The sequence below is a fragment of the Klebsiella sp. V115_8 genome, from assembly GCF_029967715.1.
Classification (GTDB): Bacteria; Pseudomonadota; Gammaproteobacteria; order Enterobacterales; family Enterobacteriaceae; genus Klebsiella; species Klebsiella quasipneumoniae.
In genome coordinates this window covers 1-56,168 of record NZ_JASCAR010000030.1, presented here as the reverse complement: position 1 = coordinate 56,168, position 56,168 = coordinate 1, and the positions used below count along the sequence as shown (strand labels likewise).

At 56.5% G+C, this 56,168-nt stretch carries 58 protein-coding genes and 2 tRNA genes (1 of these 60 running past the window's edge); 25 read left to right on the top strand and 35 right to left on the bottom strand.

The window, feature by feature from the left end; genetic code table 11:
- From nusA to QLG03_RS13020, 3 genes are all read right to left on the bottom strand, one after another.
- Window positions 1-1,434, bottom strand: partial view of a transcription termination factor NusA gene (nusA, locus tag QLG03_RS13030; protein ID WP_255988870.1) — the 5' portion only. 54 nt of this gene lie to the left of the window's left edge; 1,434 of the gene's 1,488 nt are visible here — the first part of the coding sequence; the start codon lies at window positions 1,432-1,434; its stop codon lies beyond the left edge, outside the window.
- Window positions 1,435-1,461: 27 nt separating this feature from the next.
- Window positions 1,462-1,914 (bottom strand): ribosome maturation factor RimP, encoded by a 453-nt coding sequence (gene rimP, locus QLG03_RS13025; RefSeq protein ID WP_002918364.1) that lies wholly within the window; start codon window positions 1,912-1,914, stop codon window positions 1,462-1,464.
- Window positions 1,915-2,122: 208 nt separating this feature from the next.
- Window positions 2,123-2,199 (bottom strand) — tRNA-Met (locus QLG03_RS13020).
- A 307-nt stretch (window positions 2,200-2,506) separates the two neighbouring features.
- On the opposite strand from QLG03_RS13020, the gene argG reads away from it, so the two are divergent.
- From argG to QLG03_RS13005, 3 genes are all read left to right on the top strand, one after another.
- A complete protein-coding gene (gene argG / locus QLG03_RS13015; protein ID WP_004144895.1) occupies window positions 2,507-3,850 on the top strand; it encodes an argininosuccinate synthase in 1,344 nt (447 codons plus the stop codon).
- Between the two features lie 172 nt (window positions 3,851-4,022).
- Window positions 4,023-4,652, top strand: coding sequence for a winged helix-turn-helix transcriptional regulator (locus tag QLG03_RS13010; RefSeq protein ID WP_023291118.1), 630 nt, complete (start codon window positions 4,023-4,025; stop codon window positions 4,650-4,652).
- Between the two features lie 348 nt (window positions 4,653-5,000).
- Entirely contained in the window at window positions 5,001-5,552 is a 552-nt protein-coding gene (locus QLG03_RS13005; protein ID WP_032454172.1) for a YfaZ family outer membrane protein, read from the top strand.
- Window positions 5,553-5,594: 42 nt separating this feature from the next.
- Here the strand turns inward: QLG03_RS13005 and QLG03_RS13000 are convergent, their stop codons facing one another.
- The 7 genes from QLG03_RS13000 to rlmE all read right to left on the bottom strand — a co-directional run bounded on the left by QLG03_RS13000 (window position 5,595) and on the right by rlmE (window position 11,734).
- Window positions 5,595-5,843: a hypothetical protein gene (locus QLG03_RS13000; protein ID WP_072096600.1), complete on the bottom strand. Its 249-nt coding sequence runs from the start codon at window positions 5,841-5,843 to the stop codon at window positions 5,595-5,597.
- A gap of 297 nt (window positions 5,844-6,140) precedes the next feature.
- A tRNA-Leu gene (locus QLG03_RS12995) sits at window positions 6,141-6,227 on the bottom strand.
- Between the two features lie 9 nt (window positions 6,228-6,236).
- Window positions 6,237-6,566, bottom strand: a complete 330-nt coding sequence (gene secG / locus QLG03_RS12990; RefSeq protein WP_002918369.1) for a preprotein translocase subunit SecG — start codon at window positions 6,564-6,566, stop codon at window positions 6,237-6,239.
- A gap of 229 nt (window positions 6,567-6,795) precedes the next feature.
- Entirely contained in the window at window positions 6,796-8,133 is a 1,338-nt protein-coding gene (gene glmM, locus QLG03_RS12985; protein WP_065882608.1) for a phosphoglucosamine mutase, read from the bottom strand.
- Window positions 8,126-8,974: a dihydropteroate synthase gene (gene folP, locus QLG03_RS12980; RefSeq protein ID WP_004206182.1), complete on the bottom strand. Its 849-nt coding sequence runs from the start codon at window positions 8,972-8,974 to the stop codon at window positions 8,126-8,128. The genes glmM and folP overlap by 8 nt, the downstream gene beginning before the upstream one ends.
- Window positions 8,975-9,070: 96 nt before the next feature.
- Window positions 9,071-11,005 carry an ATP-dependent zinc metalloprotease FtsH gene (gene ftsH / locus QLG03_RS12975; RefSeq protein ID WP_004206183.1) on the bottom strand — a complete coding sequence of 645 codons (1,935 nt, stop codon included), beginning with the start codon at window positions 11,003-11,005 and terminating at the stop codon, window positions 9,071-9,073.
- A gap of 99 nt (window positions 11,006-11,104) precedes the next feature.
- Entirely contained in the window at window positions 11,105-11,734 is a 630-nt protein-coding gene (rlmE, locus tag QLG03_RS12970) for a 23S rRNA (uridine(2552)-2'-O)-methyltransferase RlmE (protein ID WP_008806638.1), read from the bottom strand.
- A gap of 123 nt (window positions 11,735-11,857) precedes the next feature.
- Here rlmE and yhbY point away from each other — a divergent pair, with 123 nt between their 5' ends.
- Complete coding sequence (gene yhbY / locus QLG03_RS12965) at window positions 11,858-12,151, top strand: ribosome assembly RNA-binding protein YhbY (RefSeq protein ID WP_002918374.1); 294 nt, start codon at window positions 11,858-11,860, stop codon at window positions 12,149-12,151.
- Window positions 12,152-12,303: 152 nt separating this feature from the next.
- On the opposite strand, the gene greA is transcribed toward yhbY, so the two are convergent.
- Window positions 12,304-12,780: a transcription elongation factor GreA gene (gene greA / locus QLG03_RS12960; protein ID WP_002918375.1), complete on the bottom strand. Its 477-nt coding sequence runs from the start codon at window positions 12,778-12,780 to the stop codon at window positions 12,304-12,306.
- Between the two features lie 235 nt (window positions 12,781-13,015).
- On the opposite strand from greA, the gene dacB reads away from it, so the two are divergent.
- Window positions 13,016-14,449 (top strand): serine-type D-Ala-D-Ala carboxypeptidase, encoded by a 1,434-nt coding sequence (gene dacB / locus QLG03_RS12955; protein WP_224359499.1) that lies wholly within the window; start codon window positions 13,016-13,018, stop codon window positions 14,447-14,449.
- A 52-nt stretch (window positions 14,450-14,501) separates the two neighbouring features.
- Here the strand turns inward: dacB and cgtA are convergent, their stop codons facing one another.
- From cgtA to rplU, 4 genes are all read right to left on the bottom strand, one after another.
- The gene (cgtA, locus tag QLG03_RS12950) at window positions 14,502-15,680 is read right to left on the bottom strand and encodes an Obg family GTPase CgtA (RefSeq protein ID WP_004206186.1); all 1,179 of its coding nucleotides are present in this window, start codon (window positions 15,678-15,680) and stop codon (window positions 14,502-14,504) included.
- A 15-nt stretch (window positions 15,681-15,695) separates the two neighbouring features.
- Window positions 15,696-16,661: a DMT family transporter gene (locus QLG03_RS12945; RefSeq protein ID WP_282473643.1), complete on the bottom strand. Its 966-nt coding sequence runs from the start codon at window positions 16,659-16,661 to the stop codon at window positions 15,696-15,698.
- 93 nt (window positions 16,662-16,754) lie between these two features.
- Window positions 16,755-17,012 carry a 50S ribosomal protein L27 gene (rpmA, locus tag QLG03_RS12940; protein WP_002434222.1) on the bottom strand — a complete coding sequence of 86 codons (258 nt, stop codon included), beginning with the start codon at window positions 17,010-17,012 and terminating at the stop codon, window positions 16,755-16,757.
- A gap of 20 nt (window positions 17,013-17,032) precedes the next feature.
- Window positions 17,033-17,344 carry a 50S ribosomal protein L21 gene (gene rplU / locus QLG03_RS12935; protein WP_002918379.1) on the bottom strand — a complete coding sequence of 104 codons (312 nt, stop codon included), beginning with the start codon at window positions 17,342-17,344 and terminating at the stop codon, window positions 17,033-17,035.
- A 260-nt stretch (window positions 17,345-17,604) separates the two neighbouring features.
- Here rplU and ispB point away from each other — a divergent pair, with 260 nt between their 5' ends.
- Together ispB and sfsB are read left to right on the top strand one after the other, a co-directional pair.
- Window positions 17,605-18,576: an octaprenyl diphosphate synthase gene (gene ispB / locus QLG03_RS12930; protein ID WP_023291123.1), complete on the top strand. Its 972-nt coding sequence runs from the start codon at window positions 17,605-17,607 to the stop codon at window positions 18,574-18,576.
- 197 nt (window positions 18,577-18,773) lie between these two features.
- Window positions 18,774-19,046: a DNA-binding transcriptional regulator SfsB gene (gene sfsB / locus QLG03_RS12925; RefSeq protein WP_004206189.1), complete on the top strand. Its 273-nt coding sequence runs from the start codon at window positions 18,774-18,776 to the stop codon at window positions 19,044-19,046.
- A gap of 54 nt (window positions 19,047-19,100) precedes the next feature.
- Here sfsB and murA read toward each other — a convergent pair whose 3' ends face one another.
- The 7 genes from murA to mlaF all read right to left on the bottom strand — a co-directional run bounded on the left by murA (window position 19,101) and on the right by mlaF (window position 23,907).
- Window positions 19,101-20,360 carry a UDP-N-acetylglucosamine 1-carboxyvinyltransferase gene (gene murA / locus QLG03_RS12920; protein WP_023291124.1) on the bottom strand — a complete coding sequence of 420 codons (1,260 nt, stop codon included), beginning with the start codon at window positions 20,358-20,360 and terminating at the stop codon, window positions 19,101-19,103.
- 53 nt (window positions 20,361-20,413) lie between these two features.
- Window positions 20,414-20,668, bottom strand: coding sequence for a BolA family iron metabolism protein IbaG (gene ibaG / locus QLG03_RS12915; RefSeq protein WP_004144910.1), 255 nt, complete (start codon window positions 20,666-20,668; stop codon window positions 20,414-20,416).
- Between the two features lie 136 nt (window positions 20,669-20,804).
- The gene (gene mlaB, locus QLG03_RS12910) at window positions 20,805-21,095 is read right to left on the bottom strand and encodes a lipid asymmetry maintenance protein MlaB (protein ID WP_023291125.1); all 291 of its coding nucleotides are present in this window, start codon (window positions 21,093-21,095) and stop codon (window positions 20,805-20,807) included.
- Complete coding sequence (gene mlaC, locus QLG03_RS12905; RefSeq protein WP_023291126.1) at window positions 21,095-21,730, bottom strand: phospholipid-binding protein MlaC; 636 nt, start codon at window positions 21,728-21,730, stop codon at window positions 21,095-21,097. The genes mlaB and mlaC overlap by 1 nt, the downstream gene beginning before the upstream one ends.
- An 18-nt stretch (window positions 21,731-21,748) precedes the next feature.
- The gene (gene mlaD, locus QLG03_RS12900) at window positions 21,749-22,300 is read right to left on the bottom strand and encodes an outer membrane lipid asymmetry maintenance protein MlaD (protein WP_004206195.1); all 552 of its coding nucleotides are present in this window, start codon (window positions 22,298-22,300) and stop codon (window positions 21,749-21,751) included.
- A gap of 4 nt (window positions 22,301-22,304) precedes the next feature.
- Window positions 22,305-23,087: a lipid asymmetry maintenance ABC transporter permease subunit MlaE gene (gene mlaE / locus QLG03_RS12895; protein WP_004150949.1), complete on the bottom strand. Its 783-nt coding sequence runs from the start codon at window positions 23,085-23,087 to the stop codon at window positions 22,305-22,307.
- 7 nt (window positions 23,088-23,094) lie between these two features.
- Entirely contained in the window at window positions 23,095-23,907 is an 813-nt protein-coding gene (gene mlaF / locus QLG03_RS12890; protein ID WP_004206196.1) for a phospholipid ABC transporter ATP-binding protein MlaF, read from the bottom strand.
- Between the two features lie 209 nt (window positions 23,908-24,116).
- On the opposite strand from mlaF, the gene QLG03_RS12885 reads away from it, so the two are divergent.
- The 11 genes from QLG03_RS12885 (at window position 24,117) to npr (ending at window position 32,013) form a co-directional block, all read left to right on the top strand.
- Window positions 24,117-25,094 carry a calcium/sodium antiporter gene (locus QLG03_RS12885; protein ID WP_044524837.1) on the top strand — a complete coding sequence of 326 codons (978 nt, stop codon included), beginning with the start codon at window positions 24,117-24,119 and terminating at the stop codon, window positions 25,092-25,094.
- Window positions 25,095-25,108: 14 nt separating this feature from the next.
- Window positions 25,109-26,095 (top strand): arabinose-5-phosphate isomerase KdsD, encoded by a 987-nt coding sequence (gene kdsD / locus QLG03_RS12880; RefSeq protein ID WP_023291128.1) that lies wholly within the window; start codon window positions 25,109-25,111, stop codon window positions 26,093-26,095.
- Window positions 26,096-26,109: 14 nt separating this feature from the next.
- Window positions 26,110-26,676: a 3-deoxy-manno-octulosonate-8-phosphatase KdsC gene (gene kdsC / locus QLG03_RS12875; protein ID WP_087848553.1), complete on the top strand. Its 567-nt coding sequence runs from the start codon at window positions 26,110-26,112 to the stop codon at window positions 26,674-26,676.
- Window positions 26,673-27,248, top strand: a complete 576-nt coding sequence (lptC, locus tag QLG03_RS12870; RefSeq protein WP_002918413.1) for an LPS export ABC transporter periplasmic protein LptC — start codon at window positions 26,673-26,675, stop codon at window positions 27,246-27,248. Before kdsC ends, lptC begins: the two co-directional genes overlap by 4 nt.
- Window positions 27,217-27,762 carry a lipopolysaccharide ABC transporter substrate-binding protein LptA gene (gene lptA, locus QLG03_RS12865; protein ID WP_002918415.1) on the top strand — a complete coding sequence of 182 codons (546 nt, stop codon included), beginning with the start codon at window positions 27,217-27,219 and terminating at the stop codon, window positions 27,760-27,762. Before lptC ends, lptA begins: the two co-directional genes overlap by 32 nt.
- Before the next feature lie 6 nt (window positions 27,763-27,768).
- Window positions 27,769-28,494, top strand: a complete 726-nt coding sequence (gene lptB, locus QLG03_RS12860) for an LPS export ABC transporter ATP-binding protein (RefSeq protein ID WP_004206203.1) — start codon at window positions 27,769-27,771, stop codon at window positions 28,492-28,494.
- A gap of 47 nt (window positions 28,495-28,541) precedes the next feature.
- Entirely contained in the window at window positions 28,542-29,975 is a 1,434-nt protein-coding gene (rpoN, locus tag QLG03_RS12855; protein WP_004206204.1) for an RNA polymerase factor sigma-54, read from the top strand.
- 22 nt (window positions 29,976-29,997) lie between these two features.
- A complete protein-coding gene (gene hpf, locus QLG03_RS12850; protein WP_004206206.1) occupies window positions 29,998-30,285 on the top strand; it encodes a ribosome hibernation promoting factor in 288 nt (95 codons plus the stop codon).
- A 70-nt stretch (window positions 30,286-30,355) separates the two neighbouring features.
- On the top strand, window positions 30,356-30,844 hold the full coding sequence (gene ptsN / locus QLG03_RS12845; protein WP_004144926.1) for a PTS IIA-like nitrogen regulatory protein PtsN: 489 nt from the start codon (window positions 30,356-30,358) through the stop codon (window positions 30,842-30,844).
- A 45-nt stretch (window positions 30,845-30,889) separates the two neighbouring features.
- Window positions 30,890-31,744 (top strand): RNase adapter RapZ, encoded by an 855-nt coding sequence (gene rapZ, locus QLG03_RS12840; RefSeq protein ID WP_004206208.1) that lies wholly within the window; start codon window positions 30,890-30,892, stop codon window positions 31,742-31,744.
- On the top strand, window positions 31,741-32,013 hold the full coding sequence (npr, locus tag QLG03_RS12835) for a PTS phosphocarrier protein NPr (protein WP_002918431.1): 273 nt from the start codon (window positions 31,741-31,743) through the stop codon (window positions 32,011-32,013). Before rapZ ends, npr begins: the two co-directional genes overlap by 4 nt.
- A gap of 63 nt (window positions 32,014-32,076) precedes the next feature.
- Here the strand turns inward: npr and mtgA are convergent, their stop codons facing one another.
- From mtgA to uxuA, 4 genes are all read right to left on the bottom strand, one after another.
- A complete protein-coding gene (gene mtgA, locus QLG03_RS12830) occupies window positions 32,077-32,802 on the bottom strand; it encodes a monofunctional biosynthetic peptidoglycan transglycosylase (protein WP_023291131.1) in 726 nt (241 codons plus the stop codon).
- Window positions 32,799-33,452, bottom strand: coding sequence for an isoprenoid biosynthesis glyoxalase ElbB (elbB, locus tag QLG03_RS12825; RefSeq protein ID WP_023291132.1), 654 nt, complete (start codon window positions 33,450-33,452; stop codon window positions 32,799-32,801). The genes mtgA and elbB overlap by 4 nt, the downstream gene beginning before the upstream one ends.
- A 233-nt stretch (window positions 33,453-33,685) precedes the next feature.
- The gene (arcB, locus tag QLG03_RS12820; protein ID WP_064155360.1) at window positions 33,686-36,025 is read right to left on the bottom strand and encodes an aerobic respiration two-component sensor histidine kinase ArcB; all 2,340 of its coding nucleotides are present in this window, start codon (window positions 36,023-36,025) and stop codon (window positions 33,686-33,688) included.
- A 148-nt stretch (window positions 36,026-36,173) separates the two neighbouring features.
- Window positions 36,174-37,238, bottom strand: a complete 1,065-nt coding sequence (gene uxuA, locus QLG03_RS12815; RefSeq protein WP_025999212.1) for a mannonate dehydratase — start codon at window positions 37,236-37,238, stop codon at window positions 36,174-36,176.
- Window positions 37,239-37,535: 297 nt separating this feature from the next.
- Between uxuA and QLG03_RS12810 the strand changes: the two genes are divergently transcribed.
- Window positions 37,536-38,552 (top strand): Zn-dependent oxidoreductase, encoded by a 1,017-nt coding sequence (locus QLG03_RS12810; RefSeq protein ID WP_255988878.1) that lies wholly within the window; start codon window positions 37,536-37,538, stop codon window positions 38,550-38,552.
- A 76-nt stretch (window positions 38,553-38,628) separates the two neighbouring features.
- A complete protein-coding gene (locus QLG03_RS12805; RefSeq protein ID WP_023291136.1) occupies window positions 38,629-39,912 on the top strand; it encodes an MFS transporter in 1,284 nt (427 codons plus the stop codon).
- A gap of 52 nt (window positions 39,913-39,964) precedes the next feature.
- Here QLG03_RS12805 and QLG03_RS12800 read toward each other — a convergent pair whose 3' ends face one another.
- The gene (locus tag QLG03_RS12800) at window positions 39,965-40,900 is read right to left on the bottom strand and encodes a TIGR01212 family radical SAM protein (protein WP_023291137.1); all 936 of its coding nucleotides are present in this window, start codon (window positions 40,898-40,900) and stop codon (window positions 39,965-39,967) included.
- 673 nt (window positions 40,901-41,573) lie between these two features.
- On the opposite strand from QLG03_RS12800, the gene gltB reads away from it, so the two are divergent.
- Both gltB and gltD read left to right on the top strand, forming a co-directional pair.
- Window positions 41,574-46,034 carry a glutamate synthase large subunit gene (gltB, locus tag QLG03_RS12795; protein ID WP_044524842.1) on the top strand — a complete coding sequence of 1,487 codons (4,461 nt, stop codon included), beginning with the start codon at window positions 41,574-41,576 and terminating at the stop codon, window positions 46,032-46,034.
- Window positions 46,035-46,043: 9 nt separating this feature from the next.
- A complete protein-coding gene (gene gltD / locus QLG03_RS12790; protein WP_032454181.1) occupies window positions 46,044-47,462 on the top strand; it encodes a glutamate synthase subunit GltD in 1,419 nt (472 codons plus the stop codon).
- A gap of 55 nt (window positions 47,463-47,517) precedes the next feature.
- On the opposite strand, the gene QLG03_RS12785 is transcribed toward gltD, so the two are convergent.
- From QLG03_RS12785 to zapE, 7 genes are all read right to left on the bottom strand, one after another.
- A complete protein-coding gene (locus tag QLG03_RS12785; RefSeq protein ID WP_032429001.1) occupies window positions 47,518-48,222 on the bottom strand; it encodes an N-acetylmannosamine-6-phosphate 2-epimerase in 705 nt (234 codons plus the stop codon).
- A gap of 124 nt (window positions 48,223-48,346) precedes the next feature.
- On the bottom strand, window positions 48,347-48,841 hold the full coding sequence (gene sspB, locus QLG03_RS12780) for a ClpXP protease specificity-enhancing factor (protein WP_102001677.1): 495 nt from the start codon (window positions 48,839-48,841) through the stop codon (window positions 48,347-48,349).
- Between the two features lie 3 nt (window positions 48,842-48,844).
- Window positions 48,845-49,483 (bottom strand): stringent starvation protein SspA, encoded by a 639-nt coding sequence (gene sspA, locus QLG03_RS12775; protein ID WP_002918467.1) that lies wholly within the window; start codon window positions 49,481-49,483, stop codon window positions 48,845-48,847.
- Entirely contained in the window at window positions 49,453-49,737 is a 285-nt protein-coding gene (locus QLG03_RS12770) for a hypothetical protein (protein ID WP_136070768.1), read from the bottom strand. The genes sspA and QLG03_RS12770 overlap by 31 nt, the downstream gene beginning before the upstream one ends.
- A gap of 57 nt (window positions 49,738-49,794) precedes the next feature.
- Window positions 49,795-50,187 (bottom strand): 30S ribosomal protein S9, encoded by a 393-nt coding sequence (gene rpsI, locus QLG03_RS12765; protein WP_000829818.1) that lies wholly within the window; start codon window positions 50,185-50,187, stop codon window positions 49,795-49,797.
- 15 nt (window positions 50,188-50,202) lie between these two features.
- A complete protein-coding gene (rplM, locus tag QLG03_RS12760; protein WP_002918559.1) occupies window positions 50,203-50,631 on the bottom strand; it encodes a 50S ribosomal protein L13 in 429 nt (142 codons plus the stop codon).
- Between the two features lie 266 nt (window positions 50,632-50,897).
- Window positions 50,898-52,025, bottom strand: coding sequence for a cell division protein ZapE (gene zapE / locus QLG03_RS12755; RefSeq protein ID WP_255988883.1), 1,128 nt, complete (start codon window positions 52,023-52,025; stop codon window positions 50,898-50,900).
- A 190-nt stretch (window positions 52,026-52,215) separates the two neighbouring features.
- Between zapE and zapG the strand changes: the two genes are divergently transcribed.
- The 3 genes from zapG to degS all read left to right on the top strand — a co-directional run bounded on the left by zapG (window position 52,216) and on the right by degS (window position 55,302).
- Window positions 52,216-52,614, top strand: a complete 399-nt coding sequence (gene zapG, locus QLG03_RS12750; protein ID WP_012540461.1) for a Z-ring associated protein ZapG — start codon at window positions 52,216-52,218, stop codon at window positions 52,612-52,614.
- A 174-nt stretch (window positions 52,615-52,788) separates the two neighbouring features.
- The gene (gene degQ / locus QLG03_RS12745; RefSeq protein WP_017899931.1) at window positions 52,789-54,156 is read left to right on the top strand and encodes a serine endoprotease DegQ; all 1,368 of its coding nucleotides are present in this window, start codon (window positions 52,789-52,791) and stop codon (window positions 54,154-54,156) included.
- Between the two features lie 87 nt (window positions 54,157-54,243).
- Window positions 54,244-55,302, top strand: coding sequence for an outer membrane-stress sensor serine endopeptidase DegS (gene degS / locus QLG03_RS12740; protein ID WP_002918568.1), 1,059 nt, complete (start codon window positions 54,244-54,246; stop codon window positions 55,300-55,302).
- 25 nt (window positions 55,303-55,327) lie between these two features.
- Here degS and QLG03_RS12735 read toward each other — a convergent pair whose 3' ends face one another.
- Window positions 55,328-56,038, bottom strand: a complete 711-nt coding sequence (locus QLG03_RS12735) for a hypothetical protein (protein WP_023291142.1) — start codon at window positions 56,036-56,038, stop codon at window positions 55,328-55,330.
- Window positions 56,039-56,168: the final 130 nt, after the last annotated feature.

The window sequence follows — 56,168 nt, the reverse complement described above, 5'->3', positions numbered from 1 at the left end:
AGCTTTCTCGTCGGTAATCCCTTCGATATCAGCCAGGTCATCAACGCCCTGCTCGGCGAGATCTTCCAGCGTACAAACACCACGGGCAGCCAGTTTGAATGCCAGGGCACGATCCAGACCTTCGAGATTCAACAGATCATCGGCAGGTTTGTTATCTCCCAGGCTTTCTTCCTGAGCCAGCGCCAGCGTAGTCAGTGCGTTTTTCGCACGCTCACGAAGTGCTTCAACGGTGGCTTCATCCAGACCGTCGATTTCCAGCAGTTCTTTCATCGGCACATAGGCCAGCTCTTCCAGTGAGGAGAAGCCTTCTTCAACCAGCACTGTCGCGAAATCTTCATCAATATCGAGATATTTGGTGAAGGTATCGATAGCGGCATGCGCTTCCGCCTGGTGCTTAGCCTGCAGATCGTCAACGGTCATCACGTTGAGTTCCCAGCCGCTAAGCTGCGAGGCCAGGCGGACGTTCTGACCATTACGGCCAATCGCCTGCGCCAGGTTGCCCGCTTCTACCGCGATATCCATGGTGTGTTTATCTTCATCCACCACGATGGACGCGACGTCTGCCGGCGCCATAGCGTTAATCACGAACTGCGCCGGGTTATCATCCCAGAGGACGATATCGATACGCTCGCCGCCCAGCTCGGTGGATACCGCCTGCACGCGCGCGCCGCGCATACCGACGCAAGCGCCAACCGGGTCGATACGCTTGTCGTTGGTTTTCACCGCGATTTTGGCACGAGAGCCCGGATCGCGAGCTGCCGCTTTGATCTCCAGCACTTCTTCACCGATTTCCGGCACTTCGATGCGGAACAGTTCGATCAGCATCTCAGGTTTGGAACGGGTCACGAACAGCTGGGCGCCACGCGCTTCCGGACGGACGGCGTACAGTACGCCGCGAATGCGGTCGCCCGGACGGAAGTTTTCACGCGGCAGCATATCTTCACGCAGGATCACGGCTTCAGCGTTGTTGCCCAGATCCAGAGTGATGTTGTCGCGGTTCACTTTTTTCACCACGCCGGTGATGATCTCACCTTCGTGCTCGCGGAACTGATCGACCACCATCGCGCGCTCGGCTTCGCGAACTTTCTGCACGATAACCTGTTTAGCGGTCTGGGTGGTGATGCGGTCGAAGGTGACAGATTCAATCTGATCTTCGACGTAGTCGCCGACGTTCATGCTTTCATCTTCGAAACGCGCGGCTTCCAGCGTGATCTCGCGCGTCGGCTGGGTGACTTCTTCTACAACCAGCCAGCGACGGAAAGTGTCGAAATCGCCGCTCTTACGGTCGATTTCAACGCGAACGTCGATCTCTTGTTCGTATTTTTTCTTGGTGGCCGTTGCCAGCGCGCTTTCCAGCGCTTCGAAAATTTTCTCACGCGGCAGCGCTTTTTCGTTGGAAACGGCTTCAACAACAGCCAAAATTTCTTTGTTCATCGGGGCCTTTCACCTCAATCCAGACTGTTAAAAGTGGGGAACCAGGTTCGCCTTCTGGATGTTACTCAGCGCGAACACTTCATCTTTGCCTTCGACGGTTACCGTGATCATTTCACCGTCTACCGCTTTGATAATGCCCTGCCATTTGCGACGGTTCTGAACCGCCATGCGCAGCACCAGCGCAACTTCTTCGCCAGTGAAACGTTGATAGTGTTCGGCGGTGAACATCGGACGGTCGAGACCAGGCGAAGAGACTTCCAGGTTGTAAGCGACAGTGATCGGGTCTTCGACATCCATGACGGCGCTTACCTGGTGGCTCACATCAGCACAATCATCAACGTTGATGCCATCTTCACTATCAATATAGATGCGCAGTGTGGATGTGCGACCGCGAATAAATTCGATGCCGACCAGCTCAAAGCCAAGCGCTTCAACCGGCGCAGTGAGCATCTCTGTCAATTTTTGCTCTAATGTGGACAAACCCACCCCCAAGACATAAAAAAAGGGCGTATAGCCCAGTTATTCTGAAGTCAGATAACAAAAAACCCCGATAAATCGGGGCTTTAGATAACTGAACCCTGAGATCGCCATGGCGATCTGGAACACCTTCCGCAAGAATTCTTTCAAATTCGGCTACGAAGGACACCTAGTCCTCACAGTATATTTGAAAAAGTACTTAATGGGAAAGTGGTTGCGGGGGCCGGATTTGAACCGACGACCTTCGGGTTATGAGCCCGACGAGCTACCAGGCTGCTCCACCCCGCGCCTGAAACGTGGCATATTTTACTCTTTTTGAGCAAAAGACGCAAATACTGCTGGGATTTGGTACCGAAGACGGGACATAAAATCGGGATGAATTGTAACGACAATTAGTATATTTTGTCAACATGCATTTTATCGCCCCCGATTGCCGTTTGTGCTGGTATTTCAGGCTTTTTTAGCAAAAAGATGATGAAGCCCTTCCTGTCACCAGTAAAAGATGGTTAAATGAATACTCACAATTAATGCATAAAAATGCAGTTAAGGTTGTTGAGTCGAACTCACCACAGTCTATCGAGCAGGGTTTTATTTTATGACGACGATTCTCAAGCATCTCCCGGTTGGTCAACGTATTGGTATCGCTTTCTCTGGTGGACTGGATACCAGCGCCGCGCTGTTATGGATGCGCAAAAAAGGCGCCGTGCCTTATGCATATACCGCTAACCTGGGTCAACCGGACGAAGACGATTACGATGCTATTCCGCGCCGCGCGAAAGAGTACGGCGCCGAAGGCGCCCGTCTGATCGACTGCCGCAAACAGCTGGTCGCAGAAGGGATCGCCGCGATTCAGTGTGGCGCTTTCCATAACACCACCGGCGGGTTGACCTACTTCAACACCACGCCGCTGGGCCGCGCGGTCACCGGCACCATGCTGGTAGCGGCAATGAAAGAAGACGGCGTCAACATCTGGGGCGATGGCAGCACCTATAAAGGCAACGATATCGAACGTTTCTATCGCTACGGCCTGCTGACCAACGCTGAACTGCAGATCTACAAACCGTGGCTGGACAGCGATTTCATCAATGAACTCGGCGGCCGTCACGAAATGTCCGAATTTATGATCGCCTGCGGCTTTGACTACAAGATGTCGGTCGAGAAAGCCTATTCCACCGACTCCAATATGCTCGGCGCTACCCACGAAGCGAAAGATCTGGAGTTTCTGAATTCCAGCGTCAAGATCGTCAACCCGATTATGGGCGTGAAGTTCTGGGACGAAAACGTGAAGATCCCTGCGGAAGAGGTCACCGTACGCTTTGAGCAGGGTCACCCGGTAGCGCTTAATGGCAAAACCTTCGCCGATGATGTCGAGATGATGCTGGAAGCCAACCGCATCGGCGGTCGTCACGGCCTGGGCATGAGCGACCAGATCGAAAACCGGATTATCGAAGCGAAAAGCCGCGGCATTTATGAAGCCCCGGGGATGGCGCTGCTGCATATCGCTTACGAGCGTCTGCTGACCGGTATTCATAACGAAGATACTATCGAGCAATATCACGCTCACGGTCGCCAGCTGGGCCGTCTGCTGTATCAGGGCCGCTGGTTCGATTCCCAGGCGCTGATGCTGCGTGATTCGCTGCAGCGCTGGGTCGCCAGCCAGATCACCGGCGAAGTCACCCTTGAGCTGCGTCGCGGCAACGACTACTCGATCCTCAATACGGTATCAGACAACCTGACCTATAAAGCAGAGCGTCTGACCATGGAAAAAGGCGATTCCATGTTTACCGCTGAAGACCGTATCGGCCAGCTGACCATGCGTAATCTGGATATCACCGATACCCGCGAGAAGCTGTTCGGCTACGCGCAGTCTGGCCTGCTGAGCGCCTCCTCAGCGACGGGTTTACCGCAGGTTGAAAATCTGGAAAACAAAGGCAAATAATCGCCTGACGATGTTTGCTCTCTGCCGGCGGCTCTCCGCCGGCTTTTTTATTTTTTGTTACCAGTCTGCACCAGAAAATTCGAAAAGAGGCATTATTTCCTTATCGCCTGGTCAGCAAAATTGTTGACTATAATATCCTCAATTGATTAATTCGTATCTGGTGATAAACATCATGAATATTAAACCGCCTATCAGGCCGCAGAAGGCCATTGACCGATTGATCGATGTGCTTGAGCCACACGCGACGCCCGTTAACGCGATCGCCAGAAAAAGACTCACGTGGGAATATAAAGGCAAAACCCAGCTCTTTATTTTTAAAAAAGGCGAGTTGTCGATTATTCGTAATTCCGACAGGCTCTTGATGGTGACCGTCTATGAACCCCACCTTTTCGGCGTGGCGGAAATGCTGCAGCCCAGCCGCAGTCATAGCCTGCGTGCAGAGGTCTCATCCGAGCTGCTGCGTATCGACTACGATCTGGCGTCGGCGCTATTTCGTCAGCATAATCTGTGGGAAGAAGTGACAATCCTGCTGGCCTATCATACCTCGTATATGGTGTATCGTGACGATTTGGTATTGCAACAGCGAACCTATTCGGTGATCCGTAACCATCTGCTGGAAATGATGCTCTTAACCGAAGAGACACGACAGCGCGTATCTATTCTTGAATATATTCAGGACCGGACTCATCTCTCACGCAGCAGTATTCTTAATGTCTTGTCAGCCTTAAAGAAAGGCGGTTATATTGCCTTTGCCCGGGGGGGTTATTTACAAAGCATTGCCTCACTTCCTGAAAAATTCTGACTCGCGCCAACCTCTGTCATTTGTGGCTATTCATCTCACAGCTGAAGTTGTTTAAATTTAAACCAATAAACGCTAACGGTAACAAAAAAATAATTTTAAGCTAAATACCTGAGTTACCGGAGGACATCCTGTGCCGGGCACGACCAGCAGACAGCCATACAAGGCGTTCATCGCCGGGTCTGCACAGGCGCAGGATATGCCGCCGGCAATCGGCCAGGCGTGAGCAGCGGTAGCGGGAGTTGATCCCCTCTCCTACCGCCTGCTCGACCATAACGATGAGATCCAAAAACCCGTTAATTTTGCCCGAACACCCGTATCGGGCTTTTTTTTATCTGAAGGAATTCAACAATGAAGTCTATTGCTCCAAAAATGGTAGCCCTGATGATCGCTGTGGGGGCCAGCGGCGCCGCCTGCGCATCCGTTAATCTGCATGGTGAAGCCGGTAGCGAGTTTACCAATCTGTCTGCCAGCTTTGGCGCCGGGGAACCTGGAATGACGTTCAATACCCAGTGGGCGCATAGTGACAATGACGGCGACACCATTGGACTGGGTATGGGTTATAACTTCAACCTCGGGCCTTTCCTGATGACGCTGGGCGGTAAAGGCATCTATCTGAACCCTAAAGATGGGGATGAAGGTTACGCCATCGCCGCGGGTGGCGGAGCAGAGCTTCCTCTCGGCCAGTACTTCACGCTCTTCGGTGAGGGCTATTACTCGCCGGACTCGATGTCCAGCGGCGTCGATGATTATGTGGAGGCCAATGCCGGGGTACGCCTTAACGTGCTGCCGTCGCTGAATATCGAAGCAGGCTATCGATATATCGATATGGCGGGGAAAGACGGCCATCGCGACAACACCCTCGCCGACGGGGCCTACGCCGGGGTTAACTTCCGCTTTTAATCCATGCACAGGGATTGCCATCCGGCAGTCCCTGCTTCATTCTTAACTGGCCTGTGGCACGCTTTTCAGTACGCGGTTAATCTCCTGCAGGCCAGCAACATTATTCTCTTTGCGGTAAACCTCATTCATAGACGCCATCTGCTCCAGGCGGGTCAGAGCGCCATACACCTGATACGCTTCGCTGTGTCTGTCGAACACATCGCGGCGCTCAACATCCTGCAGATAATTGCTTTTCAATGAATGGTTAAGGCGGCCAATCAGTGCCGTATTGTCCTGGAAATAGCGCGTCACCGCCTGGGCATTGTTCGCTTCAACGCCAGGCTCACTGTATGATACCGGTACGGTTAGCGCATTAATCGTCTCCACCGTTTTGGATGGCGATGTTGAACTGCATCCCGCTAAACCGAGCGCGCCGGCGACGATAAGCAACCCGATCTTGTTCATTGTGTCACTTCACCTCTGTTGATTAGACGTGGCGACTTTAACGACAGTAAAAGGCGGGAGCCAGTGAAGAGATGTTTATTAATAAATGACCGGCGGGGATAAAAACAAAAAAAGACGCTTTTCAGCGTCTTTTTTCTGGAATATTGGTACCGAGGATGGGACTCGAACCCACAAGCCCGTTAGGGCACTACCACCTCAAGGTAGCGTGTCTACCAATTCCACCACCTCGGTACAGAATACTTAGTGCGGGATATCGCTGGTCGGCTGAGCCGGCGCAGTTGGCTGAGTTTGCTCTGTTTTCGGCGCGCTCAGGTTATCCCACTCACTTCCTTTACTGGTCTTGTTGCTGTTGATGTTACCCAGCGCCAGACTGATGATGAAGAACAGCGCAGCCAGGATGCCGGTCATACGGGTCATGAAGTTACCAGAACCGCTGGACCCAAACAGTGTGCCGGAAGCGCCTGCACCGAAGGAGGCTCCCATATCAGCGCCTTTACCTTGCTGCAGCATAACCAGACCTACGAGGCCAATCGCTACAATAAGGAAAACAACCAAAAGAGCTTCGTACATAATCAACCTGTTCCTTGCGGATTCGCCGCATACCAAGTGCTTCGACCAATAAAGCGGGACGTTTTAACGTTTCCCACTGAAGCGGGTGTGAATACTAACCAAAGCGAATGACCTTCGCAAGGGCAATTTCGACACATTGTATCAACTGCAGAAAAAAACAGCAAAAAGCCGGTATTCGATCATAAAAAAGGCGGCAAGCGCCGCCTTTTTAACCACTTAGCCGGCAAGCTTAGACGCTTTTTACCGCTTCGGCGATGCGATGCGCAAACTCGTGCACCTGATCTTCATGCTCGCCTTCCACCATGACGCGGATCAGCGGTTCCGTACCCGATTTACGCAGCAGGACGCGGCCACGCTTACCTAACGCCGCTTCCACTTCTGCGGTCACCGCTTTGACATGCTCATTCTCCAGAGGGTTACCGCTGCCCTCGGTAAAGCGCACATTCACCAGCAGCTGAGGGAACATCTTCATGCCGCTGCACAGGTCATGCAGGCTCATGTGGTTGCGTACCATCGCCGCGACCACCTGCAAACTGGCGACGATGCCATCGCCGGTGGTGGTTTTATCCAGCAGGATCACATGGCCGGAGTTTTCCGCACCGATGCGCCAGCCTTTTTCCTGGAGCATCTCCAGCACATAGCGGTCACCCACCTTAGCGCGGGCAAACGGGATGCCCAGCTGCTTGAGCGCCAGCTCCAGGCCCATATTGCTCATCAGCGTACCGACGGCGCCGCCGCGCAGCTGTCCCTGACGCAGCCCTTCCCGGGCGATGATGTAGAGGATCTGGTCGCCATCGACTTTATTGCCTTCGTGGTCAACCATGATCACCCGATCGCCATCGCCATCGTAGGCAATGCCCAGATCGGCTTTTTCCGCCAGCACGCGCGCCTGCAGCGCCCGCACGTCGGTGGCCCCGACCTCTTCGTTGATGTTGAGGCCGTTAGGCTCGCAGCCCATCGCGATAACCTGGGCGCCCAGCTCGCGGAAAACATTGGGCGCGATGTGGTAGGTTGCGCCGTGTGCACAGTCCACCACCACTTTCAGCGTGGAGAGGCTCAGTTCGTTAGGAAAGGTGCCTTTACAAAACTCAATGTAGCGGCCCGCGGCATCGACGATGCGGCTGGCTTTGCCCAGCTCAGCCGAGTCCACACAGGTGAGCTCTTTCTCCATTTCGGCTTCAATCGCCTCTTCCACATCATCCGGCAGCTTGGTGCCCTCAATGGAGAAGAACTTGATGCCGTTGTCGTAGAAAGGGTTATGTGAAGCGGAGATGACGATCCCCGCCTCGGCGCGAAAGGCGCGCGTCAGGTAGGCGATCGCCGGCGTGGGCATTGGCCCGGTGAACGACGCAGAGAGCCCCGCTGCCGCCAGCCCGGCTTCCAGCGCCGATTCCAGCATATAGCCCGAAATACGGGTATCCTTGCCGATGATAATTTTACGCGAGCCGTGACGCGCTAACACTTTGCCCGCCGCCCAGCCGAGCTTAAGCACAAATTCCGGAGTGATCGGCGCATCGCCGACGCGGCCACGAATACCATCGGTGCCAAAATACTTGCGGTTACTCATAACGTTTTTTTCCCTTAGCGGCGAGAGTGGCTTCCACCACGCGCAGCGCTTCTACCGTTTCTTTGACATCATGGACGCGGATAATCTGCGCGCCCTGCATTGCTGCAATGACGGCACACGCCAGGCTGCCGTTCAGCCGTTCCGACGGCCCGACGTTCAGCAACTGACCTACCATCGACTTACGCGACATACCGACCAGCAGCGGCAGACCAAAGTGATGAAACTCTCCCAGCCTGGCCAGCAGTTGATAATTGTGGGTGAGATTTTTACCGAAACCGAATCCCGGGTCGAGCAGCAATTTTTCTTTTGCGATCCCTGCCTGTTCGCAGCGCACGATGTGTTCATTAAAAAAGCGCTCCACATCGGCGAAGACATCCTCATACTTCGGCGCCTCCTGCATGGTTTTCGGCTGTCCCTGCATATGCATCAGACACACCGGCAGCCCGGTTTCCGCCGCAGCCTGCAACGCGCCGGGTTCGGTCAGCGAACGAATATCGTTAATGATATGCGCCCCTGCCCGGGCGGATTCGCGGATAACCTCCGCTTTGGAGGTATCCACGGAGATCCACACCTCAAAGCGCTGGGCGATAGCCTCCACCACCGGGATCACCCGCGCAAGCTCCTCTTCCACGCTAACCTCAGCCGCCCCTGGCCGCGTCGATTCACCGCCGATATCAATGATGGTCGCCCCGGCGTTGATCATCAGATTGGCATGCTTCACCGCCTCAATCAGCGAATTATGGGCGCCGCCATCGGAGAAGGAGTCAGGCGTCACATTAAGAATACCCATCACGTGGGGGTGAGAGAGATCGAGGGTTGAGCCCTGGGCTACAAGTTTCATCACAAAATCCCTGAGACTGAAGAGGTTAAAAAAGAAAAACCCCGGAGCGGGCGCCCCGGGGTTTTAAGGTTAAAACAAGACATCAACAGCGGCAGCTTATTTGTCGCCCAGCTGCTCTGACATGGTGTTGCCCGGGTTCGGCGTACGCGGTTCATCGACCGGACGCGGCGCACGAGGCGTGCCATTGTTGTCAGAGTTGTTAGAAGAACCGGGTTCTTCCCAACCCGCTGGCGGACGAACATCGCGACGAGCCATCAGGTCGTCAATCTGCGGCGCATCGATGGTCTCATACTTCATGAGCGCATCTTTCATCGCGTGCAGAATGTCCATGTTGTCGTTCAGCAGCTGGCGAGCACGACCGTAGTTACGCTCAATCAGCGATTTCACTTCCTGGTCGATGATACGTGCGGTTTCATCGGACATATGCTTCGCTTTCGCGACGCTGCGGCCGAGGAACACTTCACCCTCTTCTTCCGCGTACAGCAGCGGACCAAGTTTGTCGGAGAAGCCCCACTGGGTCACCATGTTACGCGCCAGGTTCGTCGCCACTTTAATGTCGTTAGACGCGCCGGTAGAAACATGTTCCGGACCGTAGATAATCTCTTCCGCCAGACGACCGCCGTACAGGGTGGAGATCTGACTTTCCAGTTTCTGACGGCTGGCGCTGATCGCATCGCCTTCCGGCAGGAAGAAGGTCACACCCAGCGCACGACCGCGCGGGATAATCGTCACTTTGTGCACCGGATCGTGCTCCGGCACCAGACGACCGATAATCGCGTGGCCCGCTTCGTGGTAAGCGGTGGACTCTTTCTGCGCTTCCGTCATCACCATGGAGCGGCGTTCCGCACCCATCATGATTTTGTCTTTCGCTTTTTCGAACTCAACCATCGATACGACGCGTTTGTTGCCGCGGGCAGCAAACAGGGCCGCTTCGTTGACCAGGTTGGCCAGGTCCGCACCGGAGAAGCCAGGGGTACCGCGAGCAATGATTGCCGCATCGATATCCGGCGCCAGCGGAACGCGACGCATATGCACTTTCAGGATCTGCTCACGACCGCGAACATCCGGCAGGCCAACCACCACCTGGCGGTCAAAACGGCCCGGACGTAGCAGCGCGGGGTCAAGAACGTCCGGACGGTTAGTCGCCGCGATAACGATAATGCCTTCGTTACCTTCGAAGCCGTCCATCTCAACCAGCATCTGGTTCAGGGTCTGCTCACGTTCATCGTGACCACCGCCAAGACCGGCGCCACGCTGGCGGCCGACGGCGTCGATTTCATCGATGAAGATGATGCAAGGCGCTGCTTTCTTAGCCTGTTCGAACATGTCACGCACACGGGATGCACCAACACCGACGAACATTTCTACGAAGTCAGAACCGGAAATAGTAAAGAACGGCACTTTTGCTTCGCCAGCGATCGCTTTCGCCAGCAGCGTTTTACCGGTACCCGGAGGACCGACCATCAGGACGCCTTTCGGGATCTTACCGCCCAGTTTCTGGAAGCGGCTCGGCTCACGCAGGTATTCCACCAGTTCGCCGACTTCCTCTTTCGCTTCGTCACACCCGGCAACGTCAGCAAAAGTGGTTTTGATCTGATCTTCCGTCAGCATACGGGCTTTGCTTTTGCCGAAGGACATCGCGCCCTTTCCGCCGCCGCCCTGCATTTGCCGCATAAAAAAGATCCAGACGCCGATCAACAACAGCATTGGGAACCAGGAGATGAAGATGGAAGCCAGCAGGCTTGGCTCTTCTGGTGGTTCACCAACAACTTTGACGTTTTTAGTCAACAGGTTATCGAGCAGCTTCGGATCGTTAACCGGAATGTAAGTCGTGTAACGGTTACTATCTTTCTTGGTAACGTTGATCTCACGTCCGTTGATACGCGCTTCGCGAACCTGGTCCTGATTGACCTCTTGCAGGAAGGTAGAATAATCCACCTTGCGGCCATTCGACTCGCTGGGCCCAAAGCTCTGGAATACTGACATCAGCACAACGGCAATGACCAGCCAGAGTATTAGGTTTTTCGCCATGTCACTCAAGGGATTAACCTCTTATTACAACTGTGTTAAAAACAGCGTCAGGATACGCTATATCCAGTTTCTTTCAAACTTTCATTTGAAATCTGCCGGTTATGGTTTACGCCCGGTCGCTACAATATACACTTCACGCGAACGAGCGCGGGAAGAGTCCGGCTTACGAACTTTGACCTTCGTAAACAGGGAGCGAATTTCTCGAAGATACTCATCGAAGCCTTCGCCCTGGAACACCTTCACTACAAAACTACCACCTGGCGCTAATACATCACGAGACATTTCAAGCGCCAGTTCTACCAGATACATCGCCCGGGGAATATCCACCGCCGGTGTTCCGCACATATTCGGCGCCATATCGGACATGACCACTTGTACTTTACTGTCGCCTACTCGCTCAAGTAACGCTTTCAGGACTAATTCATCACGAAAGTCGCCCTGAAGGAAGTCCACACCAACGATTGGATCCATTGGTAAAAGATCGCAAGCGATGATGCGGCCGCTGTTGCCGATCTGCGTGACCGCATACTGCGACCAGCCCCCGGGAGCAGCGCCGAGGTCAACTATCGTCATCCCCGGCTTAAAAATTTTGTCACTTTGCTGTATTTCATCAAGTTTAAACCAGGCACGGGAACGTAACCCCTTTTTCTGTGCCTGTTGAACATATTTATCGCTAAAGTGTTCCTGAAGCCAGCGGCTTGAGCTGGCAGAACGCTTTTTACCTGTCATTTAACATTCCCGTTCGGGTTCATCGTACTTTACTGCGTAAAAATCGACGCGGTAGTTTGGCGATATATGGGAGATGGCGGTAGAATGACCCGTTTTCAATCCCAACGTAAGCAAAAAAATACGATGAATCTGAGTACTAAACAAAAACAGCACCTGAAAGGTCTGGCACATCCGCTCAAGCCGGTAGTTATGCTTGGCAACAATGGTTTGACCGAAGGGGTACTGGCCGAGATCGAACAAGCGTTAGGGCACCATGAACTCATCAAGGTGAAGATCGCCTCAGAAGATCGCGAAACTAAAGCCTTGATCGTGGAAGCCATCGTGCGCGAAACCGGCGCCTGTAACGTACAGGTCATCGGTAAAACGCTGGTTCTGTACCGCCCAACGCCAGAGCGTAAAATCTCGCTGCCACGCTAAGAATATCCTCAATCCCGACACAACTTTGTGTAAAACGAGGGATTTCTGTGGCCAGGCGAGCAAAATGCCATGCTCGTGACGTTGATAAAAGGCCGCTATGCGGCCTTTTTCCTTTCTTTACAATCTATAAACATCGTAGCGGGAAATACGCCTTACAGGTATTCAACCTTGGTAATTTCGTATTCCACTTCCCCACCCGGTGTACGGATAGTCACGACGTCATCCTGCTCTTTACCGATCAGACCACGGGCAATCGGCGAGTTCACGGAGATCAGATTCTGCTTAAAATCAGCTTCGTCATCGCCCACGATACGGTAGGTCTGTTCCTCGTCAGTATCGAGGTTCAGCACGCTGACAGTAGAGCCAAAAATCACCCGGCCATTGTTCGGCATTTTGGTGATATCGATAACCTGCGCATTGGACAGCTTCGCTTCGATATCCTTGATACGCCCTTCGCAGAAGCCCTGCTGTTCACGCGCGGCGTGATACTCGGCATTCTCTTTCAGATCGCCGTGTTCACGGGCCTCAGCAATAGCGGCAATGATTTCAGGACGACGCACAGACTTCAGATAATCCAGTTCTTCGCGCAGTTTTTCAGCGCCACGTAAGGTCATCGGAATCGCTTGCATTAGTTATACCTCTTTATCATTCCTTCAGGAAACGGATAGCTCCGCTCCGCCACCTGTCCTGTCCACGGGCAGGACACGAGCAAAAAGAAACCGACCCGGGAAACACTCCCCAGGTCAGCAGCAATTTTTCATTTGATAGGTATTTTACCCCGAAGTTCATTATGGGTCATCGTTTACTTTACTGGGCGTTGCACCGTAGTATGACGGCCTGGCTTCAGGTTGTTAGCGCGAGATTATGCGATTTCCCAGATTTATCATCGGATTGACTGCCGGTATAGCGCTTAGCGCTCAGGCGGCGAATATTGACGAGTACATCACCCAGCTTCCCGCCGGTGCGAACCTTGCCTTTATGGCGCAAAAGGTCGGCGCATCGACGCCGGAAATCGACTATCACAGCCAGCAAATGGCGCTTCCGGCCAGTACGCAAAAGGTCATCACCGCGCTGGCGGCCCTGCTGCAGCTGGGTCCCGATTTTCGCTTCACCACCACGCTGGAAACCAAAGGCTCACTGGACGGCGGCGTGCTGAAAGGCGATCTGATCGCCCGCTTCGGCGGCGACCCGACGCTGAAGCGGCAGGATATTCGCAACATGGTGGCGACGCTGAAAAAAGCTGGCGTGCAGCGTATCGACGGCAATGTGCTTATCGATACCTCGGTCTTCGCCAGCCATGATAAAGCGCCGGGGTGGCCGTGGAACGACCTGACGCAATGCTTCAGCGCTCCGCCTGCGGCGGCGATTGTCGACCGCAATTGCTTCTCGGTCTCGCTGTATAGCGCGCAGAAGCCGGGCGATCTCGCCTTCATTCGCGTCGCCTCCTATTATCCGGTCACCATGTTCAGTCAGGTTCGCACCCTGGCGCGTGGCTCATCGGAAGCCCAGTATTGCGAACTGGACGTGGTGCCGGGCGACCTCAATCGCTATACCCTCACCGGCTGCCTGCCGCAGCGTACCGAACCGCTGCCGCTGGCCTTCGCGATACAGGATGGCGCCAGCTACGCCGGGGCGATCCTTAAAGCGGAGCTGAAGCAGGCGGGGATCGCCTATAGCGGCACGCTGCTGCGTCAGACGTTGGCCAATGAGCCCGGCACGGTATTAGCCACCACCCAGTCGGCGCCGCTGCACGATCTGCTGCGGATCATGCTGAAGAAATCCGACAACATGATTGCGGATACCGTTTTTCGTACCATCGGTCATGCCCGGTTCGGCGTACCAGGGACCTGGCGGGCAGGATCCGATGCCGTACGTCAGATCCTGCGTCAACAGGCTGGGGTTGATCTCGGCAACACCATCATCGCCGACGGCTCTGGCCTGTCGCGCCACAACCTGATCGCCCCGGCGACCATGATGCAGGTGTTGCAGTATATCGCCCAGCACGACACCGAGCTCAACTTCATCTCTATGCTGCCGCTGGCGGGCCATGACGGCTCGCTGCAGTATCGCGCCGGCCTCCATCAGGCGGGCGTCGATGGCAAAGTCTCGGCGAAAACCGGGTCGCTGCAGGGGGTTTATAACCTTGCGGGCTTCATCACTACCGCCAGCGGGCAAAAGGTGGCCTTCGTGCAATACCTCTCCGGCTACGCCGTGGAGCCAGCCGATCAGCGTAACCGCCGCATACCCTTGGTACGCTTTGAAAGCCGGCTTTATAAAGATTTGTACCAGAACAACTAAAAACAAAAGGGCCGCATCAGATGCGGCCCTTTTTGATCCAGAGAAGTCAGGATTAACGTTTGTAGATGAATTCAACGCCTTCTTCGTCGTCTTCGTCCCAGTCGTCATCCCAGTCTTCGTCATCTTCCACTTCGGCTTCGGCCTCTTCAAGCTGCTGACGGTGATAGTCGTCCCACATAAACTCGACTTTCTCCGGCTTCTGCTCTTCTTCCGCCTGCACGATGGGGTTTTCGATGATGAAGGTCATCACGTCCCAGCACAGATCTTTTACGCCCTGCTGGCTGGCGGCGGAGATCAGGTAGAATTTCTCTTCCCAACCCAGCGCTTCAGCAATTGCCTTCGCTTTAGCTTCGGCTTCCGCTTTGTCCATCAGGTCAATCTTGTTAAAGACTAACCAGCGCGGTTTGGAGGCCAGCTTCTCGCTGTATTTCTCCAGCTCGCCGATGATGATGCGCGCGTTCTCAACCGGATCGGAACCGTCGATAGGCTCGATGTCGATCAGGTGCAGCAATACGCGGCAGCGCTCAAGGTGCTTGAGGAAGCGGATGCCGAGGCCTGCGCCTTCCGCTGCGCCTTCAATCAGCCCCGGGATATCGGCGACCACAAAGCTCTTCTCATTGTCCATACGCACCACGCCCAGGCTTGGCACCAGGGTGGTAAACGGATAGTCAGCCACTTTCGGCTTGGCGGCGGAGACCGCACGGATAAAGGTGGATTTACCGGCGTTCGGCATCCCCAGCATTCCGACGTCCGCCAGCAGCATCAGCTCCAGCTGCAGGTCGCGCTTATCACCCGGCGTACCCATGGTCTTCTGACGCGGCGTACGGTTAACGGATGATTTAAAACGGGTGTTGCCCAGACCGTGCCAGCCGCCCTTCGCCACCATCAGACGCTGACCGTGTTTGGTCATATCGCCCATGGTCTCGCCGGTGCCCTGGTCGATAACCCGGGTCCCGACCGGCACTTTTACCGTCACGTCTTTACCACGCTTACCGGTACAGTCGCGGCTCTGGCCATTCTGCCCGCGTTCGGCGCGGAAAGATTTTTCAAAACGGTAGTCGATCAGGGTATTCAGGTTTTCGTCCGCTTCCAGCCAGACATCGCCGCCGTCACCGCCATCGCCGCCGTCCGGGCCGCCTTTCGGAATATATTTTTCGCGGCGGAAGCTTACGCAACCATTGCCGCCGTCACCTGCTACGACCAGGATCGTTGCTTCATCTACAAACTTCATTTTACTCTCCGTAAATCATTCGCCTGAGCGGGGCAGCGGTACTACCGCCTCTCGCTTACGCCAACGTCCCCAAAGACGATGACCGATGGCGGAATACATCGCGCCCGCAACCACGACAAACGCACCGAGATAACCAATCAGGTTTAACATCGGTCTGGCGAAAACATCGGGCCAGGCCATTGATAATAAATCAGAAAACAGTAGCGTAAACAGTGGCGTCAAGGTGATTAACGCGCTGACCTGCGCCGCCTGCCAGCGCGCCATGGCTTCCGCCAGCGCCCCGTAGCCGACCAGGGTATTCAACCCGCAAAAAATCAGGCATGCCAGTTGCCAGCTGCTTAACCGGGATATCACCCCTGGCTCAGCGAGCGGCAGTAATGCAATCGTACATAAAGTGTACAGCAAAAATAGTATCTGCTGCGATGCCAGACGGCGCAATAACACCTTTTGCGCGACGCCGTAGCTTACCCACACCGTTGCGGCAGCAACGCCGAAAATTACCCCCCACGTGTAGTCCGTCAGGCGGGTAAAGATTTCAATCAGGCTGGTGTTGAAGAACATCACCAACCCGCTGAGCAGCATTAACGCGCCCACCACCTGGGTGCCGCGCATGCGCTCTTTCAGAATCACGACGCTAGCCACCATCATGCCTACCGGCGATAGCTGGCCGATGACCTGAGAAGCCGTGGGGCTGAGATACTGCAGGGAAGAACTGAACAGGATGAAGTTACCGAACAGACCGCCGGTGGCTATCGCTAATAAGACCAGCCAGCGCGGCTTGCGAAAAATTCGCAGCGGCGGCAGTTTGCCTTTGATCGCGAGGATCGCGCCAAGGCCAATACTGGCCATCAGGAAGCGATAAAACACCACCGTTGGCGGCGCCATCACCTCAAGAACCTGCTTCATTGCAATCGGCAACGCTCCCCAACACATCGCGGTGGTAAGCGCCAGAATAATGCCAATCCTAGCCTGCTGCTTCATGCCTGTTTCCCTGCAAAAATTTTCCGGTAGACGAATGTAAAAAGCCCCGCAACGTGTTGCGGGGCTTTCATCCGTTACCGGGACGCGAAAAACTTATTCAGCAACGATGCTGATGAATTTACGGTTTTTCGGGCCTTTAACTTCGAACTTGACTTTACCGTCAGTCAAAGCGAACAGAGTGTGGTCACGGCCGCAACCAACGTTGGTGCCAGCGTGGAATTTGGTACCACGTTGACGAACGATGATGCTACCTGCCAGAACTGCTTCACCGCCGAAACGTTTTACGCCCAGACGTTTAGCTTCTGAATCGCGACCGTTACGAGTCGAGCCGCCAGCCTTTTTATGTGCCATTTAAATCTACTCCTCAGGTCTTAGGCGCTGATGCCAGTGATTTTCACATCAGTGAACCACTGACGATGGCCCTGCTGCTTACGATAGTGTTTACGACGACGAAACTTAACGATTTTAACTTTCTCGCCACGACCGTGAGCAACAACTTCAGCTTTGATTACGCCGCCCTCAACGAAAGGAACGCCGATCTTGATTTCTTCACCGTTTGCGATCATCAGCACTTCAGCGAACTCAACAGCTTCGCCAGTTGCGATGTCCAGCTTTTCCAGGCGAACGGTCTGACCTTCGCTTACTCGGTGTTGTTTACCACCACTTTGGAAAACCGCGTACATATAAAACTCCGCTTCCGCGCACCTCTTCGTGTGATTCAGAGTGCGCTATAAATATTCACAATAGGGCGCGAATATTACGCAAAACGCGAGCCTTTGACAAGAGCGATTAGCGATCAATGCAGAAAAAAAACACAACTTTCACGACAACGTTTATCTACGGCAATTTTTCAGTACAATCATAACTTCTTTTAATTCTGTCTTAATCCTTCTGTGATCCCACCTGGATTCATGGTAACAGGACATTTGGCCCGGCTTTTGCGATGAATTTAGAAAAAATCAATGAGTTAACCGCGCAAGATATGGCGGGTGTCAATGCGACGATTCTTGAGCAACTCAACTCCGATGTTCAGCTTATCAATCAGTTAGGCTATTACATCGTCAGCGGCGGCGGCAAACGCATTCGCCCGATGATTGCTGTGCTCGCCGCCCGCGCGGTGGGTTATCAGGGGAGCGCGCATGTCACCATTGCTGCGCTGATTGAATTTATTCATACCGCCACCCTGCTGCATGACGACGTCGTCGATGAGTCTGATATGCGTCGCGGCAAAGCCACGGCAAATGCGGCGTTTGGCAATGCCGCCAGCGTGCTGGTCGGCGATTTTATCTATACCCGCGCCTTTCAGATGATGACCCAGTTGGGCTCGCTGAAGATCCTCGAGGTCATGTCGGAAGCGGTGAACGTCATTGCCGAAGGCGAAGTGCTGCAGCTGATGAACGTCAATGACCCGGATATCACGGAAGAGAACTACATGCGCGTCATCTACAGCAAGACGGCGCGTCTGTTTGAGGCAGCCTCGCAGTGTGCGGGATTACTGGCCGACTGCACTGCGGAAGAAGAGCGCGCGTTGCAGGATTATGGCCGCTATCTCGGCACCGCTTTCCAGCTGATCGACGATTTACTCGATTACAGCTCCGACGGAGAGCGGCTTGGTAAAAACGTCGGTGACGACCTCAACGAAGGCAAACCGACGCTACCGCTGCTGCACGCCATGCACCATGGTACCGCCGATCAATCGGCGATGATTCGCGGGGCAATCGAGCAGGGCAACGGCCGCCATCTGCTTGATGCCGTCCTGGAAACGATGGCTGCCTGCGGTTCGCTGGAATGGACGCAGAAACGTGCCGAAGAAGAAGCTGACAAAGCGATTGCCGCGCTGCAGGTTCTCCCTGACACCCCCTGGCGTGAAGCCTTGATCGGGCTGGCGCATATCGCGGTTCAGCGCGATCATTAATCCCCTCCCCCTTCCCGCGCAATGCGCGGGAAAGTTCCAGTAAAAACCCATTCCCTACCGTAAATTTCCGGATACCTTGATACATTCTGAATATTCCGGCGCCTTAACAGAACTTGTTAGAACCTTACCTGGTGCGCGGGTATAGTGTCCCCGTCGCCCATATGGGCCGATCAGGATCTTTATCACCAGGAGAATTTATGGATAAGTTCATCGACTGGCATCCCGCAGATATTGTTGCGGGATTACGTAAACGGGGAACATCGCTGGCGGCAGAGTCGCGACGGCACGGTCTGAGTTCTTCAACGCTGGCGAACGCCCTGACCCGCCCCTGGCCGAAAGGCGAATTAATCATCGCCACGGCGCTGGATACACAGCCGTGGGTCATCTGGCCGTCACGCTACCATGATCCGGTAACGCATGAGTTTATCGACAGAACGCAGATGATGCGTCAAAAGAAGATGGACAAGTGATGTGATTGTTCGACAAGGACCCGGGATAGACGCCCGGGCCCTGACAGGATGCGGTTACTCGCCTTTCACGCGCTGAATATTGGCACCCAGCGCCTGCAGTTTATCTTCGATACGCTCATAGCCACGATCGATATGATAGATGCGATCGACGATGGTGGTTCCCTCAGCGATACAACCTGCCAGCACGAGGCTCGCCGAGGCACGCAAATCGGTCGCCATCACCTGCGCGCCCGAAAGCTGCTCCACGCCGTGACAGATCGCGGTATTGCTCTCGATCTCCGCGTGGGCGCCCATACGGATCAGTTCCGGAATGTGCATAAAGCGGTTTTCAAAGATCGTTTCGGTGATCACGCCGGTCCCTTCCGCGACCAGGTTGAGCAGCGTGAACTGGGCCTGCATATCGGTCGGGAAGCCCGGATGCGGCGCGGTACGCACGTTAACCGCTTTCGGACGGTTGCCGTGCATATCAAGGCTGATCCAGTCTTCGCCCGTTTCGATGTCCGCTCCGGCGTCGCGCAGCTTCGCCAGTACGGCGTCCAGGGTATCTGGTTGCGCGTGACGGCAGAGGATCTTGCCGCCGGAAATGGCTGCGGCAACCAGGAAGGTCCCGGTTTCAATACGGTCCGGCAGTACGCGGTAAACGCCGCCGCCCAGACGCTGCACGCCTTCGATGGTGATGCGATCGGTGCCCTGGCCGCTGATTTTTGCGCCCAGCGCGTTAAGGAAGTTCGCGGTATCGACGATCTCCGGCTCGCGAGCGGCATTTTCGATAATCGTCGTCCCCTCGGCGAGGGTCGCTGCGCTCATGATAGTGACAGTGGCGCCGACGCTCACTTTATCCATCACGATATGCGCGCCTTTCAGACGACCATTGACCGAGGCTTTAACATAACCTTCTTCCAGTTTGATCTCGGCGCCCAGCTGTTCCAGCCCGCTAATATGCAGATCGACCGGACGCGCGCCGATGGCGCAGCCGCCAGGCAGAGAAACTTGTCCCTGACCGAAACGCGCCACCAGCGGGCCCAGCGCCCAGATGGAGGCGCGCATGGTTTTCACCAGATCGTACGGAGCACAGAATACATCGACCGGGCCGGCGTCAATCCACACCGAACCATTGCGCTCTACCTTCGCGCCCAGCTGACTCAGCAGCTTCATGGTGGTATCGATGTCTTTCAGCTTAGGTACGTTCTGGATCTCTACCGGCTCTTCGGCAAGCAGCGCGGAAAAGAGGATTGGCAGGGCGGCGTTTTTTGCACCGGAGATGGTGACTTCGCCCTGAAGGCGAGTCGGCCCCTGAACACGGAATTTATCCATTGATTCTGTTCTCTATTAAAAATTCACATACGCTGCAGGGGATCCCCCACAGCTTAGAAGCCATTTAGTTTGCGGTCTCGCGCCCACTCCTGCGGAGTAAAGGCCTTGATCGACAGCGCATGGATGCGGTTGTCAGCAATATATTCCATCAACGGCGCGTAGACGCTCTGCTGCTTTTTAACCCGACTCATGCCATCGAACATCTCACCCACAGCAATAACCTGAAAGTGGCTGCCATCGCCAGAGACGTGGACTTCCTGGAGGGGGAGTGCGTTCATCAGCACGGTCTGAATTTCATGATTTTCCATGGGCTCAAATTTATCTGATAGTGAAAACAGCCCAACATCTTAGAGGAAAGTGGCGCGGTCTTAAACAAGCAAAAAGCCCCGGCGAAAAGATTGCCGGGGCTTTCGGAATAGCTTCAGCGCTAAGGCACTGAAAAGATTATGGGATCATATCGGCAGGCAGGTTGTAAAGACCGACCAGCGTTTGCAGATTTTCGCTCTTGCCGATCAGCTGCGCTTCCCGGCCCTGGCGGCGAATCAGCGCGACAAAATGCACTAACAGCGCCAGGCCCGCCGTGTCCACGCGCGTGGTCTGGCTGAGATCGATGATCGCTGTCCCCGCCGTCGCCTGGGCGCGTGCCTCCCAGAGCGGGACCAGCAGATCCTGATCCAGCTCTCCGTGCAGCGCCAGCGTCTCGCCATCACGAGTCCAGCTCAGCTGCCCGCTCATTATTTTTTCTGTTCCAGGGTGATCGGCTGAGCGGAGATCGCTTTCAGCTGCGCGGTCAGGCCATCAACGCCCTTGGTACGCAGCAGATCGCTCCACTCATTTTGCTTGGTGGTGATCATGCTGACCCCTTCCGCGATCATATCGTAGGCCTGCCAGTTGCCGGTCTGGGTGTTTTTACGCCACTGGAAGTCGAGACGTACCGGCGGACGGCCATTCGGGTCGAGGATGGTGACGCGGATCGGAATGATGGTCGCGCTGCCCAGCGGCTGTTCCGGGGCAATCTGGTAGGTCTGACCATGGTACATGGCCAGCGCCTGGCCATAGGCCTGCTTCAGGTATTCACGGAAGGCGGCAAAATAGGCTTCACGCTGCGCCGGGGTGGCTTCTTTGTAATAGCGGCCCAGCACCAGCGCGCCGGCATACTTCACCTGCACATACGGCAGAAGCTCCTGGTCGACGATGTCGCGCAGATAGTTAGGGTTGGCCTTGATCTTCGGCTGTTCATTCTTCAGGCGATCGAAGGTTTTCTGCGCCGCTTCATTCATCAGCTTATACGGATTGGACTGGTCTGCCGCCTGGACCGCGGTCAGCGGGGCAATCACCAGCATGGCGACCATGAGTAAGCGTTTAAACATATCGTATTTCTCCTGAAATTAATGCGTCGTGCCGGCTGCCGGCGTCGCGTCAGTATGACCTTCTGCCTCGGCCTTATCATTGCCAGAATTCTGATTGTCGCCGCCCTTGCTGTTATAAAGGAACTGACCAATCAGATCTTCCAGCACCATGGCGGACTTGGTGTCCTGGATAGTACCGCCGTCTTTAAGGATAGTCGTCCCGAGGTCCGGGTCTTCAAAACCGACGTTCAGCGCCAGATACTGCTCGCCCAGCAGGCCAGAGGTGCGGATCGCCAGCGAACTGGTATCGGGGATATGGTTGTAGCGCTCATCAATATCGAGCTCCACGCGCGGCAGATAGGTTTTCGGGTCGAGGGTGATGTCCGCCACGCGGCCAACAACCACACCGCCGATGCGCACCGGCGAGCGCGCTTTCAGGCCGCCGATATTATCGAAGGTCGCGTAAAGACGGTAAGTCGGCTCGGTACGTAACGAGGTGACGTTTGCCGCCTTCAGGCAGACAAACAGCGCCGCCAGCAGCGCCACCAGTAAGAACACCCCTACCCAGATTTCATTTTTTTTCGTTTGCATGAACTCAATTCCCAAACATCAGCGCAGTCAGCACAAAATCCAGCCCCAGAACCGCCAGCGACGCATGCACCACGGTGCGCGTAGTCGCCCGGCTAATCCCGGCGGAAGTGGGGATAGCGTCATAACCATTGAATAACGCAATCCAGGTTACCGTAATGGCGAATACCAGGCTCTTAATCAGGCAGTTCACCAGATCCATTCGCCAGTCGACGGCATTTTGCATCGCGGTCCAGAAAAAACCACCGTCAATGCCCTTCCAGCTCACGCCCACCAGCGCGCCACCCCAGATCCCCACCGCGACGAAGATAATCGTCAGCAGCGGCAGCGAAATGACGCCGGCCCAGAAACGGGGAGAAATGACGCGGCGCAGTGGGTCCACCGCCATCATCTCCATACTGGAGAGCTGTTCCGTGGCCCGCATCAGGCCAATCTCGGCGGTCAGCGCCGACCCGGCGCGACCGGCAAACAGCAGCGCGGCGACCACCGGCCCCAGCTCGCGCAGCAGCGACAGCGCCACCAGCATGCCAAGACTGGTCTCTGCGCTGTAGGTGGTTAAGACCAGATAACCCTGCAGCCCGAGCACCATACCGATAAACAGGCCCGATACAATGATAATCAGCATCGACAGAACGCCGACGTTGTAGAGTTGACGAACCAGCAGCGGCGCGTGCTTGCGAAACTCTGGTTTGCCGACAACGGCGTTGAACAGCATTAATCCGGCGCGTCCGAAGGTCGCGGTGGTTTTAATACCGCGATGGCCTAGCGCGGCCAGCGCATTAAACAGCATCAGTCGCTCAACTCCCTATGCCTAATAAATCATGGTGATAGTCGCCAGCCGGATAACGGAACGGCACCGGGCCGTCGGCAATACCATCAATGAACTGACGAACCCGAGGGTCGGCATTCTCCCGTAGCGACTGGGCGCTGCCGTGGGCGACAATCTTTTTATCCGCCACGATATACGCATAGTCTGCGATGCTCAGCACCTCAGGCACATCGTGCGAAACCACGATGCAGGTGACGCCCAGCGTGCTGTTGAGTTCAGAAATCAGCTTCACCAGCACGCCCATGGTGATGGGATCCTGCCCGACGAACGGTTCGTCGAACATAATGAGATCCGGCTCCAGGGCGATGGCCCTCGCCAGGGCGGCGCGGCGCGCCATGCCGCCGGAAAGCTCGGAGGGCATTAACTTCGCCGCACCGCGCAGCCCCACCGCCTCCAGCTTCATCATCACCGTCGTATGCAGCAGCGCAGGCGGCAGATGCGTATGTTCGCGCAGCGGGTAGGCGACGTTGTCAAAAACATTGAGGTCGGTAAACAGCGCCCCGGACTGGAACAGCATGCTCATCCGCTTACGCACCGTGTACAGACGTGAACGGGTCATCTGCGGCACGTTCTCGCCATCGAACAGGATCTCTCCCCTGTCCGGCGGGATCTGTCCGCCGATCAGGCGTAACAGGGTAGTCTTGCCGATCCCCGAAGGTCCCATAATCGCAGTAATTTTACCGCGCGGCACCGACAGCGAGATGTCGTCGAAGATCACGCGATCGCCGCGAGAAAAGCGGATACCGCGCACTTCAACTAAATTCGCCTGAGTTTGGCTCATAAAATCATCCTTACTAAGCACCTGATGGGCAAGCATCGCCCTTTCTTACGCCACAATCACAACATTTTTACAGAATCTTACCTGCACAGGTTAGCGAAAGCTGGCATTTGTTTTACTTTTGGCACGCATAAAGTCAAAATTAAGAATTCGTTACGCTGCGTAGGGATAACCCAGCGAGGCGACGATTATACCTGAAGAAAGGACTTTAGATGCTCTTAGCGACGGCTCTGTTAATTATTGGTTTATTGCTGGTTGTCTACAGCGCCGATCGTCTGGTCTATGCCGCCTCCATCCTTTGTCGCATGTTGGGGATCCCGCCGCTGATCATCGGTATGACGGTGGTGAGTATTGGCACCAGCCTGCCAGAGATCATGGTTTCCACCGCGGCCTCGCTGCATGGGCAGACCGATCTGGCGGTGGGCACCGCGCTCGGCTCCAATATCACCAATATTCTCCTGATCCTCGGTCTGGCTGCCTTACTCAGGCCATTTACCGTGCATTCTGATATTCTGCGCCGCGAATTACCGCTAATGTTGCTGGTCAGCGTGCTGGCGGGGCTGGTGCTCTATGATGGTCAACTGTCCCGTCTCGACGGCCTGTTTTTACTGGCGCTGGCGCTGCTATGGCTGCTGTTCACCATCAAGATCGCCCGTCTGGCGGAACGCCAGGGAAGCGATAGCCTGACCCGCGAACAGCTGGCGGAACTGCCGCGTGAAGGGTCGCTGCCGGTCGCTCTGCTGTGGTTAGGGGTGGCGATGATCGTCATGCCGATGGCCACCCGCATGGTGGTGGATAACAGCACGGTGCTGGCAAACTATTTTGCCATCAGCGAACTAACCGTCGGCCTGACGGTAGTGGCGATAGGCACCAGCCTGCCGGAGCTGGCCACCGCCATCGCCGGGGCGCGCAAAGGGGAAGATGACATTGCCATCGGCAATATCATCGGCGCGAATATCCTCAATATTGCGCTGGTGCTGGGTTTGCCGGCGCTGATCGCGCCGGGAGCCTTTGCGGCGGAAGCCTTTACCCGCGACTATGGCGTGATGTTGCTGGTCAGCCTGATCTTCGCGGTGCTGTGCTGGCGCCGTAGGCAGCAGCCGGGACGACTGGTTGGCGCGCTGCTGGTCAGTGGTTTTGTGGTTTGGTTGGCGATGCTGTTCTGGACAGCGCCGCTCTTCGTTGAATGACTCGGGATAACATCATGTCGCAAATAGATTTGCCCACGGATTTTGACTTTCAACAGGCCGGCCGTCAGGTGCTGGAAATTGAACGTGAAGGTCTGGCCCAGCTCGATCAATATATAAATGAAGATTTCACCCGCGCCTGCGAAACGATTTTCCGCTGCGGCGGGAAAGTCGTGGTGATGGGGATGGGCAAATCCGGCCATATTGGCCGCAAGATGGCGGCAACCTTCGCCAGTACCGGCACGTCGGCATTTTTTGTCCACCCTGGCGAAGCCGCGCACGGCGATTTGGGCATGGTTACGCCGCAGGACGTGGTGATTGCGCTGTCGAACTCCGGCGAATCGAACGAAATCCTCGCGCTGATCCCGGTCCTGAAACGCCAGCAGGTGAAGCTTATCTGCATCACCAGCCGGCCTGAAAGCAGCATGGCGCGCGCGGCGGATATTCATCTGTGCGTGAAAGTGCCGAAAGAGGCTTGTCCATTAGGGCTGGCCCCCACCTCCAGCACCACCGCCGCGCTGGTGATGGGCGATGCCCTCGCCGTCGCCCTGCTGGAGGCTCGCGGCTTTACCGCTGAGGATTTCGCTCTCTCGCATCCGGGCGGCGCACTCGGTCGTAAGCTGTTGCTGCGCGTCAATGATATTATGCATACCGGTGATGAGATCCCGCACGTCGGCCTGCAGGCCACCCTGCGCGATGCGCTGCTGGAAATCACTCGTAAAAATTTAGGTATGACCGCTATCTGCGATGACGACATGAACATCATCGGTATCTTTACCGACGGTGACCTGCGCCGGGTCTTCGACACCGGCGTCGATATGCGCGATGCCAGCATTGCCGACGTCATGACCCGGGGAGGGATCCGCATCCGTCCCGGCACCCTCGCGGTGGATGCGCTAAACCTGATGCAATCCCGTCATATCACCTGCGTGCTGGTTGCCGATGGCGACCATCTGCTGGGTGTGGTACATATGCACGATCTCCTGCGCGCGGGCGTAGTGTAAGTAAGGAAAAAATAATGAATAATGCTGATGCTCAGTTAGCGACCTGCTATGGGCCGGTAAGCCAGATGTTTCTCGATCGCGCGGCTAAGATCCGTCTACTGATCCTCGATGTCGACGGTGTATTATCCGACGGGCTTATCTATATGGGTAATCACGGCGAGGAGCTGAAAGCGTTCAACGTCCGCGATGGCTATGGTATCCGCTGCGCGCTGACCTCTGGCATTGAAGTGGCGATTATTACCGGACGAAAAGCTAAACTGGTAGAAGATCGCTGTCAGACGCTGGGCATTACGCATTTGTATCAGGGGCAGTCGGACAAGCTGCTGGCGTTCCGCGATCTCATTGACAAACTGAGCGTGCGGCCAGAGGAAGTCGCCTACATCGGCGACGATCTGATTGACTGGCCGGTGATGGCCGAAGTGGGCCTCAGCGTCGCCGTCGCGGATGCGCATCCGCTGCTGCTGCCGCGCGCCGATTACATCACCCGGATTAATGGCGGACGCGGCGCGGTACGCGAAGTCTGCGATTTGTTACTATTGGCGCAGGGCAAGCTGGATGAGGCCAAAGGGCAATCAATATGAGTAAAACCAGACGTTGGGTTATCATTTTACTGTCGCTGCTTGCGCTGATCCTCATCGGCCTGAATCTGGCGAATACGGACGACACGGCCCAGCCGGAGGTCAATCCCAACGACCCGACGTATAAAAGCGAACACACTGACACCGTGGTGTACAGTCCGGAAGGCGCCCTGAGCTATCGGCTGATCGCCGAGCACGTGGAGTATTTTTCCGATCAGGAGGTCTCCTGGTTTACCAAACCGGTGATGACCACCTTTGATACCAATAAGGTGCCGACCTGGTCAGTCAGGGCTGATAAAGCGAAGCTGACAAATGACCGGATGCTCTATCTTTACGGGCACGTTGAGGTGAATGCGCTCGCGCCAGACTCTCAACTGCGCAAAATTACGACGGATAACGCCCAGATAAATCTGGTAACGCAGGACGTTACCTCCGATGACATGGTGACGTTATACGGCACCACATTTAATTCCAGCGGCCTGAAAATGCGTGGAAACCTTCGCAGCAAAAATGCCGAGCTGATTGAAAAGGTGAGAACCTCTTATGAAATTCAGAACAAACAAACTCAGCCTTAAGATTGCGCTCGCCGGCGCGTTACTGGCCGCCAGCCTGCCGGCCCTCGCCAAGACGGGCGATACCGATCAGCCGATCCATATCGAATCCGATCAGCAGTCGCTGGATATGCAGGGCAACGTCGTCACCTTCACCGGTAACGTGGTCGTGACTCAGGGGACGATCAAGATTAACGCTGATAAAGTGGTAGTCACCCGTCCGGGCAATGAAAAAGGCAAAGAGGTGATCGAAGGTTTCGGTAACCCGGCCACCTTCTACCAGATGCAGGATAACGGCAAACCGGTAAAAGGCCGGGCGTCGAAAATGCGCTATGAGCTGCAGAACGATTACGTCGTGCTGACCGGCAACGCGTACCTTGAACAGCTCGACAGTAACATCAAGGGCGACAAGATCACCTATCTGGTGAAAGAGCAAAAAATGCAGGCCTTCAGCGACAAAGGTCGACGCGTCACCACCGTTCTGGTGCCGTCCGAGCTGCAGGACAAAAGCGGCAACCAGCAAAAGAAGAGTAACTAATCCGTTATGGCAACCTTAACTGCGAAGAATCTCGCTAAAGCGTATAAAGGCCGCCGCGTGGTGGAAGATGTCAGTCTCACCGTTAACTCGGGGGAGATTGTCGGCTTGCTCGGCCCCAACGGCGCCGGTAAAACCACCACCTTCTACATGGTGGTCGGGATTGTGCCGCGCGACGCGGGCAATATCATCATTGATGACGAAGACATCAGCCTGCTGCCACTGCACGCGCGCGCGCGCCGGGGGATCGGCTATCTGCCGCAGGAAGCCTCGATTTTCCGTCGCCTGAGCGTCTATGACAACCTCATGGCGGTCCTGCAGATCCGTGACGATTTGAGCAGCGAACAGCGGGAAGATCGCGCCAAAGAGCTGATGGAAGAGTTTCATATTGAGCACCTGCGCGACAGCCTCGGTCAGGCGCTCTCCGGTGGCGAACGCCGCCGCGTCGAAATCGCCCGCGCGCTGGCGGCAAACCCGAAATTTATTCTTCTGGATGAACCCTTTGCCGGCGTGGATCCGATCTCGGTTATCGATATCAAACGCATCATTGAGCATTTGCGCGACAGCGGCCTCGGCGTACTGATTACCGATCATAACGTCAGAGAGACGCTCGCCGTCTGCGAACGCGCGTATATTGTCAGTCAGGGACACCTTATCGCTCATGGTACACCGCAGCAGATCCTCGAAGATGAGCAGGTTAAGCGCGTGTATCTTGGGGAAGACTTCAGACTCTGATAGGGTAGAGGTTACAGACGTTTTAGCCGGAGATATTTACCCTGAACATGAAGCAAGGTTTGCAATTAAGGCTTAGCCAACAGCTTGCCATGACGCCGCAGCTGCAGCAGGCGATTCGTTTGCTGCAGTTGTCCACGTTAGAACTCCAGCAAGAGCTCCAGCAAGCGCTGGAAAGTAACCCGTTGCTTGAGCAAACCGATCTTCACGACGAGGTAGAGGCGAAAGAGGTGGAGGACCGCGAGTCTCTCGATACCGTCGACGCGCTTGAGCAAAAAGAGATGCCCGACGAGCTTCCTCTCGATGCCAGCTGGGATGAAATCTATACCGCCGGTACGCCGTCAGGCAACGGCGTGGACTATCAGGACGACGAACTCCCCGTTTATCAAGGCGAGACCACCCAGACGCTGCAGGATTACCTGATGTGGCAGGTCGAGCTGACGCCCTTCACCGATACCGACCGCGCCATCGCCACCTCCATTGTCGACGCCGTCGACGATACGGGCTACCTCACCGTTCAGATTGAAGATATCGTCGACAGCATCGGCGATGAGGAGATCGGCCTCGAAGAAGTGGAAGCCGTCCTGAAGCGCATCCAGCGTTTCGATCCGGTTGGCGTCGCGGCGAAAGATCTGCGCGACTGCCTGCTGATCCAGCTCTCGCAGTTCGCCAAAGAGACGCCATGGCTGGAAGAGGCCCGGCTGATTATCAGCGATCATCTCGATCTTCTGGCCAACCATGATTTCCGCACCCTGATGCGGGTGACCCGCCTGAAAGAAGAGGTGCTGAAAGAGGCGGTAAATCTGATCCAGTCCCTGGATCCCCGTCCTGGCCAGTCCATTCAAACCAGCGAACCGGAATATGTCATTCCCGACGTGCTGGTGCGCAAGGTCAGCGGCCGCTGGACCGTGGAGCTCAACGCCGACAGCATTCCACGGCTGAAAATTAATCAGCAGTATGCGGCAATGGGCAACAGCGCCCGCAATGACGCCGACGGCCAGTTCATTCGCAGCAATCTTCAGGAAGCCCGCTGGCTGATCAAAAGTCTTGAAAGCCGCAACGATACCCTGCTTCGCGTCAGCCGCTGCATCGTAGAACAGCAGCAGGCTTTTTTCGAACAGGGTGAAGAGTATATGAAGCCGATGGTGCTGGCCGATATCGCCCAGGCCGTCGAGATGCATGAATCGACAATTTCCCGTGTCACCACGCAAAAATATCTGCACAGTCCGCGCGGTATTTTTGAACTGAAGTATTTCTTCTCCAGCCATGTTAATACCGAAGGCGGCGGCGAAGCCTCGTCGACGGCGATTCGCGCGCTGGTGAAGAAACTCATCGCCGCGGAAAACCCCGCGAAGCCGTTGAGCGACAGTAAGCTCACCTCCATGTTGTCCGAGCAGGGTATCATGGTCGCGCGCCGCACTGTCGCGAAGTACAGAGAGTCTTTATCCATCCCGCCGTCAAACCAGCGTAAACAACTGGTCTGACACAACCGATAAGGAAGACACTATGCAGCTCAACATTACAGGACACAACGTCGAGATCACTCCCGCGATGCGCGACTTCGTCACGGCGAAGTTCAGCAAGCTGGAACAATTTTTCGACCGGATCAATCAGGTCTATATTGTGTTAAAAGTAGAGAAAGTGACGCAAATTGCGGACGCGAATCTGCATGTCAACGGTGGCGAAATCCATGCCAGTGCGGAAGGGCAGGATATGTATGCGGCTGTCGATGGTCTTATCGACAAGCTGGCAAGGCAGTTAACGAAGCATAAAGATAAACTAAAACAACACTAATTGTCCGGGCCCCCCTGCGTCCGCCGTCAGTTAACATCGGCGACGGGCGCGGGGGCGCTCAGGTGAAATTATGATGAACAACGATTCGGCTCTACAACTGAGCAACGTCCTGAACCAGGAATGTACCCGTAGCCAGGTTCACTGCCAGAGCAAGAAGCGTGCTCTGGAAATCATTAGCGAACTGGCCGCCAAGCAGTTAAGTTTGCCGCCGCAGGTGGTGTTCGAAGCGATCCTCACCCGCGAAAAAATGGGCAGTACCGGGATTGGCAATGGTATCGCCATTCCCCACGGAAAACTGGAAGAGGATACGCTGCGTGCTGTCGGCGTTTTTGTCCAGCTGGAAACCCCCATCGCCTTCGACGCGATCGACAATCAGCCTGTCGACCTGCTGTTCGCGCTGCTGGTGCCGGCCGATCAGACAAAAACCCACCTGCATACGCTCTCCCTGGTGGCCAAACGGCTGGCCGACAAAGCGATTTGTCGTCGCCTGCGCGCGGCGCAGAGCGATGAAGAGTTGTATGAGATCATCACCGAAGCAGGAAGCAGCGATGACGCATAACGGCAGTCGCACCTTATCCTTTATCGTACTGAGGAGAAACGGTACATGGTACTGATGATCGTCAGCGGCCGCTCGGGCTCGGGTAAATCCGTCGCTCTGCGAGCGCTGGAAGATATGGGCTTTTACTGCGTGGATAACCTGCCGGTCGTGCTGCTGCCCGATCTGGCACGGTCGCTGGCTGACCGCAATATTTCGGCGGCCGTCAGCATCGACGTGCGGAACATGCCGGAATCACCGGAGATCTTCGAGCAGGCCATGAAAAACCTGCCGGAGTGCTTTTCGCCGCAGCTGCTGTTTCTCGATGCCGATCGCAACACGCTGATCCGTCGATACAGCGACACCCGTCGCCTGCATCCGCTGTCGAGCAAGAATTTGTCGCTGGAAAGCGCCATCGACGAAGAGAGCGATCTGCTGGAGCCCCTGCGCTCGCGGGCCGACCTGATTGTCGATACCTCAGAGATGTCGGTTCACGAGCTGGCGGAAATGTTGCGCACCCGGCTGCTGGGTAAACGTGAACGCGAACTGACCATGGTCTTCGAATCCTTCGGCTTTAAGCACGGTATCCCGATCGATGCCGATTACGTCTTTGACGTGCGCTTTCTGCCAAACCCGCACTGGGATCCGAAGCTGCGTCCTATGACCGGTCTGGATAAACCGGTGGCCGCCTTCCTCGATCGGCACACCGAAGTGCACAACTTTATTTACCAGACCCGGAGCTATCTTGAGCTATGGTTACCGATGCTGGAGACCAACAATCGCAGCTATCTGACGGTGGCCATTGGCTGTACCGGCGGTAAACATCGTTCGGTTTATATTGCTGAACAACTGGCTGACTACTTCCGCTCGCGCGGCAAAAACGTACAGTCTCGTCATCGGACGCTGGAAAAACGTAAATCATGACCGTAAAGCAGACCGTTGAAATCACCAATAAGCTGGGCATGCACGCCCGCCCGGCGATGAAGCTGTTCGAACTAATGCAGAATTTCGATGCCGAGGTGTTGCTGCGCAATGATGAAGGCACGGAGGCGGAAGCCAACAGCGTCATTGCCCTGCTGATGCTGGACTCGGCGAAAGGACGGCAGATAGAGGTGGAGGCCAGCGGTCCGCAGGAAGTGGAAGCCCTCGCCGCGGTGATTGCCCTGTTTAATGCCGGGTTTGACGAAGATTAAACGTGATGCTTCCCGGCGACGGACGACTGGCGACTGTACCAGCCCCGGCGCCGGATTAACCCGCTAATAGAGCTTATGCTCACGCATGAACCCTTCCCCACCCAGCTGTCGCATCTGACGTAAGATCCAGGCCTGGCGGTTGCGCACATAGCCCGAAGGCGCGTCGGCGCGATAGCGGATCGGGTTTGGCAGCACCGCGGCCAGCAGAGCCGCTTCCCCCGGCGTCAACTGGCTGGCGGGCTTATGAAAATAGCGCTGGGCGGCCGCTTCCACGCCAAAAATCCCATCGCCAAACTCGGCAATATTCAGGTAGACGGTCAGGATCCGCTTTTTACTCCACACGGTTTCCATGCCGACGGTCAACCCGGCTTCCAGCCCCTTGCGCAGCCAGCTACGTCCATCCCACAGAAACAGGTTTTTCGCCGTCTGCTGCGACAGCGTTGATGCGCCGCGAATGCGGGTATCGTGACGCTCATTGTGCGCCAGCGCCTTTTCTATCGCCGGGACGTCAAACCCCCAGTGTTCCGGGAACTTCTGATCTTCGGCGGCAATCACCGCCAGCCCCATCCACGGGGAGATGTTATCCATGGCGACCCAGTCGGAGTGCGCCAGATAGTGGACATCTCCGGACAGCCAGGCGCTAACCTGCCGCTCAAGCATGACCGCCGAAAAGGGCACCGGCAGCACGCTAAACAGCGCGATCCCCCCGCCCCAGAAGACGGCGGCGATCAGCAGCAGACGCAGCGCCAGTCGTTTAAGCAGCGCAAAGGGCGCAATGCGGAGCTTCATGCGCTCAGCGCCAGCACGCGGGCGACCAGTTTTTCGATCCCGGTAGCGGCTTGCGCAATATTCTCCGCCAGCATATACGCCGGAGTGGTAACCACTTTGTTCTCTTCATCCACCACGATGTCGTCGACCGGGCAAGGCACATGCTCCGCCCCCATCTCCTCCACCACATCGGCGGTGTCGAGATCGGTCCCGATAGTCATTCGCAGCGGAAACGCAAAGATCTTCGGCAGCAGCGCCGGAGCGATGCACATAAAGCCCAGCGGCTTGCCGGCCTGATGCATCGCCAGCGTCAGGGCCCGCAGGTCGCGGTCCACCTCGCATTCGCTGCCCTCGGCGGCGAAGCTGCTTAAGTTTTTCGCCGCGCCGAAGCCGCCGGGGACGATCAGCGCGTCCAGCGTCTCCTCACGCGCCTGCGCCAGCGGCAGGATGTCGCCGCGGGCGATGCGCGCCGCTTCAACCAGCACGTTGCGTTGCTCGGTCAACGGTTCGCCCGTCAGATGGTTGATGACGTCGCGCTGCGGTTTATCGGGCGCAAAGCAGACCGCCTGCGCGCCGTTGCGCGCGATCGCCAGCAGGGTAATCACTGCCTCATGAATTTCACTGCCGTCGTACACGCCGCAGCCGCTCAGTACCACACCAATTTTTTTCATCGCCTTCGCTCCTCCATGCAACTCGCTGAAACCAGTCAAAAATGTCGATTTACTCGCTATGCTTCACATATTTTACTGATTCATGTAACAAATTAGTTAAGCTTTGCTATCTTAATGAGCGAGCAATCCACTTCTCAGGTTGCGCCACGTAACAACATCACTCAAATCACACTGGCTCAACCACCAGTTCCCTGGTGTTGGCGCAGTATTCGCGCACCCCGGTCTGTCCGGGGTCATTTTTTCCCGGCCTTCGCCACCCACGCCTTCAGAACCGCCACGTCGTTTTGCCACTCGGATTTCATCTCTTCAACCCATTCAGCGACATTATCAGACCAGGCAGGCAGGTCCGGCGTCTGGATCTGCTGACCCAGCTGCTGGATGTGGCGCAGGCCAATAGAGCCCGCAGCCCCTTTGATCTTATGCCCCTCTTCGACGATCCCTTTTTGATCCCGGGCGGTGAGATTAGACTCAAGGACGGACATATAGCCCGGCATCATCTTCTCAAACACCGCGAGGCCATCGTTGATAAGCTTCGGTCCCACCAGTTCGATATATTGCTCAAGCATATCGGTATCCAGCACCGCATCGGCTTTATGCCGATCGGTCGCCGGCGCTTCCTGCGCCTCCTCTTCCGGCGCATCCCAGAATTTTTTAATCATGGCTGTCAGTGCAGGCACCGATAGCGGCTTGCTCAGCACATCGTCCATGCCGGCATCCAGATACTCTTTCTTATTCTTCAGCACGTTGGCGGTCAGGGCCACCAGCGGCGGCAGCTCATCCGCGGCAAAATTCTGTTTTAGCTGACGAGAAATATCCAGTCCCGTCATATCCGGCAGCTGGATATCCAGCAGCACCAGGTCGTACTCGCCAGGCTCAAACATCTCCAGCGCGGCTTTGCCGGTCATCGCGACATCCACGCTGTTGCCCAGCTTTTCCAGCACCGAGCGCGCCACAATGACGTTGAGCTCAATATCTTCCACCAGCAGGACGTTGAGCGCCGGTAATGGCATGTCGTCTTCCGCCAGCGTATCTTCCACTTCTTCCGCAATGGCAGGCGCATGGACGGTGAGCGTAAAGGTCGCCCCTTTACCCGGCTGGCTGGTGACGCTGATATCGCCGCCCATATTGCGCGCCAGGCGACGCGATACGGCGAGGCCAATCCCGGTGCCGGTGGCGGGTTTGCCGCCGTGGCTGTCTTTGACCTGGTAATACATGGCGAATATTTTGTCCTGCTCCGCTTCAGGAATACCAATCCCGGAGTCTTCCACTTCGAAGTGCAGGATATCGCCTTCGTCATAGCGCACGCGGACGTTCACCCCTCCGCCCTGTGGGGTAAACTTCACGGCGTTGCTGATAAGATTCCACAGGATCTGCCGCAGGCGGGTGCCATCGGTGATCACCTTGTGCGGCAGCGGCAGGCTCGGCTCCAGCACAAAGCGCAGTCCCTTCTGCTGCGCCTGCAGACCGGAAAGGTTTTCCAGGTCGGCAAGGAAGCTGGTGAAGTCCACCGGCTGGTTATCGAGCTGCACCTTACGGCGCTCCATTTTATCCATATCGATAATATCATTGAAGATATTCCCCAGCGTCACCGCTGAGACATGGATGGTTTTCAGGTATTTTTCCTGCTCGCTGGTCAGTTCGGTATCCAGCAAAATTCGGCTCAGCCCGACAATCCCGTTCAGCGGGGTACGCAGCTCATGGCTGATGGTGGAGATGAAGGTGGTTTTATCCCGGCTGGCGCGTTCGAGGGCGTCCTGATAGCGTTTTCGTTCGGTGATATCGCGTCCGAAGCCCATCAGACCACGACGCTTACCGACGCGATCGTAGTACGGGACCTTGCGGATTTCGAAGCACGCTTTACGGCCATCGGGATAGTCCAGCCACTGCTCATAGGTCAGCGATACATTGTGGCGGAACACCTTCTCATCGGTTTCCAGCACCTTTTCCGCCGCCTCTTCGCTATAGACATCCTGCGGTTTGAGGTGGATCAGCTGTTTCTCGCTTTTGCCGGTCAGCAGCTCCATCGCCCGGTTACAGCCGGAAAACTCTTTATCCTCATTGCGGTAGAAGACCAGGTCCGGGGAGGCATCGAGGAAAGAGCGCAGAAAGGAGGATTGCTGTTCGAGCTGGATCTGCGTCTCTTCACGCTCTTTCATCTCGATCTTCAGCTGCTCGAGGGTGGTCTCACGCTCGGCTTCCGCCTTTTCACGTTCGCCAATCTCCTGATTCAACTGCGCGATATTGTCTTTCAGCTGCACGTTCAGCTTCAGATCGCGCTCACGCATCTCCTCCAGTTTCTCCACCAGCCGCGAAAGACGCTGGCGGGACTCTTCAAGCTGCTCCACCACCACCGAGAGAAAATAGACCGCCCACGGGGTGATCAGTAGACCGAAGAAGATAGAGCGGATAACGTCGATGCTTTCAACCTGGCCATGCAGCACCATGGTGACCGCCATCTGTACCACGATGGCCAGCACCACCAGCGCAAGTGCCAACAGCATTGAAAAGCGGACCAGACCCAGCTTCATCATCAGGTCGACATAATACTGCGCCAGCATACGAATTTGCTTCATAGGGGATTCCTTCACGACAACTCCGCACAATAATACTCAATTCTGAGCAATGCGCTGTAAGTTGTGCAAAAAATGCGGGAAGGAGCCGATATGACGGCTGGCCGCCGAGGCGAACCAGCCGCGAAAAAGAGGCATGGTCAGGAAGGGGTTAGCGCTTGCTTAGCGCCTCCCAGAGACCTTTGAGGTAGGTCACCCCGAGTGCGCGATCGTATAAACCATAGCCCGGGCGTCCGGTCTCTCCCCAGATAAAGCGGCCATGATCCGGGCGTATATAGCCGTCGAAGCCGTTGTCGTGCAACGCTTGCATCACCTTGTACATATCCAGGGAGCCGTATTCTGACGGATGGGCGCACTCGTAAAAGTCTTTATCCTGCATCAGTTTAATATTGCGGACGTGGGCAAAATGGATCCGCTTGCGGCGGGTAAACTCAGCCAGAATAGCGTATACGTCGTTATCCGGATCTTCGGCAATCGAGCCGGTGCAGAGGGTGATGCCGTTGGCGGGTGAATCGACAGCCCGGCAGATCCAGTCCAGATCGTCGCGGTTTTTGACCACCCGCGGCAGGCCAAATATCGAGTACGGCGGATCGTCAGGGTGGATCGCCATTTTCACGCCCACCTCTTCGCAAACCGGGATCACCGCCTGCAGAAAATAGACCAGGTTCTCCCGCAGCTTATGGTCATCCACCGCGCTATATTTGGCAAACAGGGTCTGCACTTCCGCCAGCCGTTCCGGCTCCCAGCCCGGCAACGCGAAGCCGTTTGAATTCTCAAGCACCTCCTTCACCACGTCTTCCAGCCGCTTATCGATATCTTTCTTCTCAAAAGCCATCGTCAACGAGCCATCCGGCAGGACGTAGTTCATATCCGTCTTCATCCAGTCGAACACCGGCATGAAGTTATAGCAGATGACTTTGACGCCGAAGCGGGCAAGGTGGCGAATGGTCTGCTGATAGTTGGCAATATAGCGGTCACGAGAAGGGAGGCCGATTTTGATGTCGTCATGGATGTTGACGCTCTCTATCACCTCCATTTTCAGGCCTGCGGCATGGGCCTGGCTGACCAGACGCTCAATTTTATCCTCCGGCCATACCTCGCCCACCGCGACGTCATAGAGCGCGCCGACCACCCCCTCCACGCCGGGGACCTGGCGTATATGCTCTAATGAAACCTTATCTTCCTCTGGTCCAAACCAGCGCATTGTCATCTGCATCGTCATCACCTGCTCAACATAGTTTAATTTCACCCTACTACCATACCAGTAATCATAATTGATTGAGCCTTAACTGTCGTGATGGCGATCACATTCCTGCTGACCGGCTCGCCGGTGAGGTCGCTTTCGCTACATTCATAATTTTTCTCAATTTATTTCAATAGATTAATCATTGCCGGGCTTTTTCTGACAACCTTCGCCAAATGTGATCCAGAGCTAGTTATGATCAATTGCATACTTGTATGGTAATAAAAGTCACGATATTTGTTCAGAAAACAGACAAGGGAAGGAACAGAAATGAGAAGCGTCGTTGTCAAAGAGCCAGGCCAACTGAACATCGAATCACGTCCGGTTCCCGCTCCGGGCGCCCACGAAGTCCGGGTGAAAATCGCCTTTGCCGGGATCTGCGGTTCCGATGTGCATATCTATCAGGGCCACAACCCCTTCGCGAAATATCCCCGCGTGATCGGCCATGAATTCTTCGGCATCATCGATGCCGTCGGCGAACAGGTCTCTCCGGCACGCATCGGCGAGCGCGTCGCAGTCGACCCTGTCGTCAGCTGCGGCCAGTGTTATCCCTGCTCGGTGGGGCGGCCGAATGTCTGTGCGCAGCTCCAGGTCATCGGGGTTCACCGCGACGGCGGATTCAGCGACTACGCCTGCGTGCCGGCGAAAAACGCCTGGCGCATTCCGGAAGCCATCAGCGATCGTCAGGCGACGATGGTTGAGCCTTTTACCATTGCGGCAAACATTACCGCCCAGCTGCAGCCCACGGCGCAGGATATCGCCCTGATCTACGGCGCAGGTCCGATGGGTCTGACGGTGATCCAGGCGCTGAAGGGGGTGTATGGCGTTAAGCATGTGATCGTCGTGGACCGCATTGCCGAACGTCTGCAGATGGCGCGGGACAATGGCGCCGATCTGACGTTGGATAACACTCACCAGCCGCTGGCGGAACAGCTGGCGCAGCGGCAGATAGCCCCCACGCTGGTCATCGATGCCGCCTGCCACCCGGCGATCCTTCAGGAGGCCATTCTCCTCGCCTCTCCCGCCGCACGCATCGGCATACTCGGCTTCTCCGGCGAGGCGTCCACCCTCACCCAGCAAAGCATCACCAGTAAAGAGATCTCCATTTTCTCCTCCCGGCTGAACAGCGGACGTTTTCCGCTGGTCATCGACTGGATGGAGAAAGGCCTTATCCAGCCTGAGGCGTTAATCACCCACTGCATGCCGCTGGAGCAGGTAAAAGAGGCTATGGAGATTTTTGCCAACGATCGGAAAACCTGCTGCAAGGTATTGCTGCAGCTGGGGTAAATGCTAAATAACGGGCGACGTGAATATTGATATCCGTCGCGCCAGAGCTCAATAACATACTCATCACGGTGTCATCATGGGAAAAAATATCCGCTGGATTATCGTCCTGTTATTATTTTTAGTATATATGATTAATTATCTGGACCGGGTGGCGTTATCCATTACGGTACCGATGATTGAAAAGGATCTGGCGCTAAACGCCGAACAGTTTGGTATTATTTTCGGCAGTTTTTTCTTCGGCTACGCGGTATTTAATTTTATTGGCGGTCTGGCCGTGGATAAGTTTGGCGCAACGCTGGTCCTGGGGCTGGCGGTGGGGATGTGGTCGCTATTTTGCGGCTTAACCGCCTTTGCCACCGGCTTTTATTCCATGCTGATGCTGCGCGTCCTCTTCGGGATGGCTGAAGGCCCGATTTGCGCGTCGGCGAACAAGATGATCAACGGCTGGTTTCCTAAGAAGCAAGCGGCTACCGCCGTAGGGCTGCTCAGCGCCGGCTCTCCGCTGGGCGGCGCGGTTGCTGGCCCCATCGTCGGTTATCTGGCTCTCGCATTCGGCTGGCGCCCGGCGTTTATGATTATTTTCGCCATCGGTATTGTATGGATGGTCGTGTGGTTTTTTATTGCCGCCAACTCGCCTGACAAACATAAGCATGTCAGTCAGGAAGAGCTCATGCTCATTAATAAAATGAAGCAAGAGGAGGACGCCCTGGAAACCGTAGAAAATCAAACCGCTCACTCACTGGGTTATTATCTCAAGCAGCCTATTATTCTGGTAACGGCCTTTGCATTCTTCTGCTACAACTATATTTTGTTTTTCTTCCTCAGTTGGTTCCCGTCCTATCTGGTTCAGCAGCACCATCTGGATATTAAACAAATGAGCCTCACCACCATGATCCCATGGATAGTCGGCTTTGTCGGCCTGGCGCTGGGAGGGTATATTTCCGATAAAATTTTTAAACTCACCGGACGCCTGCTGCTGTCGCGCAAAATTGTGCTGGTGGTATGTCTGCTGATGGCCGCCATCTGTGTGGGGCTTGCCGGTACCGTCAGCAGCGTCGTTCCTGCCGTTCTGCTGATGTCGGTCTCCATCTTTTTCCTCTATGTCACCGGCGCGATCTACTGGGCGATTATCCAGGACGTGGTGCATAAATCCCGCGTCGGCGGCACCAGCGGCTTTATCCACCTTATCGGCAGCGTCTCCGGCATCGTGGGGCCGATTGTCACCGGCTATATCGTGCAGTCTACCGGTAAATTCGACAGCGCCTTTGTCCTCGCCGGCACTATCGCCGCGCTCGGCGCCCTGCTGGTACTGTTCGTGATCAAAACGCCACGCGTGACAATGAAAGCCAGTCAGGCATAGTCGACAGCAATACCATGCCCGGCGCAGTCATCACGCCGGGCATCCTCTGAGACTATTTCACCGCCTGGGGCGCGACCCAGCTGCGGCCCAGCGCCGAACCCTGAGCGCCTTGCTCATTCAGATAGCGATCCAGTTCAACCATTCCGGTCCAGCGATTTTCGCACCACAGCGGCGCGAGCAGCGTGGGCCGACGGGCGCTGGCCGATATGCGATGGTAGATCACCTCCGGCGGGGTGTGGCGGATCATCTCCCCGGCGGTGACGGTATACGCCTCCAGTTCGATGCCATCGAGACGACCGGCCTGCCATGCTTTTGCCATAATGCTGCCTTTAACGATATGCAGCGGGTGCAGCTTGATGCCATCCACGCCGGTGGTCACGACCCGCTCCAGCGTCTCGAGGCCGTGCTCCTGGGTCTCCCCGGGCAGGCCGACAATGAGATGCGCGCAAACCTTCAGTCCGCGCTCACGCGCCAGACGCGCGGTACGCTGGTAACAGGCGAAATCATGCCCGCGGTTAATGCGGTGCAGGGTCTTATCATGCGCGGTCTGCAGCCCCAGCTCCAGCCATACCTCATACCCCTGCTGGTGGTATTCACTGAGCAGGTCGAGAACCGCCTCCGGCACGCAGTCCGGGCGGGTGCCGACGCAGAGGCCAACGATATTCGCCTCGCTGACGGCCTGGCGATACATCGAGCGGAGCACCTGCACTTCAGCAAAGGTGCTGGTATAGGCCTGAAAATAGGCCAGATAGCGCTTTGCCCGGTTAACGAGCTGCGCCTGATGGGCGAGCTGTTCGGCAATGGATCGATGCTGCTGGGCTTCATCCGCAAACGAGGCCACGTTACAGAAAGTGCAGCCGCCACGGCCCAGCGTACCGTCGCGGTTCGGGCAGCTAAAACCGCCGTGCAGCGTTAGCTTATGGACCTTTTCGCCATAGCGGCGCAGAAGATCCCCACCAAACATATTGACTAATTTCTGTAACTGCATAATCTGATAGACCGGCCTCAACAAAGGGGGCCAAGCCTGCCACTTTTCGTCACCGACGGCGATGACCTGGATCAATCGTCAGCGCGGCGCCCCGCCTCATTGCATAAACAATCATGATTACTGCAATTTCATTCACCCACAGGGTAATGAGTTTTCCTTATATTTCATCATCGCGCGGCCCTAATCTACTTTATGGTAAAAAACAGTATTAATATCCACCACATAAATTTATAGCAGTCAAATATGCTAATAATGAAATATATTTCAGCGCAGATCGGTAATGCAAAGCCGCGCGCACAGTGAGACAGATCACACTAGTCTTACCCTCTGCAGACGTATCCAAAGCATAAAAAATGGCATTATTTATTTTAAAAACAAAAAGTTAACACCTGTATAGCACATTTTTGTATTAATAAGATTGCCATTTGACGTAAGTGTGGATTCCCGATAAGTTGGGAATCCGCTGGAAGCTTTCTGGATGAGCACTCTGCTCATCATATTTATGCAGTAATTGAGATTCCCTCTTAACAGCAAGTCCTCAAACTTGTGTACCGATGCAAAAAGGATTTAAAGAGGGCGAATGCGAGGTGCAAACCCCGTCGCCATGCTCTTTCTGTGCCTGTGCGCAATCGGTATCGGAGGGGGTCCGTAGAGCCTGGGGAGGTTCACTGATATGTTGTACGACAAATCCCTTGAGAGGGATAACTGTGGTTTCGGCCTGATCGCCCACATAGAAGGCGAACCTAGCCACAAGGTAGTGCGAACCGCGATACACGCACTGGCCCGCATGCAGCACCGTGGCGCAATCCTTGCCGATGGTAAAACCGGCGACGGTTGCGGTCTGCTGCTGCAAAAACCCGATCGTTTCTTCCGCATCGTTGCCGAAGAGCGCGGCTGGCGTTTAGCCAAAAACTACGCCGTTGGGATGCTGTTCCTGAATAAAGATCCTGAACTGGCGAAAGCGGCACGCCGCATCGTTGAAGAAGAACTTCAGCTTGAGACCCTGTCGATTGTTGGCTGGCGCGATGTGCCGACCAACGAAGGCGTGCTCGGTGAAATCGCCCTCTCCTCGCTGCCCCGTATTGAGCAAATCTTTGTTAACGCCCCGGCTGGCTGGCGCCCGCGCGATATGGAGCGTCGTCTGTTTATTGCGCGTCGTCGCATTGAAAAACGCCTGCAGGAAGACAAAGATTTCTACGTTTGTAGCTTGTCCAACCTGGTCAACATCTATAAAGGTCTGTGTATGCCGGCGGATTTGCCGCGCTTCTACCTGGACCTCGCGGACCTGCGCCTGGAGTCGGCTATCTGCCTGTTCCACCAGCGCTTCTCCACCAACACCGTACCACGCTGGCCGCTGGCGCAGCCGTTCCGCTACCTGGCGCACAACGGTGAAATCAACACCATCACCGGCAACCGCCAGTGGGCTCGCGCCCGTACCTATAAATTCCAGACCCCGCTGATCCCGGACCTGCACGACGCCGCGCCGTTCGTTAACGAAACCGGCTCCGACTCCAGTTCAATGGACAACATGCTGGAGCTGCTGCTGGCCGGCGGGATGGACATCGTGCGCGCCATGCGTCTGCTGGTGCCGCCAGCCTGGCAGAACAACCCGGATATGGATCCGGAGCTGCGTTCGTTCTTCGACTTTAACTCCATGCATATGGAGCCATGGGACGGCCCGGCGGGTATCGTCATGTCCGATGGTCGCTACGCGGCCTGTAACCTCGACCGTAATGGCCTGCGCCCGGCGCGCTACGTCATTACCAAAGATAAGCTCATCACCTGCGCCTCTGAAGTCGGCATCTGGGACTACCAGCCGGACGAAGTGGTTGAGAAAGGCCGCGTGGGTCCGGGCGAGCTGATGGTTATCGATACCCGTGCCGGACGCATTCTGCACTCAGCGGAAACCGATGACGATCTGAAGAGCCGCCATCCGTATAAAGAGTGGATGGAGAAAAACGTTCGTCGTCTGGTGCCGTTTGAAGATCTGCCGGACGAAGAGGTTGGCAGCCGCCAGCTGGACGACGATCTGCTGGCCAGCTACCAGAAACAGTTTAACTACAGCGCGGAAGAGCTGGACTCGGTGCTGCGCGTACTCGGCGAAAATGGCCAGGAAGCGGTCGGCTCAATGGGCGATGACACGCCTTTCGCCGTCCTTTCCAGCCAGCCGCGCATTATCTACGATTATTTCCGTCAGCAGTTCGCCCAGGTGACGAACCCGCCTATCGATCCGCTGCGTGAAGCGCACGTCATGTCGCTGGCCACCAGCATCGGGCGCGAAATGAACGTCTTCTGCGAAGCGGAAGGCCAGGCGCATCGTCTGAGCTTCAAATCGCCGATCCTGCTGTACTCCGATTTCAAACAGCTGACGACGATGGAAGAAGAGCACTATCGTGCCGACGTCCTCGACATCACCTTCAACCCGGCAGAGGCTTCCCTCAGCGAGACGGTGAAGGCCCTGTGCGACAAAGCGGAGCAAATGGTACGCGATGGTACCGTGCTGCTGGTTCTTTCTGACCGCAACATCGCCAAAGACCGCCTGCCGGTGCCGGCGCCGATGGCCGTTGGCGCGATCCAGACCCGTCTGGTCGATAAAAGTCTGCGCTGCGATGCCAACATCATCGTTGAAACCGCCAGCGCCCGCGATCCGCATCACTTCGCCGTACTGCTGGGCTTCGGCGCGACAGCTATCTATCCGTACCTCGCCTATGAAACGCTGGCGAAGCTGGTCGACAGCAAAGCTATCGATAAACCGTACCGTGCGGTGATGCTGAACTATCGCAACGGTATCAATAAAGGTCTGTATAAGATCATGTCCAAGATGGGGATCTCGACCATCGCCTCCTACCGCTGCTCGAAGCTGTTCGAAGCGGTCGGTCTGCATCGCGATGTCTCCGATCTCTGCTTCCAGGGCGTGGTCAGTCGCATCGGCGGCGCCGGCTTCGACGATTTCCAGCAGGACCTGCTGAATCTGTCGAAACGCGCCTGGCTGGCGCGCAAGCCGCTGGCTCAGGGCGGTCTGCTGAAGTACGTTCACGGCGGCGAATATCACGCCTACAACCCGGACGTGGTGCGTACCCTGCAGCAGGCTGTGCAGAGCGGCGAGTACAGCGATTATCAACAATACGCGAAGCTGGTTAACGAACGTCCGGCGGCCACGCTGCGCGATCTGCTGGCGCTCAACCCGGGCGAAGACGCCATCAGCATCGACGACGTGGAGCCGGCGAAGGAGCTGTTCAAACGCTTCGATACCGCAGCGATGTCGATCGGCGCCCTGAGTCCGGAAGCGCACGAATCGCTGGCGGAAGCGATGAACAGCATCGGCGGCTTCTCTAACTCCGGTGAAGGCGGTGAAGACCCGGCGCGCTACGGCACCAATAAAGTGTCGCGCATCAAGCAGGTGGCGTCCGGCCGCTTCGGCGTCACCCCAGCCTATCTGGTCAATGCCGACGTTATCCAGATCAAAGTCGCCCAGGGCGCGAAGCCGGGTGAAGGCGGCCAGCTGCCGGGTGATAAAGTCACTCCGTACATCGCCAAACTGCGCTATTCGGTACCGGGCGTGACGCTGATCTCCCCGCCGCCGCACCACGATATCTACTCTATCGAGGATTTGGCGCAGCTGATTTTCGACCTCAAGCAGGTCAACCCGAAAGCGATGATTTCGGTCAAACTGGTTTCTGAACCGGGCGTGGGCACCATCGCCACCGGCGTAGCCAAAGCTTATGCCGACCTGATCACCATCGCCGGCTACGACGGCGGCACCGGGGCGAGCCCGCTCTCTTCCGTGAAATATGCCGGCTGTCCGTGGGAGCTTGGTCTGGTGGAAACCCAGCAGGCGCTGGTCGCTAATGGCCTGCGTCATAAGATCCGTCTGCAGGTGGATGGCGGCCTGAAAACCGGCCTCGATATCATCAAAGCGGCGATCCTCGGCGCGGAAAGCTTCGGTTTCGGTACCGGCCCGATGGTGGCGCTGGGCTGTAAATACCTGCGTATTTGCCACCTGAACAACTGCGCGACCGGCGTGGCGACCCAGGATGACAAACTGCGTAAGAACCACTATCACGGTCTGCCGTTCAAAGTGACCAACTACTTTGAATTTATCGCCCGTGAAACCCGCGAGCTGATGGCCCAGCTGGGCGTCAAGCGCCTGGTGGATCTGATTGGCCGCACCGATCTGCTCAAAGAGCTGGATGGGTTCACCGCCAAGCAGCAGAAACTGGATCTGGGTAAACTGCTGGAGACCGCAGAGCCGCATCCTGGCAAAGCGCTGTACTGCACCGAAAATAACCCGCCGTTCGATAACGGCGTGCTCAACGCCCAGCTGCTGCAGCAGGCGAAACCGTACGTGGATGAAAAGCAGAGCAAAACGTTCTGGTTCGATATCCGCAATACCGACCGCTCTGTGGGGGCCTCGCTGTCCGGGTATATTGCCCAGACCCATGGCGACCAGGGACTGGCGGGCGACCCGATCGTCGCTCACTTTAGCGGCACCGCGGGCCAGAGCTTCGGCGTGTGGAACGCCGGCGGCGTGGAACTGCATCTGACGGGCGACGCCAACGACTATGTCGGCAAAGGCATGGCGGGCGGTCTGCTGGCCATTCGTCCGCCGGTGGGCTCCGCTTTCCGCAGCCACGAAGCCAGCATTATCGGCAACACCTGCCTGTACGGCGCGACCGGTGGTCGTCTGTACGCCGCAGGCCGCGCAGGTGAGCGTTTCGCGGTGCGTAACTCCGGCGCCATCACCGTGGTGGAAGGCATCGGCGACAACGGCTGTGAATACATGACCGGCGGTATCGTCTGCGTGCTCGGTAAAACCGGCGTCAACTTTGGCGCAGGGATGACCGGCGGCTTTGCCTATGTCCTGGATGAAGATGGCGACTTCCGTAAACGCGTGAACCCGGAGCTGGTGGAAGTGCTGGACGTTGACTCTCTGGCTATCCATGAAGAGCACCTGCGCGGTTTAATCACCGAGCACGTGCAGCTTACCGGTTCGCAACGCGGCGAAGAGATCCTCGCCAACTGGCCGGCCTTCTCCGCGAAGTTTGCGCTGGTTAAACCGAAGTCCAGCGATGTTAAAGCACTGTTGGGTCACCGTAGTCGTTCCGCAGCTGAGCTGCGGGTGCAGGCGCAGTAAGGGGTTAAGATGAGTCAGAACGTTTATCAATTTATCGACCTGCAGCGCGTTGATCCGCCAAAGAAACCGCTGAAGATCCGTAAAATTGAATTTGTGGAAATTTACGAGCCGTTTTCAGAAGGCCAGGCCAAGGCGCAGGCGGATCGCTGCCTCTCCTGCGGCAACCCGTACTGCGAGTGGAAGTGCCCGGTGCATAACTACATCCCGAACTGGCTGAAGCTGGCCAACGAGGGGCGTATTTTTGAGGCGGCTGAGCTGTCGCACCAGACCAACACCCTGCCGGAAGTCTGCGGGCGCGTCTGCCCGCAGGACCGCCTGTGTGAAGGCTCCTGTACGCTGAACGATGAGTTCGGCGCGGTGACCATCGGCAACATCGAACGCTATATCAATGATAAGGCATTCGAGATGGGCTGGCGTCCGGATCTCTCCGGTGTGAAACCGACCGGTAAAACCGTCGCGATCATCGGCGCTGGCCCGGCGGGCCTCGCCTGTGCCGACGTGTTGACCCGCAACGGCGTCAAGGCGGTGGTGTTTGACCGCCATCCGGAAATCGGCGGCCTGCTGACCTTCGGTATCCCGGCGTTCAAGCTGGAAAAAGAGGTGATGACCCGCCGCCGGGAGATCTTCACCGGCATGGGCATTGAGTTCAAACTCAATACCGAAGTGGGCCGCGACGTGCAGCTCGACGACCTGCTGAAAGAGTACGATGCCGTGTTCCTCGGCGTCGGCACCTATCAGTCGATGCGCGGCGGACTGGACAATGAAGACGCCCCGGGCGTCTACGACGCGCTGCCGTTCCTGATCGCCAACACCAAGCAGATCATGGGCTTTGGCGAAACCGCCGATGAGCCCTACGTCAGCATGGAAGGCAAACGCGTGGTCGTTCTCGGCGGTGGCGATACCGCGATGGACTGCGTTCGTACCTCCGTCCGTCAGAATGCGGCGCACGTGATCTGCGCCTATCGTCGTGACGAAGAGAACATGCCGGGTTCAAAACGCGAAGTGAAAAACGCGCGTGAGGAAGGCGTTGAGTTCCAGTTCAACGTCCAGCCGCTGGGCGTGGAAGTGAATGCCAACGGCAAAGTGTGCGGCGTGAAGATGGCGCGCACCGAGATGGGCCAGCCGGATGCGAAAGGCCGCCGTCGCGCGGAGATCGTCGCCGGCTCTGAGCACGTGGTGCCGGCAGACGCCGTCGTCATGGCGTTTGGCTTCCGTCCCCACAGCATGGAGTGGCTGGCGAAGCACAGCGTCGAGCTGGACTCCCAGGGCCGCATCATTGCGCCGGAAGGCAGCGAGAACGCCTTCCAGACCAGCAACCCGAAAATCTTCGCCGGTGGCGATATCGTTCGCGGTTCCGACCTAGTGGTCACCGCGATTGCGGAAGGACGTAAAGCGGCTGACGGGATCCTCAACTACCTTGAAGTCTGATTAGGCCCGGAGTCTCAGCGCATAAAAGCCCGATGGTTAACGACATCGGGCTTTTTTATTGCCCATTCGCCGGGCAAACCGCCGCTTTCAGCGCCGTATTATACCAGCCGCAGATATGTTCTAAGCGGGTGATCGCCGAGCCGACGGTCACCGCCCACGCGCCGCAGCGCATTGCCTCAGCCGCCTGCGCAGGCGTATTGTAGCGTCCCTCAGCGACTACTCTGCAGCCCGCGGCGCTCAGGCTTTTCACCAGCGCCAGATCCGGCTCGGCCGGTGTCTCCTCTGCGGTATAGCCTGAGAGGGTGGTGCCAACCATATCGAAGCCCAATTGCCAGCATTCAAGGGCATCGTCGAGAGAGGAACAATCTGCCATCGCATTTTTCCCCTGGCGGTGAATTGCCGCCAACAACGATGCGACAGAGGCCGGACGCTGACGCCGCGTGCCGTCAACCGCAATGATATCGGCCCCTGCCTGCGCCAGGGCATTCACATCCTCAAGCCACGGCGTAATTCGCACCGGGCTATCATGCAGATCGCGCTTAATCAGCGCGATAACAGGCACCGTCACTAACGGACGAACGGCCTGCAGGTTGGCCAGACCTTCTATGCGCAGCGCCACCGCCCCCGCCTGCTCCGCCGCCAGCCCCATCGCCGCGACGATGGCGGGGTTATCCAGCGGGCTGCCCGGCACCGGCTGGCAGGAGACAATTAATCCGCCATGGTGACGGATACGCTGGTCCAGTTGTGCGAGTAAAGACATGTCGGCTCCCTGAAAGCTACCTGTGGCGATGACAGTACCAGCCATGGGGCGCCTCGTTTGTGGCAGAGTTAACAAAGCGGACAGACAAAAAAACAGGCCCAGCAGGGCCTGTCAGAGAAGGGATTTACTTCACCACGCGCAGCGCCGGGCGACCGCCGCGCGGCGGCGGCGTGTCGTCAGGATCGTCGTCGTGATTATCGGGCTTATCGCCATCAATCACCGACATCACCGTTTCGCTTTCATTCTCAGGCGCGACGTCATCATCGTTGAGGCTGCTGACGTCTTCGTCATAGGCCGCTTCCGGTTCAAACATCGTGCCGGCGCCGTTCTCACGGGCATAGATGGCGAGTACCGCAGCCAGCGGGACAGATACGTTGCGCGGCACGCCGCCAAAGCGCGCGTTGAAGCGCACTTCGTCGTTCGCCAGCTCAAGATTACCTACCGCACGCGGGGCAATATTGAGAACGATTTGCCCGTCGCGCGCATACTCCATCGGCACGAGCACGCCCGGCAGCGTGACATCCACCACCAGATGAGGCGTCAGCTGGTTATCCAGCAGCCAGTCATAAAACGCCCGCAGCAGATACGGGCGACGCGGCGTCAGCTGTGATACATCCATTATTTAGCCCCGACCGAGGCGCATTTCACGCTCGGCTTCAGTTAAAGAGGCGAGGAAGGAATCACGCTCAAATACGCGAGTCATATAGCCTTTGAGCTCTTTCGCGCCTGCGCCAACCAGCTCCACACCGAGAACCGGCAGACGCCACAGCAGCGGCGCCAGGTAGCAATCCACCAGGCTGAACTCATCGCTCAGGAAGTAAGGTTTCTGGGTGAACACCGGCGCGATGGCCAGCAGTTCTTCACGCAGTTGCTTACGCGCAGCATCAGCTTGCGCTGCGGTACCGCTCTGGATGGTGTTCATCAGCGAATACCAGTCCTTCTCGATACGTTGCATATACAGACGGCTTTCGCCACGCGCCACCGGATAAACCGGCATTAACGGCGGGTGCGGGAAACGCTCATCCAGGTATTCCATAATGATGCGGGATTCCCACAGAGTGAGCTCACGATCCACCAGCGTCGGTACGCTTTGATTCGGGTTGAGGTCAATCAGATCCTGAGGCGGGTTGTCCTTCTCCACGTGCTCTATCTCAAAACTGACACCCTTCTCGGCCAGCACAATGCGGACCTGATGGCTATAGATGTCAGTAGGACCAGAAAACAGCGTCATTACCGAACGTTTGTTGGCAGCGACAGCCATGAAAACCTCCAGGTATATTCAGAATTTTGTACTGCTGCCAGCCACTCATGGCCGGCCAGATGTAAAAACCCCAGTAGCGCGATGTCACCTTCGTTCACGAATAAAACAAAAAATGAACAATCACCAGCATTTGGGCAGAAAATTGGATGATAGTTTACCAGATTTTGAAGACGTTGTGGTGAGGGGATTCTGGAAATGCTGAAAAAGTGGCAAGAACCGGCGGTAAGCTTGTGGATAACAGCCGTTTTATCCATAAAAAAACCCGCCGGAGCGGGTTTTTTCGCAAATTGTTCTGCGTGAGCAGAAAACAATTAACGTTTGGAGAACTGCGGACGACGACGTGCTTTACGCAGACCGACTTTCTTACGTTCAACCTGACGAGCGTCACGAGTGACGAAGCCAGCTTTACGCAGTTCAGAACGCAGGGACTCGTCGTACTCCATCAGAGCGCGGGTGATACCGTGACGGATCGCACCAGCCTGACCAGAGATACCACCACCTTTAACAGTGATGTACAGATCCAGTTTCTCAACCATGTCGACCAGTTCCAGCGGCTGACGAACTACCATGCGGGCAGTTTCACGACCGAAGTACTGTTCCAGAGAACGCTGGTTGATAACGATTTTGCCGTTGCCCGGTTTGATGAAAACGCGAGCTGCGGAACTTTTGCGGCGACCAGTGCCGTAGTATTGATTTTCAGCCATTGCCTATAATCCCGATTAGATGTCAAGAACTTGCGGTTGCTGTGCCGCGTGGTTGTGCTCGTTACCCGCGTAAACTTTCAGTTTACGGTACATAGCACGACCCAGCGGGCCTTTTGGCAGCATGCCTTTAACCGCGATTTCAATCACACGCTCAGGACGGCGGGCAATCATCTCTTCAAAGGTCGCTTCTTTGATACCACCGATGTGGCCGGTGTGGTGGTAGTACATTTTGTCTTCGCGCTTGTTGCCGGTAACAGCAACTTTTTCTGCGTTCAGAACGATGATGTAATCACCGGTATCAACGTGCGGAGTGTATTCCGCTTTGTGCTTACCGCGCAGGCGACGAGCCAGTTCAGTAGCCAGACGGCCCAGAGTTTTACCGGTCGCGTCAACAACATACCAGTCGCGTTTTACGGTTTCTGGTTTAGCTGTAAAAGTTTTCATTAAAAGCTTACCCAAATAATAAGTTACACGTTGGTGAACACCCAAACGTTTAGTCAGTTGAGGTTCACACGACATTGTCCAGCAAACCTACCCCTTCGAATAGCCTATGCCGGCACATAGAAAGTTTCGGGAAAAAAACCTTCTCGTAACGTGGGGTCGCAAGATTATAGAGAAGTCGGGGTCAAAGATCGACCCCTTTATGAGATTTTTCAGGCAGCTCCCGGGGCGGCCCTGCGGCCCTGAATTCACCGGGAAAAAGTATCCTGTCAGGGCATATGCGGGCGCGTGAGGTACTCTTCGCTCTGCATCTCCTGCAGACGCGACAGACAGCGCTGAAACTCAAACTTCAGCCGCTCTCCCTGATAAATGTCGTACAGCGGCACCGCCGCGCTGACCACCAGCTTCACATGGCGCTCATAGAACTCATCCACCAGGGCGATAAAGCGCCGGGCTTCGCTCTCCAACTGCGCGGTCATCACCGGCACATCGAACAGCATCACGGTGTGGAACAGGCGGGAGAGCGCGATATAGTCATGCTGGCTGCGGGCATCCACGCACAGCGTGGCGAACGACGCCGCCAGCGTCTGGTTTTCCACGCCGAGGGTCGGCAGCTCGCGATGGTTGATCTCCAGCGTCGGCCCGGCAGCGCGCGGCGCGCCGGCCAGCGCCAGCCACAGTTTATCCATCTGTTCGCGGGTGTCGTTATTCAGCGGCGACAGCCACAGGTGCGCTTGGGTCAGGGTACGCAAGCGATAATCGATGCCGGCATCAACGTTCATAATATCGCAATGCTGCTTGATGGCGTCGATAGCGGGCAGAAAACGGGCGCGCTGCAGGCCATTGCGATAGAGCTCATCCGGCGGAATATTGGAGGTCGCCACCAGCGTGATGCCGCGGGCGAACAGGGCTTTCATCAGACCGCCCAACAGCATGGCGTCAGTAATATCGGAGACAAAAAACTCGTCGAAACAGAGCACGTCGGTTTCTGCTTTAAAGCGGTCGGCGACAATGTCCAGCGGGTCGCTATGGCCCTGCAGGGTGGTCAGCTCTTCGTGCACCCGCAGCATAAAGCGATGGAAATGCAGGCGCTGCTTACGCTCGCCCGGCAGGCTCTGGTAAAACAGGTCCATCAGCCAGGTTTTCCCTCGCCCCACGCCGCCCCACATATACAGGCCGCGGACAGGCGTCGCCTCGGCTGCTGGTTCGCGCTTACCCAGCAGTTTGCCGAATTTCGCGCGCAAACCGCCGCCTGACGCGACGGGCGCGGGCTGAGTCTGCAGTTCCTGGTAAATGGTATCGAGGCGGCTCACCGCTTCTTGCTGGACGTCGTCGGGTTGATGGCTGCCCTCTTTCAGGGCTGAAAGGTAACGCGATGTTGGAGACAGGCTTTGCATGATCTAATTGTTATTCCTTGAAAACCGTGATGTCGAAGCTCACGATTGACGAAAAAAAGGCCGTTCTACACTACGCGATGATACGCCAGGATTCCACTTCTGTGGAATTAGCGGTTATAGTGGCACTATCGGGCGCAGGCGGAGAGCCTAAGAGCCACCCTACGGAACCACAATACAACGGGAGATGTTCATGACCTGGGAATACGCGCTAATTGGGTTAGTCGTCGGTATCATCATTGGTGCCGTCGCCATGCGTTTCGGCAACCGCAAACTGCGCCAGCAGCAGGCGCTGCAGTTCGAACTGGAAAAGAATAAAGCCGAGCTTGAGGAGTACCGTGAAGAGCTGGTCAGCCATTTTGCGCGCAGCGCCGAGCTGCTGGATAACATGGCGCACGACTACCGTCAGCTGTATCAGCATATGGCGAAAAGCTCTAACAACCTGCTGCCGGATTCCATGGCAGACGCCAACCCGTTCCGCAACCGCCTGGAAGAGTCTGAAGCCAGCAACGATCAGGCGCCGGTCCAGATGCCGCGCGACTACTCCGAAGGCGCATCCGGATTACTGCGCGGTGGCGCAAAACGCGATTAAACAATCGCCTCTGATAAAATATTCTCCGGGCGCGCCCATCGCGCCCGCTCCTTCCCCCACTTCCCGGCTACAATTTAAACCAGTCCCCACATTGTTACCTGCGCAAAAATTCAATAACATCAGGTTATTCAGGACATTTTTCCATACACCTCAGGTTACGAGAGCCAGCATCTAATGAAGAAACAGACTTTGCTGTTGAGTGCGTTAGCGTTAAGCATTGGGTTATCGTTGTCGGTTCTGCCTCCGGCAGCAGCATCCTTACCGACTCAGGTGCCCGGCCAGGGCGCGTTACCAAGCCTGGCGCCGATGCTGGAAAAGGTCCTGCCGGCGGTAGTCAGCGTCCAGGTGGAAGGCACTGCCTCGCCGACGCTCAATATGCCGGAAGAGCTGAAGAAATATTTTGGCGATAACGCCCCGCAAGAGCAGGCGCAGCCGTTCGAAGGGCTTGGCTCCGGCGTCATTATCGACGCAGCGAAAGGCTACGTGCTGACCAATAACCACGTCATCAATCAGGCGCAGAAGATCAGCGTCCAGCTGAACGATGGTCGTGAATTTGATGCCAAACTGGTCGGTAGCGATGAACAGAGCGACATTGCTCTGCTGCAGCTGATTAAGCCGTCAAACCTGACGCAAATCGCCATTGCTGACTCCGATAAACTCCGCGTCGGCGACTTCGCCGTCGCCGTCGGCAACCCGTTCGGTCTTGGTCAGACCGCCACCTCCGGCATTATCTCTGCCCTTGGCCGCAGCGGCCTGAACCTTGAAGGGCTGGAGAATTTCATCCAGACCGATGCCTCCATCAACCGCGGCAACTCCGGCGGCGCGCTGTTGAACCTCAACGGCGAGCTTATCGGGATCAACACCGCGATCCTGGCGCCGGGCGGCGGCAGCATCGGCATCGGCTTCGCCATCCCGAGCAACATGGCGAAAACCCTCGCCGACCAGCTCATTCAGTTTGGCGAAATCAAGCGCGGCCTGCTGGGCATTAAAGGCATGGAAATGAGCGCCGATATCGCCAAGGCGATGAACCTCAACGTTCAGCGCGGCGCCTTCGTCAGTGAAGTGCTGCCAAACTCCGGGTCCGCCAAAGCGGGGATCAAATCCGGCGACGTCATCGTTAGCCTGAACGGCAAGCCGCTGAATAGTTTTGCCGAACTGCGCTCGCGGATCGCCACCACCGAGCCGGGGACCAAAGTCAAACTGGGCCTGCTGCGCGATGGAAAACCGGTCGATGTCGAAGTGACGCTGGATAAGAGCACCTCCTCCACCGCCAGCGCTGAGCTGATTATCCCGGCTCTGCAGGGTGCCTCGTTCAGCGACGGTCAGATGAAAGATGGCACCAAAGGGGTGGTGATCGATAATGTCGATAAAGGCAGCGCCGCCGCCCAGGTCGGCCTGCATAAGGATGACATTATCATTGGCCTTAACCGCGAGCGTATTCATTCGATTGCCGAATTACGCAAAGTGCTCGAAGGCAAACCGCCGGTCATCGCCCTGAACGTGATCCGCGGCAACGAAAGCATCTATCTGCTGCTGCGCTGATTGTCTCCCCGGACATCGCCGCCATGTGCGATGTCCGGACAACTCATGCTATGCTGCGCCTGACCATTCATTAACGATATCTGCATCATGCCTGGAAAGTTATTACGTTCAGTACTCATCGGTTTGCTTGTCGGGGGCCTGCTGTTGGCCCTGATGCCCTCGCTGCGCCAGTGGCAGCTAGCGCCGACCACCCAGAACGATACGGCAGACGACTCCCCGGCGAGCTATAACGCCGCCGTACGCCGCGCCGCGCCCGCCGTAGTGAACGTCTATAACCGCGCCCTGAACAGCACCAGCCATAATCAGCTGACGCTTGGCTCCGGGGTGATCATGGACCAGCGCGGCTATATCCTGACCAACAAGCATGTGATTAACGATGCCGACCAGATTATCGTCGCTCTGCAGGACGGCCGGGTCTTCGAAGCGCTGCTGGTAGGCTCCGATTCCCTGACCGACCTCGCGGTGCTGAAGATCAACGCTACCGGCGGGCTGCCGGTGATCCCGATCAACCCGAAACGCACGCCGCACATCGGCGATGTGGTGCTGGCGATTGGCAACCCCTATAACCTGGGACAGACCATCACCCAGGGGATCATCAGCGCCACAGGGCGCATTGGCCTCAACCCCACCGGCCGCCAGAATTTCCTGCAGACTGACGCCTCGATCAACCACGGTAACTCCGGCGGGGCGCTGGTGAACTCCCTCGGCGAGCTGATGGGGATTAACACCCTCTCCTTTGACAAGAGCAACGACGGCGAAACGCCTGAAGGCATTGGCTTTGCGATCCCGTTCCAGTTAGCGACCAAAATTATGGACAAGCTGATCCGGGATGGCCGTGTGATCCGCGGCTATATCGGCATTAGCGGCCGGGAGATCGCCCCGCTGCACGCGCAGGGCGGCGGGATCGATCAGATCCAGGGGATCGTCGTTAACGATGTCGCGCCGGACGGACCGGCCGCGCAGGCGGGGATCCGCGCCAACGACGTGATCATCTCCGTGAATGACAAACCCGCGGTCTCCGCGCTGGAGACAATGGATCAGGTGGCCGAGATCCGCCCGGGTTCGGAAATTCCGGTGGTCATCATGCGTGATGATAAGAAAATCACGCTCCATATCGCCGTCCAGGAATACCCGGCCACCAACTAAGCGGCTCCCCGTTTGGGGAGCCACGTTAATCGCTAAATACCGGACCGGCCGGGAATCTGACCAAAAACCCGGTCACCGCCAGCAGCGATCTCAGCGCGGGCCAGACAACCTGTCGCTCGCGAAGCTCATCATCCAGCGTCAGTAGCGCAAACTCTCCCTTCTCACCCAGCACGCCACCCTGCCAGAGCAGGCGCTGCGCCTGCTGCCGCGCCCAGGGCGACTCGCTCTTCCAGGCCAGCAAATGTAGCAGCGCCTGCTGCAGACAGACGCTGTGGGAATGGTTATCCCGCCGCAGCCGCCGGTAGACGGGCAGGGACACGCTGCGCACGGTATAAAATCCACTGCCCGCCTCTTCATCGCCTTCAGGGATAGCGCGGGCGAACTGCCCCGCCACGTCGCACAGCCGGTTGTGCGTCAGCGGAAGTTGCCGGGCGCTGAGCGCCCCGGCCGCCATGCACAGCAGACCGCTGCGCTGCAGCGAGGGCGTCGCGGGGCGCACGACCGCCGCCGGTAAGGCAGTCACCGCCCGTGTCGCCTCGTCAGCGTTGTGGTCAGCGCCGGCCTCATAACAGCTGGCCAGCAGCGCTTCACCAGGCGTGGCGTTCAGCGGGGGCGAAAGCAGGTTCAGCGCCGGCTGCAGTTGTGCAAGTTCATCGCCTGACGCCAGCATGGCGTCAACCACCGCCACCCGTGTTGATGTCCGGTTTTCCGGACAGCATGCTATGGCTTCATTCATCACCGTCTCCTTATGAGAAATCTCCGCGGCCGACATGCCAGCCGCGGAAACAGGCCGGCCTACATCGCCAGCACGTACTTGAGCATCACCCCGGCGGCGATCGCCGAGCCGATCACCCCCGCCACGTTCG

Bases quoted from the DNA above. Each gene is read 5' to 3' on its own strand.
- QLG03_RS12735 (WP_023291142.1), bottom strand. From the start codon at position 56,038: ATGAATGAAGCCATAGCATGCTGTCCGGAAAACCGGACATCAACACGG.
- elbB (WP_023291132.1), bottom strand. From the start codon at position 33,452: ATGAAAAAAATTGGTGTGGTACTGAGCGGCTGCGGCGTGTACGACGGC.
- QLG03_RS13005 (WP_032454172.1), top strand. From the start codon at position 5,001: ATGAAGTCTATTGCTCCAAAAATGGTAGCCCTGATGATCGCTGTGGGG.
- ftsH (WP_004206183.1), bottom strand. From the start codon at position 11,005: ATGGCGAAAAACCTAATACTCTGGCTGGTCATTGCCGTTGTGCTGATG.
- npr (WP_002918431.1), top strand. From the start codon at position 31,741: ATGACCGTAAAGCAGACCGTTGAAATCACCAATAAGCTGGGCATGCAC.
- greA (WP_002918375.1), bottom strand. From the start codon at position 12,780: ATGCAAGCGATTCCGATGACCTTACGTGGCGCTGAAAAACTGCGCGAA.
- ptsN (WP_004144926.1), top strand. From the start codon at position 30,356: ATGATGAACAACGATTCGGCTCTACAACTGAGCAACGTCCTGAACCAG.
- cgtA (WP_004206186.1), bottom strand. From the start codon at position 15,680: ATGAAGTTTGTAGATGAAGCAACGATCCTGGTCGTAGCAGGTGACGGC.
- yhbY (WP_002918374.1), top strand. From the start codon at position 11,858: ATGAATCTGAGTACTAAACAAAAACAGCACCTGAAAGGTCTGGCACAT.
- sspB (WP_102001677.1), bottom strand. From the start codon at position 48,841: ATGGATGTATCACAGCTGACGCCGCGTCGCCCGTATCTGCTGCGGGCG.
- rlmE (WP_008806638.1), bottom strand. From the start codon at position 11,734: ATGACAGGTAAAAAGCGTTCTGCCAGCTCAAGCCGCTGGCTTCAGGAA.
- QLG03_RS12945 (WP_282473643.1), bottom strand. From the start codon at position 16,661: ATGAAGCAGCAGGCTAGGATTGGCATTATTCTGGCGCTTACCACCGCG.
- lptB (WP_004206203.1), top strand. From the start codon at position 27,769: ATGGCAACCTTAACTGCGAAGAATCTCGCTAAAGCGTATAAAGGCCGC.
- mlaF (WP_004206196.1), bottom strand. From the start codon at position 23,907: ATGAGCCAAACTCAGGCGAATTTAGTTGAAGTGCGCGGTATCCGCTTT.
- folP (WP_004206182.1), bottom strand. From the start codon at position 8,974: ATGAAACTTGTAGCCCAGGGCTCAACCCTCGATCTCTCTCACCCCCAC.
- degQ (WP_017899931.1), top strand. From the start codon at position 52,789: ATGAAGAAACAGACTTTGCTGTTGAGTGCGTTAGCGTTAAGCATTGGG.
- QLG03_RS12770 (WP_136070768.1), bottom strand. From the start codon at position 49,737: ATGGATAAAACGGCTGTTATCCACAAGCTTACCGCCGGTTCTTGCCAC.
- uxuA (WP_025999212.1), bottom strand. From the start codon at position 37,238: ATGCAGATGACAATGCGCTGGTTTGGACCAGAGGAAGATAAGGTTTCA.
- rpsI (WP_000829818.1), bottom strand. From the start codon at position 50,187: ATGGCTGAAAATCAATACTACGGCACTGGTCGCCGCAAAAGTTCCGCA.
- ibaG (WP_004144910.1), bottom strand. From the start codon at position 20,668: ATGGAAAATCATGAAATTCAGACCGTGCTGATGAACGCACTCCCCCTC.
- rplM (WP_002918559.1), bottom strand. From the start codon at position 50,631: ATGAAAACTTTTACAGCTAAACCAGAAACCGTAAAACGCGACTGGTAT.
- sspA (WP_002918467.1), bottom strand. From the start codon at position 49,483: ATGGCTGTCGCTGCCAACAAACGTTCGGTAATGACGCTGTTTTCTGGT.
- QLG03_RS13010 (WP_023291118.1), top strand. From the start codon at position 4,023: ATGAATATTAAACCGCCTATCAGGCCGCAGAAGGCCATTGACCGATTG.
- glmM (WP_065882608.1), bottom strand. From the start codon at position 8,133: ATGAGTAACCGCAAGTATTTTGGCACCGATGGTATTCGTGGCCGCGTC.
- rpmA (WP_002434222.1), bottom strand. From the start codon at position 17,012: ATGGCACATAAAAAGGCTGGCGGCTCGACTCGTAACGGTCGCGATTCA.
- mlaC (WP_023291126.1), bottom strand. From the start codon at position 21,730: ATGTTTAAACGCTTACTCATGGTCGCCATGCTGGTGATTGCCCCGCTG.
- zapG (WP_012540461.1), top strand. From the start codon at position 52,216: ATGACCTGGGAATACGCGCTAATTGGGTTAGTCGTCGGTATCATCATT.
- QLG03_RS12805 (WP_023291136.1), top strand. From the start codon at position 38,629: ATGGGAAAAAATATCCGCTGGATTATCGTCCTGTTATTATTTTTAGTA.
- gltB (WP_044524842.1), top strand. From the start codon at position 41,574: ATGTTGTACGACAAATCCCTTGAGAGGGATAACTGTGGTTTCGGCCTG.
- QLG03_RS12800 (WP_023291137.1), bottom strand. From the start codon at position 40,900: ATGCAGTTACAGAAATTAGTCAATATGTTTGGTGGGGATCTTCTGCGC.
- arcB (WP_064155360.1), bottom strand. From the start codon at position 36,025: ATGAAGCAAATTCGTATGCTGGCGCAGTATTATGTCGACCTGATGATG.
- mlaB (WP_023291125.1), bottom strand. From the start codon at position 21,095: ATGAGCGGGCAGCTGAGCTGGACTCGTGATGGCGAGACGCTGGCGCTG.
- lptC (WP_002918413.1), top strand. From the start codon at position 26,673: ATGAGTAAAACCAGACGTTGGGTTATCATTTTACTGTCGCTGCTTGCG.
- dacB (WP_224359499.1), top strand. From the start codon at position 13,016: ATGCGATTTCCCAGATTTATCATCGGATTGACTGCCGGTATAGCGCTT.
- mlaD (WP_004206195.1), bottom strand. From the start codon at position 22,300: ATGCAAACGAAAAAAAATGAAATCTGGGTAGGGGTGTTCTTACTGGTG.
- ispB (WP_023291123.1), top strand. From the start codon at position 17,605: ATGAATTTAGAAAAAATCAATGAGTTAACCGCGCAAGATATGGCGGGT.
- degS (WP_002918568.1), top strand. From the start codon at position 54,244: ATGCCTGGAAAGTTATTACGTTCAGTACTCATCGGTTTGCTTGTCGGG.
- QLG03_RS12785 (WP_032429001.1), bottom strand. From the start codon at position 48,222: ATGTCTTTACTCGCACAACTGGACCAGCGTATCCGTCACCATGGCGGA.
- kdsD (WP_023291128.1), top strand. From the start codon at position 25,109: ATGTCGCAAATAGATTTGCCCACGGATTTTGACTTTCAACAGGCCGGC.
- murA (WP_023291124.1), bottom strand. From the start codon at position 20,360: ATGGATAAATTCCGTGTTCAGGGGCCGACTCGCCTTCAGGGCGAAGTC.
- sfsB (WP_004206189.1), top strand. From the start codon at position 18,774: ATGGATAAGTTCATCGACTGGCATCCCGCAGATATTGTTGCGGGATTA.
- lptA (WP_002918415.1), top strand. From the start codon at position 27,217: ATGAAATTCAGAACAAACAAACTCAGCCTTAAGATTGCGCTCGCCGGC.
- kdsC (WP_087848553.1), top strand. From the start codon at position 26,110: ATGAATAATGCTGATGCTCAGTTAGCGACCTGCTATGGGCCGGTAAGC.
- mtgA (WP_023291131.1), bottom strand. From the start codon at position 32,802: ATGAAGCTCCGCATTGCGCCCTTTGCGCTGCTTAAACGACTGGCGCTG.
- secG (WP_002918369.1), bottom strand. From the start codon at position 6,566: ATGTACGAAGCTCTTTTGGTTGTTTTCCTTATTGTAGCGATTGGCCTC.
- hpf (WP_004206206.1), top strand. From the start codon at position 29,998: ATGCAGCTCAACATTACAGGACACAACGTCGAGATCACTCCCGCGATG.
- gltD (WP_032454181.1), top strand. From the start codon at position 46,044: ATGAGTCAGAACGTTTATCAATTTATCGACCTGCAGCGCGTTGATCCG.
- rapZ (WP_004206208.1), top strand. From the start codon at position 30,890: ATGGTACTGATGATCGTCAGCGGCCGCTCGGGCTCGGGTAAATCCGTC.
- QLG03_RS12810 (WP_255988878.1), top strand. From the start codon at position 37,536: ATGAGAAGCGTCGTTGTCAAAGAGCCAGGCCAACTGAACATCGAATCA.
- argG (WP_004144895.1), top strand. From the start codon at position 2,507: ATGACGACGATTCTCAAGCATCTCCCGGTTGGTCAACGTATTGGTATC.
- rpoN (WP_004206204.1), top strand. From the start codon at position 28,542: ATGAAGCAAGGTTTGCAATTAAGGCTTAGCCAACAGCTTGCCATGACG.
- QLG03_RS12885 (WP_044524837.1), top strand. From the start codon at position 24,117: ATGCTCTTAGCGACGGCTCTGTTAATTATTGGTTTATTGCTGGTTGTC.
- rplU (WP_002918379.1), bottom strand. From the start codon at position 17,344: ATGTACGCGGTTTTCCAAAGTGGTGGTAAACAACACCGAGTAAGCGAA.
- mlaE (WP_004150949.1), bottom strand. From the start codon at position 23,087: ATGCTGTTTAATGCGCTGGCCGCGCTAGGCCATCGCGGTATTAAAACC.
- zapE (WP_255988883.1), bottom strand. From the start codon at position 52,025: ATGCAAAGCCTGTCTCCAACATCGCGTTACCTTTCAGCCCTGAAAGAG.